The organism is Nocardia sp. NPDC049220 (genome assembly GCF_040647855.1).
Classification (GTDB): Bacteria; Actinomycetota; Actinomycetes; order Mycobacteriales; family Mycobacteriaceae; genus Nocardia.
Window position 1 is genome coordinate 105,995 of the sequence record NZ_JBEZDA010000006.1, and the last position, 57,671, is coordinate 163,665.

41 protein-coding genes and 3 pseudogenes (1 of these 44 cut by a window edge) are annotated in these 57,671 nt (G+C 62.4%); 23 read left to right on the forward strand and 21 right to left on the reverse strand.

The window, feature by feature from the left end:
- Positions 1-282 precede the first annotated feature (282 nt).
- Positions 283-612 carry a hypothetical protein gene (locus AB0C34_RS17635; protein ID WP_357073493.1) on the reverse strand — a complete coding sequence of 110 codons (330 nt, stop codon included), beginning with the start codon at positions 610-612 and terminating at the stop codon, positions 283-285.
- A 492-nt stretch (positions 613-1,104) separates the two neighbouring features.
- Here AB0C34_RS17635 and AB0C34_RS17640 point away from each other — a divergent pair, with 492 nt between their 5' ends.
- Both AB0C34_RS17640 and AB0C34_RS17645 read left to right on the forward strand, forming a co-directional pair.
- The gene (locus tag AB0C34_RS17640) at positions 1,105-2,655 is read left to right on the forward strand and encodes a hypothetical protein (protein WP_357073496.1); all 1,551 of its coding nucleotides are present in this window, start codon (positions 1,105-1,107) and stop codon (positions 2,653-2,655) included.
- Positions 2,656-3,173: 518 nt separating this feature from the next.
- On the forward strand, positions 3,174-4,244 hold the full coding sequence (locus tag AB0C34_RS17645) for a nuclease-related domain-containing protein (RefSeq protein ID WP_357073499.1): 1,071 nt from the start codon (positions 3,174-3,176) through the stop codon (positions 4,242-4,244).
- A gap of 127 nt (positions 4,245-4,371) precedes the next feature.
- Here the strand turns inward: AB0C34_RS17645 and AB0C34_RS17650 are convergent, their stop codons facing one another.
- The 3 genes from AB0C34_RS17650 to AB0C34_RS17660 all read right to left on the reverse strand — a co-directional run bounded on the left by AB0C34_RS17650 (position 4,372) and on the right by AB0C34_RS17660 (position 7,361).
- Complete coding sequence (locus tag AB0C34_RS17650) at positions 4,372-4,914, reverse strand: DUF6302 family protein (RefSeq protein WP_357073502.1); 543 nt, start codon at positions 4,912-4,914, stop codon at positions 4,372-4,374.
- Between the two features lie 7 nt (positions 4,915-4,921).
- Positions 4,922-5,485, reverse strand: coding sequence for a hypothetical protein (locus tag AB0C34_RS17655; RefSeq protein ID WP_357073505.1), 564 nt, complete (start codon positions 5,483-5,485; stop codon positions 4,922-4,924).
- A gap of 268 nt (positions 5,486-5,753) precedes the next feature.
- Positions 5,754-7,361 carry an AAA family ATPase gene (locus AB0C34_RS17660; protein WP_357073508.1) on the reverse strand — a complete coding sequence of 536 codons (1,608 nt, stop codon included), beginning with the start codon at positions 7,359-7,361 and terminating at the stop codon, positions 5,754-5,756.
- A gap of 505 nt (positions 7,362-7,866) precedes the next feature.
- Between AB0C34_RS17660 and AB0C34_RS17665 the strand changes: the two genes are divergently transcribed.
- The 4 genes from AB0C34_RS17665 to AB0C34_RS17680 all read left to right on the forward strand — a co-directional run bounded on the left by AB0C34_RS17665 (position 7,867) and on the right by AB0C34_RS17680 (position 12,795).
- Positions 7,867-8,784, forward strand: coding sequence for a hypothetical protein (locus AB0C34_RS17665; RefSeq protein WP_357073511.1), 918 nt, complete (start codon positions 7,867-7,869; stop codon positions 8,782-8,784).
- 374 nt (positions 8,785-9,158) lie between these two features.
- Positions 9,159-9,998: a hypothetical protein gene (locus AB0C34_RS17670; protein WP_357073514.1), complete on the forward strand. Its 840-nt coding sequence runs from the start codon at positions 9,159-9,161 to the stop codon at positions 9,996-9,998.
- A gap of 465 nt (positions 9,999-10,463) precedes the next feature.
- The gene (locus AB0C34_RS17675; RefSeq protein ID WP_357073517.1) at positions 10,464-12,374 is read left to right on the forward strand and encodes an AAA family ATPase; all 1,911 of its coding nucleotides are present in this window, start codon (positions 10,464-10,466) and stop codon (positions 12,372-12,374) included.
- Between the two features lie 271 nt (positions 12,375-12,645).
- Positions 12,646-12,795 (forward strand): histone-like nucleoid-structuring protein Lsr2, encoded by a 150-nt coding sequence (locus tag AB0C34_RS17680; protein WP_357073520.1) that lies wholly within the window; start codon positions 12,646-12,648, stop codon positions 12,793-12,795.
- Between the two features lie 737 nt (positions 12,796-13,532).
- On the opposite strand, the pseudogene ispG reads toward AB0C34_RS17680, so the two are convergent.
- From ispG to AB0C34_RS17715, 7 genes and pseudogenes are all read right to left on the reverse strand, one after another.
- Positions 13,533-14,654 (reverse strand): annotated as a pseudogene (gene ispG, locus AB0C34_RS17685) (flavodoxin-dependent (E)-4-hydroxy-3-methylbut-2-enyl-diphosphate synthase); the annotation flags it as partial.
- Positions 14,647-15,621, reverse strand: a pseudogene (locus tag AB0C34_RS17690) (4-hydroxy-3-methylbut-2-enyl diphosphate reductase); the annotation flags it as partial. The pseudogenes AB0C34_RS17690 and ispG, both read right to left, overlap by 8 nt.
- Before the next feature lie 62 nt (positions 15,622-15,683).
- On the reverse strand, positions 15,684-17,597 hold the full coding sequence (gene dxs / locus AB0C34_RS17695; RefSeq protein WP_357073794.1) for a 1-deoxy-D-xylulose-5-phosphate synthase: 1,914 nt from the start codon (positions 17,595-17,597) through the stop codon (positions 15,684-15,686).
- A 177-nt stretch (positions 17,598-17,774) separates the two neighbouring features.
- Positions 17,775-18,755, reverse strand: a complete 981-nt coding sequence (locus AB0C34_RS17700; RefSeq protein ID WP_357073523.1) for a terpene cyclase — start codon at positions 18,753-18,755, stop codon at positions 17,775-17,777.
- A 116-nt stretch (positions 18,756-18,871) separates the two neighbouring features.
- Positions 18,872-19,822: a polyprenyl synthetase family protein gene (locus AB0C34_RS17705; RefSeq protein ID WP_357073526.1), complete on the reverse strand. Its 951-nt coding sequence runs from the start codon at positions 19,820-19,822 to the stop codon at positions 18,872-18,874.
- Positions 19,823-19,905: 83 nt separating this feature from the next.
- The gene (locus tag AB0C34_RS17710) at positions 19,906-20,253 is read right to left on the reverse strand and encodes a hypothetical protein (protein WP_357073529.1); all 348 of its coding nucleotides are present in this window, start codon (positions 20,251-20,253) and stop codon (positions 19,906-19,908) included.
- 400 nt (positions 20,254-20,653) lie between these two features.
- On the reverse strand, positions 20,654-20,920 hold the full coding sequence (locus tag AB0C34_RS17715) for a hypothetical protein (protein WP_357073532.1): 267 nt from the start codon (positions 20,918-20,920) through the stop codon (positions 20,654-20,656).
- Between the two features lie 118 nt (positions 20,921-21,038).
- On the opposite strand from AB0C34_RS17715, the gene AB0C34_RS17720 reads away from it, so the two are divergent.
- Positions 21,039-21,260, forward strand: a complete 222-nt coding sequence (locus AB0C34_RS17720) for a hypothetical protein (RefSeq protein ID WP_357073535.1) — start codon at positions 21,039-21,041, stop codon at positions 21,258-21,260.
- An 82-nt stretch (positions 21,261-21,342) separates the two neighbouring features.
- Positions 21,343-22,356: pseudogene (locus AB0C34_RS17725) on the forward strand (IS481 family transposase); the annotation flags it as partial.
- 466 nt (positions 22,357-22,822) lie between these two features.
- Here the strand turns inward: AB0C34_RS17725 and AB0C34_RS17730 are convergent.
- Positions 22,823-23,572, reverse strand: a complete 750-nt coding sequence (locus AB0C34_RS17730) for an HAD family phosphatase (RefSeq protein ID WP_357073538.1) — start codon at positions 23,570-23,572, stop codon at positions 22,823-22,825.
- A gap of 186 nt (positions 23,573-23,758) precedes the next feature.
- Between AB0C34_RS17730 and AB0C34_RS17735 the strand changes: the two genes are divergently transcribed.
- From AB0C34_RS17735 to AB0C34_RS17745, 3 genes are all read left to right on the forward strand, one after another.
- Positions 23,759-24,040, forward strand: a complete 282-nt coding sequence (locus tag AB0C34_RS17735; RefSeq protein ID WP_357073541.1) for a hypothetical protein — start codon at positions 23,759-23,761, stop codon at positions 24,038-24,040.
- 864 nt (positions 24,041-24,904) lie between these two features.
- Positions 24,905-25,912, forward strand: a complete 1,008-nt coding sequence (locus tag AB0C34_RS17740; protein WP_357073544.1) for an XRE family transcriptional regulator — start codon at positions 24,905-24,907, stop codon at positions 25,910-25,912.
- Positions 25,913-25,938: 26 nt separating this feature from the next.
- Complete coding sequence (locus AB0C34_RS17745; protein ID WP_357073547.1) at positions 25,939-26,751, forward strand: DUF1932 domain-containing protein; 813 nt, start codon at positions 25,939-25,941, stop codon at positions 26,749-26,751.
- Between the two features lie 285 nt (positions 26,752-27,036).
- Here AB0C34_RS17745 and AB0C34_RS17750 read toward each other — a convergent pair whose 3' ends face one another.
- Positions 27,037-28,536, reverse strand: coding sequence for a hypothetical protein (locus AB0C34_RS17750; protein WP_357073550.1), 1,500 nt, complete (start codon positions 28,534-28,536; stop codon positions 27,037-27,039).
- A gap of 681 nt (positions 28,537-29,217) precedes the next feature.
- Here AB0C34_RS17750 and AB0C34_RS17755 point away from each other — a divergent pair.
- The 4 genes from AB0C34_RS17755 to AB0C34_RS17770 are packed head-to-tail and all read left to right on the forward strand — an operon-like array spanning position 29,218 to position 33,891.
- On the forward strand, positions 29,218-30,648 hold the full coding sequence (locus AB0C34_RS17755) for a coproporphyrinogen-III oxidase family protein (RefSeq protein WP_357073553.1): 1,431 nt from the start codon (positions 29,218-29,220) through the stop codon (positions 30,646-30,648).
- On the forward strand, positions 30,645-31,805 hold the full coding sequence (locus AB0C34_RS17760) for a pyridoxal phosphate-dependent aminotransferase (RefSeq protein WP_357073556.1): 1,161 nt from the start codon (positions 30,645-30,647) through the stop codon (positions 31,803-31,805). The genes AB0C34_RS17755 and AB0C34_RS17760 overlap by 4 nt, the downstream gene beginning before the upstream one ends.
- Positions 31,806-31,849: 44 nt before the next feature.
- Positions 31,850-32,854 carry a hypothetical protein gene (locus tag AB0C34_RS17765; RefSeq protein ID WP_357073559.1) on the forward strand — a complete coding sequence of 335 codons (1,005 nt, stop codon included), beginning with the start codon at positions 31,850-31,852 and terminating at the stop codon, positions 32,852-32,854.
- A 2-nt stretch (positions 32,855-32,856) separates the two neighbouring features.
- On the forward strand, positions 32,857-33,891 hold the full coding sequence (locus AB0C34_RS17770; RefSeq protein WP_357073797.1) for a pyridoxal phosphate-dependent aminotransferase: 1,035 nt from the start codon (positions 32,857-32,859) through the stop codon (positions 33,889-33,891).
- 38 nt (positions 33,892-33,929) lie between these two features.
- Here the strand turns inward: AB0C34_RS17770 and AB0C34_RS17775 are convergent, their stop codons facing one another.
- The gene (locus AB0C34_RS17775) at positions 33,930-34,619 is read right to left on the reverse strand and encodes a DNA alkylation repair protein (RefSeq protein WP_357073562.1); all 690 of its coding nucleotides are present in this window, start codon (positions 34,617-34,619) and stop codon (positions 33,930-33,932) included.
- Positions 34,620-34,666: 47 nt separating this feature from the next.
- On the opposite strand from AB0C34_RS17775, the gene AB0C34_RS17780 reads away from it, so the two are divergent.
- The 3 genes from AB0C34_RS17780 (at position 34,667) to AB0C34_RS17790 (ending at position 36,823) form a co-directional block, all read left to right on the forward strand.
- Positions 34,667-35,956 (forward strand): ATP-grasp domain-containing protein, encoded by a 1,290-nt coding sequence (locus tag AB0C34_RS17780; RefSeq protein WP_357073564.1) that lies wholly within the window; start codon positions 34,667-34,669, stop codon positions 35,954-35,956.
- A 10-nt stretch (positions 35,957-35,966) separates the two neighbouring features.
- Complete coding sequence (locus AB0C34_RS17785; protein WP_357073567.1) at positions 35,967-36,368, forward strand: VOC family protein; 402 nt, start codon at positions 35,967-35,969, stop codon at positions 36,366-36,368.
- A 320-nt stretch (positions 36,369-36,688) separates the two neighbouring features.
- Positions 36,689-36,823, forward strand: a complete 135-nt coding sequence (locus AB0C34_RS17790; RefSeq protein ID WP_357073570.1) for a hypothetical protein — start codon at positions 36,689-36,691, stop codon at positions 36,821-36,823.
- A gap of 553 nt (positions 36,824-37,376) precedes the next feature.
- On the opposite strand, the gene AB0C34_RS17795 is transcribed toward AB0C34_RS17790, so the two are convergent.
- From AB0C34_RS17795 to AB0C34_RS17805, 3 genes are all read right to left on the reverse strand, one after another.
- Entirely contained in the window at positions 37,377-38,609 is a 1,233-nt protein-coding gene (locus AB0C34_RS17795) for a cation:proton antiporter (RefSeq protein ID WP_357073573.1), read from the reverse strand.
- Between the two features lie 377 nt (positions 38,610-38,986).
- Positions 38,987-39,901, reverse strand: a complete 915-nt coding sequence (locus AB0C34_RS17800) for a neutral zinc metallopeptidase (protein WP_357073576.1) — start codon at positions 39,899-39,901, stop codon at positions 38,987-38,989.
- Between the two features lie 337 nt (positions 39,902-40,238).
- On the reverse strand, positions 40,239-40,874 hold the full coding sequence (locus AB0C34_RS17805; RefSeq protein ID WP_357073579.1) for a hypothetical protein: 636 nt from the start codon (positions 40,872-40,874) through the stop codon (positions 40,239-40,241).
- A gap of 2,019 nt (positions 40,875-42,893) precedes the next feature.
- Here AB0C34_RS17805 and AB0C34_RS17810 point away from each other — a divergent pair.
- Positions 42,894-43,382: a hypothetical protein gene (locus AB0C34_RS17810; protein ID WP_357073582.1), complete on the forward strand. Its 489-nt coding sequence runs from the start codon at positions 42,894-42,896 to the stop codon at positions 43,380-43,382.
- 1,028 nt (positions 43,383-44,410) lie between these two features.
- A complete protein-coding gene (locus tag AB0C34_RS17815; protein ID WP_357073585.1) occupies positions 44,411-45,319 on the forward strand; it encodes a helix-turn-helix domain-containing protein in 909 nt (302 codons plus the stop codon).
- A 170-nt stretch (positions 45,320-45,489) separates the two neighbouring features.
- Here AB0C34_RS17815 and AB0C34_RS17820 read toward each other — a convergent pair whose 3' ends face one another.
- Complete coding sequence (locus tag AB0C34_RS17820; protein WP_357073588.1) at positions 45,490-46,347, reverse strand: helix-turn-helix domain-containing protein; 858 nt, start codon at positions 46,345-46,347, stop codon at positions 45,490-45,492.
- A 2,035-nt stretch (positions 46,348-48,382) separates the two neighbouring features.
- Between AB0C34_RS17820 and AB0C34_RS17825 the strand changes: the two genes are divergently transcribed.
- Together AB0C34_RS17825 and AB0C34_RS17830 are read left to right on the forward strand one after the other, a co-directional pair.
- A complete protein-coding gene (locus AB0C34_RS17825; protein WP_357073591.1) occupies positions 48,383-50,167 on the forward strand; it encodes a hypothetical protein in 1,785 nt (594 codons plus the stop codon).
- Between the two features lie 413 nt (positions 50,168-50,580).
- Positions 50,581-51,834: a cytochrome P450 gene (locus tag AB0C34_RS17830; RefSeq protein ID WP_357073593.1), complete on the forward strand. Its 1,254-nt coding sequence runs from the start codon at positions 50,581-50,583 to the stop codon at positions 51,832-51,834.
- 690 nt (positions 51,835-52,524) lie between these two features.
- On the opposite strand, the gene AB0C34_RS17835 is transcribed toward AB0C34_RS17830, so the two are convergent.
- The 3 genes from AB0C34_RS17835 to AB0C34_RS17845 form a co-directional block, all read right to left on the reverse strand.
- Positions 52,525-54,003 carry an IS481 family transposase gene (locus tag AB0C34_RS17835; protein WP_357073596.1) on the reverse strand — a complete coding sequence of 493 codons (1,479 nt, stop codon included), beginning with the start codon at positions 54,001-54,003 and terminating at the stop codon, positions 52,525-52,527.
- A 556-nt stretch (positions 54,004-54,559) separates the two neighbouring features.
- On the reverse strand, positions 54,560-55,783 hold the full coding sequence (locus AB0C34_RS17840) for a cytochrome P450 (protein WP_357073599.1): 1,224 nt from the start codon (positions 55,781-55,783) through the stop codon (positions 54,560-54,562).
- A gap of 17 nt (positions 55,784-55,800) precedes the next feature.
- On the reverse strand, positions 55,801-56,871 hold the full coding sequence (locus AB0C34_RS17845) for a cytochrome P450 (protein WP_357073602.1): 1,071 nt from the start codon (positions 56,869-56,871) through the stop codon (positions 55,801-55,803).
- Between the two features lie 481 nt (positions 56,872-57,352).
- Here AB0C34_RS17845 and AB0C34_RS17850 point away from each other — a divergent pair, with 481 nt between their 5' ends.
- Positions 57,353-57,671, forward strand: the start of a protein-coding gene (locus AB0C34_RS17850) for an AraC family transcriptional regulator (RefSeq protein WP_357073605.1). Its footprint extends 665 nt past the window's final position; only the first 319 of its 984 coding nucleotides appear in the window; it begins with the start codon at positions 57,353-57,355; its stop codon lies beyond the right edge, outside the window.

The window sequence follows — 57,671 nt, forward strand, 5'->3', positions numbered from 1 at the left end:
AGATACGCGAACCGCGGGCAGCCGATACCCCCCATCGAAACAGACACCGAGAGACCTGCAGCCAGCCCCGCGAAGCCGAGCCTGGCTCTATCGGTGAATTCCAACGTCGTCTATCGGCCAGATCCGGCATCGCTTGGGCCGAGATGGGCGGCGCGGGTATCGGCGAACTTCGACAGCACCCGAGCACGGCATTCGCGGCACTCGACCGAACAACCCACGCCTGACCAGGTGAAGCGATCGACCACCGCCGAGCCCTCCAGATTGCCCAAACACCACACCAGGTCAACGAGACCCGGTCATCGTGCCCAACGGGTGGACATCCACCGACTGCCACACGATCACGACGATGGTGACGAACACGACGACGGTCAGCACCGCACACACCACACCACACCAGTCGGAAATACGGCTGAAGCGTTCACCACGAGCCCTCGCCGGGAAAAACCCTTCACCAGGAAACCCGTCACCGACGATCGCCAACTCGGAATCAGCGTAGGCACGACGAGCAAAGAATCCAGCCACCATCCCGACCACACCCAGCGGCCCTTCAATCACCAAACACACCAACAACACCACGATCAGCGCACCGTTCGGCGCGTGCGTCGATATCATCAAAACCCCCTGGTCCCTCGACTGATTCATGAGTGGACCCCACGAATTACGGACATTGTCCCAGCAGGCACCGACACCACCCACAAACCAATTGTTGCTTCAATCCGAAGTGATGCAGCCTGGAGGCCCCGAATGCGGATTTCTACCTGACTCGCTTGCCCACCCCATGCGAACGTCAGTGTGTGCATCACAGCCAACACCCACACTGCGCCGAGCTCTGAAGGCAATCGTCATGACTGCCCGTGCATTTCGAGTCGACGCGCCGATCGTCGCTTTCCCGTCCACGCAGACGCCGAACACACGCCCACCAAGCGTGTGCATCCGATCGTCAGCACCCCCTCCCTAGTCGAACATGGCGAGCGTGCGAATGCCACAACGAGGTCCGAGACCATCACCACCGCGCCGGTGCCGCACGAGCGAGCAGCCACCAGCCGCCACCGACATCCCCACCCAACCCACCAACCACCTGAACCGATCGGAGATCCACATCCCATGACCACTCCACCCGCCGAGCGGGAAGACTCAGTTTTGGACACCTCGGAGCTTCGGTCCCGGGCACAGGCCATCGACGCGATCCACCACCTGGAGCAGTTAGTTCACCGCAACCGCGTGATGCTGGGTGCCCAAGCGGTCGGCGGGGAGGCCGCCACCGAAGCGAGGCGGCTTCTGCAGTCGTTCAAGGACTCCACTGCCCTGACACCTGGGGAGATCGATCGGGCCGAGTTCGCTGTGGCGGAGGTGCTCGCCGGCCGCGAAGCCCATTTCTTGTGGGCTCGGATCGCTGATGCCACGATGTTTCGGGCTTGGCGTGAGAACTGGACGGAGAACCCGCCGACGAGCGAGGCCGATCTGGTGTGGGTGGAGCCGGGCGCGTTTCCTGATATGCCCACCCTCAGGCGGGTCGTGTGGGACTTCGCTGACCTGTCGTGGGAGGAACGCCAGCAGTTGCAGAGGACCCCGCAGGAGATGGCCGAGTTGTTCACGAAGTTGGAGCGGCTGGTGACGACGTCGCCAGCCGGTGGACGCGACGCGGACGATCAGTGGGCGCGCGAGTTCGACGAGATCGCAGCACCCTTGCAGTACAACTTCTGGATCATCCCGAAGACCTTGAGCAATCCTGGTGAGGCTTACCGGGGCCAGCGGATCGCCACAGCGCTGCTCAACCTCGTGCCGGTCCCTGAGGCATGGAACAAGGTCTTCGACGCCGTGGACTACGAGTCGTGGGCGAACGAGTTCATCGAGCGGCGAGAAGCTCGGTTCCTCGACGCGCCAGGGCTCAAAAAGGTCTACATCAACGGCGAGGATCCGACAGTGGCCGAACCGGTGCAGTCTATGAGCGATCTGGAGACTGTGGTGCGCGAGCTGTGCAGGGAGGTGGTGGTGTCAACCGCGCGGGAGTGGCGTGAGGACTGGGACCATATGGGCTATACACGACTCGATCACCTGACCCAGATCGCCGAAACCGCGGTTTACGCGATCCGCTACCGCGACGTTCTGCCCAGCGACCAGAAGCCGCGTGGTGAGCGTGTGATGGCTGCACTCGTCGGCGGGGATACCGAACTGGCCTCCGACCCAGACCGAGTCCTGCACCTAATCACCGATCCTGATGACACCAACTACCGTGCATGGCTCGCCGGTATGGCGGCTTCCTACGAGGAGCAGGGGGCGCAGGCCGCCGAAATGCGTTATCTCGCGGCGGAAAACGCCGCCAGAGGGCACGAGGAAGCCCTTGCCCTATTGGCTGAGGACCGGACAGAATTCGGAAACGAGTTCGCTGACGAACGCCCCCACGCCGCCCACCCCGCCGGAGTTGGAGATAGCACCAGTATCGATGCAGCGGAGTTGGCTGGTGTCGCTGCCGCCGCGGCATCGCGCCCCAACAGCTACACGGTCACCTGGACGATGGGCATCGACGCAGACTCCCCCGAAGAAGCCGCCCGCGAAGCACTCTCCATCAACCGCAACCCAGATTCGATCGCCACTATCTTCGACGTCACCTCCGAGAGCGGAACCACCACCATCGACCTCACCCCCCAAACCTGACCCACCAGAACAGGCCATCGCCCGGCACCAAGTCCTGACCACCCTCTCCTCCAACTTCCGACTCACCTGTGACCGATGGTGATTGCGGCTCGTACTGGCATGCGGGGGCACCGCGAGGAGCAAGATTCACCCTCGCCCGTCTTCCGATAGTCAAGACTCCATACCATCACGCCGAAAAGGCGGCGGCAGCCCGACGACACCAGCCAGGCGCGGGCGGCCATTTCCACCTCGAACAATCAACCCTCACGCAGGTGCACAGTGTCCTGGGCTACGCCGGCCGCCGCCGCGCGGATCGCCAAATCCAGTTCCTGGTCTGCCAACTGCGAAGCGCGTTCGATCCGTTCGGCAGCAACAGAAGGCGGTCGGCGGTCCAGGCATCATGCGCATGCTGGCGCGAGAACATGTTGCGCCGCAACCACTTTCCGGACTGATCGGTTCATCGGTGTCGGTGTACGCCGCTACTGTTGATTACATGATCGCCCGACGGCAGGCGACCATGCAGGGCAGGGGTGATTACAGTGCTGGTCGTTCGCGCGAGCCGCAAAAGCATTCCGGGTACCGAACGTCAGGTCATCGACTGGCTACGGACGGATGCCATTCCAGGAATCGCGGTTTCAGGCTGCCGGATTCCCTCACGCCACCGCGGACGCAACCGCAGCGAGGAAGCCGACCTGGTGGTGTTCACGCCCCAGACCGTCGCTGTCATCGAGGTCAAAGGAATCCGCAAACGCGTCGGTGGTGTGCTGTACAGCCCGGTCAACGGCCGTTGGGCAATGGCGGGAATCGTTGGCGATCCGGTGCATGTGCGCGCCAGTGACACCAATCCCCTCGATCAGGCATCCGAGCGAATGTATGACCTCAAGCACGTTATCGAACAGGTCGGTGACGGCCAGGGCGCATTCGTGTCCGCATTGGTCACAGTGATGCCGATTCCCGGGTTCCCGATCACGCTGGAGCGGGGCCCGATACCGATGCCTACCGGCTGCGAAATCCTCCTGGGTGCGGGCCCAAGAGAGTTGCACGAATGGTTCGGCCGGGCCGCGCGCCGCCGTGAAGCACCCTGGACCGTCGAGCGAGTGTTCGCGGTACTCGCCGCGCTCGGTGACCACCGCGAAATTTCGATCGCCGACCTGCTCGCCGCAGGCTTCATTTCGAAACACTCAAGGCACGATCAGAGATCAGTTGAAAATCCAAGGAACCCAATCTTCGCCGCGCCCGCGCCCCCAGCTGACGTCAACAGCACGGCCGACCACAGCGCGACCCGTACCGCCGAAGCAAACACCGTCAACTACAGCGAATACCGCCCAGGGTTAGCCTCTGTCCCCACGGCGCGCAGTCACCCGTTCCGATCCTTGGTGGTGGCTGCCGCCGCGCTGATCGTAGTCGGTGGCGGTCTGTGGTGGTTCGCCGCCGGCGCCGAGTCTGGGACAGCTCGCACCGATAATCACACGCCAGCCGTGACCAGTTCGGTCACTGAACCGCTATCCCCCACGCCCCCACCTATCCCAGAGGCGGCACCAACGCAAACGCCACCACCACCACCACCGCGCCGGGCAGGCTGCTACCCATTCCAAAAGAACTGCAGCTGAGGACTGCCATCATCGAAGCGAAAAGCTAGTTCGCGGACAACACGCTCAACAATTCCCCACCTGTTCTGCGATCCCACAGGAGGCCGAGCCAGATAGCCGCTGGCCTTGGCCTCCTATTCGCTGGCGGTTAAGGTTCATGCCCTTCTATCCGGAGTACTTCGTTGGCCACAGCCCGGCCGTAGTGCCCGGTGATGGCCTCGCGGATCACATCGTCGTGGTAGCCATACATCCGGCCATCAGCCGCGGTCAGACGTGCCCATTCGGTGTCTGACTCCTCCCAGTCCGGCAACGGCGCCTCATCACCACCCCATCGCACCTGCGTCGGATACTCCTCGTCGTCGTAGGACACCACACGGGCATCCGGGTATCCAGGGCGGGCGGCCAGATTCCGCGCAACTGTTGCCGCGTCATCATCGGGAGCGAAGACGCATCCCGCTCGGCGACCTAACACAGCCGGGACAGCCAAGTCTTTGCCCACCGGCACCGCCAGTAGCAGCAGATCCGGATTGGCCAACCGTTCAAAGAGGTACCGGAATTGGCTCACGCCCACACCTGCATCCAGCAGCGCTCGCTCCAGCAATTCTGGTGCGATCTTTCCGAGACCACCATCAGGTGCGCCCGCTTCTTCGAGGATCTGGGCCAGCGTCGGCCCGGAGCCGTCATTGATCATGATCGCCTCACCCGACCTGGCCGAGCGGAACCGAGCGGACATGCAGGTCGGACAGAACCAGGTCCCATTCCTCAGGGTTGATTCTGGCCAGGTCGAACACGCACCCGGATTCGGCGGCGGTCCAGGCGGCAGCCGGGGTGGGAAAGTCCCCCACGTGCAAGGTTGGTGCGTCGATCCGTGGAATCACTACCTCCCATTTGCCGCCCGCCGCCCAGTGGGCGAGTACGTCCAGGTGCTCGGCCAGTTCGAACGCCACCACATCGGGCACCTGGCCCCGCTCGCGTTCGGTGGCGTACCAGGGTGCCAGTGTCGCGTGTACCTGCTCGATCGTTTCGCGGTCTTCGGTGTGCATGTGGGTCACGAAATCGCCGCCGCATTCCATCGCATGCGTGGATATTGCGCGGTCGGTGGCGGGGTTGTACGCGGCTCCGGGGTGGCGGCCACGGCTGAGGTAGACCACCGACCAGGTTCCGGCGTAGTGAAATCCGACTCCGATGCGATCGTCCGCGCCGATGGCGGGGTCATCGGGCTCGATGAGCAGTTCATAGGTGATGTCGAGAAAGGTTGTCATGGTGCGCTTTCTCCTCTTAATCGGATGCGGGGTTGGGGCATGGTGCCGACACCCTGGCATGTTCATTGATGGCGGTCGGGCTCGAATCTTCTCTGGCCGCGTGTGCGACCATCACTCGCGGAGACCGGCTACATACTCGGTGGCCGGTTCTGCTGTTTGGGGAGTTCCGTAGTCATCGCGCCGTTGCGCTTCGCTGCCGCGCAACGGCCTACTGGTCGCGGCCAGGTTCCCCTGAAGCGGTTGGTGGCGGTCTCGCACGCCGCACGACCTATGCCGCCGCCGGCGTCAGTCCGCGGAACACGGAGCATTCGCGGAACAGATCAATGCTGAATTCGCGGTCTTCGTGGGCGGCGACCTGGGCGACCAGTCGCAGCAATTGGCGCATATCACGCGGGCTGATCACAGGAAATGCCTCGATCAGTTGCTCGATGAGCGGTGGTGGCAACTGGCGCTGGTGTAGTGCAGCCAGTGTCTGCCACGCGCGGGCTGCGTCCTGCCCGGTGGGTGGCTGGTAGGTGATGACCGCTGCACACCGGGAGCGAATCGCGTCGTCGATGTCGTAGGGCCGGTTGGTTGTCAAGAATGCCAACCGGTCGAAGTATTCGAGCACGCGCAGGAATTCGGCGGTGAGCGCGTTGCGGGCCAAGTCATTGCCGCGAGTACCGACCAGCACATCGGCCTCATCAATCAGCAGAACCGCATCCCAACGCCGTACCCGTTCGAACACCGTGGCCAGGGTGTGGCGAATTGGGGCGCCGACGCCTTTGTCGCCGAGCAGGATTCCTAGATCCACCCGGTACAGGGTCTTGTTCAGCGTCTCGGCGTACACCTCTGCGGTCAGTGTCTTGCCCACTCCGGGCGATCCCTGGCACAGGATGAGGTTGCCGGCCGATTTCCCGGCGATCAGATCTGTCACATATGCTGCGCTGTCACCGGTCAGTACGTCCAGGAGGCGACTGTGGGTGTGCGGCAGTACTAATCGGTCGATCAGGGTGTCGTCAAAGACGTGGGCGGACACGTCGGCGATGTGCATCACCAGCGCCTCATCCGCGGCCGGGTCGAATACCTCGACGACCGGCCAGACCGGCATCCTCGACAAGTCCGGATCACCAGGCACCTGAGCTGGGCGGCTTTCACGCAACTCGGCCTCGATCGGCGACTCCACAGGCAACGATGTGGTGTCCAGTACCACCATATGCCCGTCCAGGTTCCGCGGGAACGCCGTCCCGAATTCTTGGATCTGTAACGCGGTACCGTTGCCGACACAGCGCGTGCCGACACCATTGGCCAGCAACTCAACCAATGCGTCCATGTGCGTGGTGTACTGCTGTTTCATCGCTGGGGTTTCCTTACACAACCCCAGCCGCCGCAAGATCGTTTCCGGTCGGCCACCGCGGGTCTGATCGCAGGCGGCATCGATCCGCAGCGCCCGCGATCTCCACGTGTTCGGCAGATGACTGTAGCTGTCCGGCCGGGCCGCGGTCAGCGTGACATCCAGCTGACCATGCGGGGTTTGGCGGATGTCGAGCACCAGGCATGGCACCGCATGTCCCAGGTCGGTGTCCAAATACACCCACCCGTCGATCGGCTCGTGCGCCAGATACGCCAACAGCACCTCCGGCACTGCCGCCGCGTTCGGCACCGACCGGAACCGGCCGGCACGCGCCGCAATGATCGTCTCGACACCTGCAGCGAACGTCGCCGCCCCCGCACGCACCGCCGCCGCGCCCACATCGGCTAACAGTTCATCGCTCACGTCCCCGGTAGGGATATGGACATGCCCGGAATCCAGAACCTCACGCGGTAACCCCCGCGCAGTCATCAACGCCGCATGCGTGGTCTCGGCCAGCACCACAGCGGGAACATTCAACGACATAACCGTCTTACCTCTCATTACCTTTCAAGGTCAGGTGTCAGGTCACGTCCGTGTCGTGTCAATTCCTTCGACCTAGACCAAGTCCACGCGTTACAGACAGACAGAATCGATATCAGGTTAAGTAATGCTATCATGCTATCATGCCCCCTTGAGCGCCCGACACCGACGTATGCAACCGCTGGAGGACTCACAGTGCTCCGCAACGAGCGCAATCCCTGTCGTGTCGGGCGGAGGCAGCCAGCGAAACAGGTTTCTTACTTGCAGTCGGTTGAAACCCCGATCGGGACCGCAACTGGGTGTAGTAGTCGTGGAAAAGCTGCCAGCCGATAGCACCTATACGATCCAGTCCACTCCTGATCGATGACTGCGGATCTCGGGGGTGCGCTCAGGTAGGCACACCAGCGGTGCGAAGCCACGTCTCAACGGATACGACTCCAGCAGATACTCGGACGCTGCCAGTTCCTGTTACATCCGCTTCGCTCCACTGCAGCCCAAGGAGAATGCTATGCCGTACAGCCGTATCAACCTCGTACCACTCAACAGTGCTGAGCATCCGGCCCGCACTATCCATTGCGGGTGGGATCACGGCCTGCAGACATTCTACGCAGCGGTCATCGACCCCGCCCTCACTGAGCACGACAAACCCCGTGTACTCGTCGAAAGCGGGAGGGAACCAGGTGAATTGGTCAACGCGCAGCAGGTAATCGACCTCGTGTCGCCGTATGCGGTGATCCCGGGCGGCCTGAGCGCGGTCCTTGACTCCCATCGCGCGGCAGACACCTCCAGTCCAGACAGCCTCGCCCAAGAACCCGGTCACCAGATCCTCGTTTCGATGGGCATGCTCACCCCCGCTGTTGTCGCGACCAGATTCACTGCACGTACCAGCCCGTGGCCCACTCTCGATGCGCAAGTGGACTACCTGCTCATCGAGCCTGACGGCACCTCCACCTACGGCAGCCGCGAAGCAGACCAGACACTGTTGGAGGCTCTGAGTCTGCGCATTCCCGGCTTTGTGGTCCCGAAAGATCACGGCGAACTGTGCCTATGGTTCGATGACACCTTCGCATCCACAGACACGCCGCAGATGGCGAATCCCCGCGCCGACTACGTGGTCACTAATCTCGGCTTTCCTCACGCTGGTTGGCGAGGAACAGTCGCGGTCAGCATGAACTGCGATGAGATCGGTGAAACGCCTCCACTCACCCGGGAGTGGCGAGGTCGCATTGACCAGCTGATCGAACAAGCCCACCCCGGCCTTGCCACGGCAGCCGCGAACCTTGACGCCCTCTCCGCGGTGGCGCGAGGCCACGACTACACCGCCACCCCATCATCGGAACACCTCGCAGCGGGCGAATCCCGTGATGCGGTCGGCATCAACCCTGAAACGCAGACCGAGGCCACCGAGCCAACCACAGGTTTGTGAGCAGCATCTGCCAACGGTGCAAGCAGTGCGAGTATAGCTCCGCGGCGCGCAGTCGCCGCGGCTGCATCTACTGCCTCGGCTGCACCAAATCCTGCCCGGTGAGTATCACACGCACCGAATTCCCGAATTTACCTGCGGGGACGTCAGATGGGACAACACCGCCAGACGCACCCAACGCCTGCCCCGCGCCGGACTGGATGCGAACCTGCCCAGGCTGAACGCTCTCGCCTCGTGCCACCAGAACCTCAAGGCGCGCCTGTTGCCCGCGACCACGGGGACTTCCCACCGCCTGTGCGAAGGGTCCGAACTTCGTAACCAGGTCAAGGGAACACTTGATCGCATCCATACTCTTGAAATTGAGAGGGAACAGCGATATGGACACAGCGTCCGTAAACAATCATCCGCGTGATGGGAATCGCAAATTCCATGACGGCGACATCGTCATCGACGCCCACCACCCTGAATCCACAGGATTGGTGTGCGGTGACCCGCGCATGCGCGGAGGTATTCTCGGAGTCTGGGTCGAGTGGGATGAAAGCGAGTTTGCCGCAGACTTCGAGGCGGCTCCATACCTGCGCTTAGGTGAGGTTATCTCCACCGAGGAACAACGCCATGCCGCTACTGAATTGCAACGGTCCTTGCGCAATGCTGAGCGGGATAGGCGCGTCCTGGAGATCACCCAAGTGCTCACCGACGTTCAAGCCGTCGTCGGACCCGTGCTGATCCGGACCCGGGATGCGCTCAAAGCGATGGGGCGAGTTGCACCATATGTGCCCGGTCGCATGTGGGAGATCTACGAGCCGGTCGATGGTATCGAGATCAAGCGAGACGGCGACCGGACGCAGTTAGTGGTCGCAGGTTACATCGTGGGGCAAGTGACGCGAAGTCCTGGGCTCGGGTCGTGGTGCGCGGCCTGCCGAATGTGCGGGGAACTGAATTTGTACGACACGTGGGAGACCAAAGGGCTCAACGGGGTTCAGCTGCACCTTATCAACAGCCACGCCACCGACATCCCCACCAGCTGGAGTCGTCGGCCAGCTAATATGCCGACTTGGGTCCGCGCAGTTGAGACCGACGATGGGCTTAGCGCGGCCGCCGCTGCCCAGCCGGCGCGAACACAGACCATGATTACAGAGAGGGCCGCGCCCACGACGCCGCCACCAGCTAGCGAACCTGCTGCGGATGCCGCACCGACGACAGGCATTGGACCGTAACTGTAACTGAACCATGCGATCTGGACACCGGCCCGGGCGCCTTATCATCGGCGGGCCACCTCAGCGGGTTCGCCCGCTGACACGCCGACAGCGATGCGATGAAGGACAATCCCTGCGCGCTCAAACCACTGTCCATACTCCGATTCGACACCACTGGCTCGTCGCCGGCTTCTACCAGCTACCAGCGATCCGCTTGTCCGCCACATCGCCTCCGCGCATCCCGTTACTCGACAAGAAGTCTGGACGAATTCCGTCGGCAGTGTCGGGCGCCGCGGCTACTATCTCGGAGTCACCGAACCTCGGTGCCTACACATGAGGGACAGGGTCGGGGGGGATCTCCAGGTCGATGTCGGGGAGATTCTTGGTGGGAGGGCTCGGACATGAGCGACGCTGCGGGGCGCGGGTCCGAGATTCTTCGCGGTCCTGTCCGTCAGCGTCCACCAGTCTGCAGAGGAACGAACACGCGTGAAACTCATCGATGCCCACGTCCTCAACTACCGGTCAGTCGAGGACTCCGGAGTATTCGAGGTCGACCCGGACGTGACCTGTCTGGTCGGCAAGAACGAGTCAGGCAAGACGGCGATCCTGCGAGCCCTCTATCGACTGAACCCAGTCGAAGATTCGGCGGTTTTCGACGAGGTCGTCGACTTCCCCGCGAAGCAGTCAAAACTCCGCAAGACTGTCACAGGATTCATCCCGGCCGTCAAAGCGACTTTCGAACTCTCTGATGCCGAGGTCGGGCTCGTGACCGAGCACTTCGGCAGCGCAGCGCTCACCAGCAAGCTGATCACTGTCGAAGAGGGCTACAGGACAGGTGGCGCGTTCGACCTCGAATTCGACGAGCTGACGATGGTCAAACACCTCGTCGGCAGCCTCGACCCGACCACTCGGGAAGCAATCAAACCTGCCGAAAATATCGTGGACTTCATCGAGGCGTTACGGGAACTTCCCGAGATCCCCTCCGCAGCGAGCGAACTCCTCACGCAACTGGATAAGTGGGGTGGCACTGCTTGGGACTGTCTGCACAGTATCCTTTCCCCGAAGCTGCCGAAGTTTGTCTATTTCGATGATTACGACTCCATGCCCGGCAAGGTGTCCATCCCTGATCTCATCAGTCGCCGCGATAAATCTATTCTCACCCGCGGCCAGCAGGCACTGCAAAGCCTACTCGGCATAGCCGGGGCCACCTTCGAAGATTTCAACGCTGCCAACAAGCACGAGTATCTGGTCCGCGAACTGGAAAACGCGAGCGGCGGCATCTCGGACGAGGTATTCGAATACTGGTCCCAAAGCAAACAACTCTCAGTCAAGCTGCAGCCCTTCAACCCCGAGCCCGATGCTCTGCCGCCACTGAACGAGGGACCGATCCTCCAGATCCGCGTCGACAACAGCAGACACCGCGCATCGGTCCCGTTCGACGAACGCTCACGGGGCTTCGTCTGGTTCTTCTCCTTCCTCGCCTACTTCACCGAGTTGGAGTCGGAAGCCAAACAGGACCTCATCCTGCTGCTGGACGAGCCCGGACTGTCACTACACGGCCGCGCACAATCAGACCTGCTCCGTTTGATCGACCAAAGATTGGCACCCAAACACCAGGTCATCTACACCACGCACTCGCCATTCATGGTTTCCGCCAACCACTTCCAACGAACCCGGACCGTGATCGACGAGGACGACACCGGCACGAAAGTCTCGGCTGAAATCTTCAAAGCCGATGAAGACACCGCCTTCCCCCTCTATGCGGCAATGGGCATCGAGATGACCCAGAACCTGTTCATCGGGGAACACACGCTGCTCCTCGAAGGTCCCAGCGATTTGATCTATCTCGACATCCTCTCCGACGCGCTCACCGAACAAAACCGGACCGGCTTGGACCCACGATGGGTCAAGACCCCAATCGGTGGCTCCGGAAAACTCTCGACCTTCGTCACTCTGCTGGGAGCCAACAAGATCAACGTCGCTGTCCTGGCCGACTCGAGCACCAATGACCTAGGTGCTGTCAAACGCTTGCGGGACAACAACCAACTCGCCAAGGGCGGCCTCATCGAGATCAGCCAGATCACCGGCACCAAAGACGCCGACATCGAAGACCTCTTCGAGCCGGCCTTCTACCTCGATCTCGTCAATCTCACCTACGCGAAACAGCTCAACCAGCCAATCAGCACCACCGAACTCAACACCCACGACCCCAGAATCGTCCGGCAAATCGAGAAACACTTCCGCGACAACAACATCACGAACGGCAACTTCTCCCACTACAAGCCGGCCGCCAAGCTGCTCCGCGAACAGGGGACCCTCGTGTCCAAGATCGACAACACAACACTCGACCGGGCAGAACAGCTCTTTATCGCGCTGAACAACCTCCTGCCCTCCTAGCAGGCGTCCGGATGCTCCTCGACCCACGCCAACGAAGCCAACGGCGCCCAAGTCGGCCGCACTGTGGAACGCCTGCCACAGCTCAAGCAATGTCGGCGTCACCCGCTGCCGAAGATCGTCATCAGGGCCGCCGCTGTGGCGCCAACGGTAAGTCAAGGCGCGAAGCAACTGCTCGGTGACGTCCTGGTCGTCCAACAGTCGCGCGATCTGTCGGTCGACCGAGATCCGCTCCGGACGCCGCACCTCCCGCTTGTTGTACCCTACTGGCCGCTTGTCCCGCCGCCGCAGCACCACGACCAAGTCCGGCAACCGCGTACAGACCGGCGAGATCCGGGAATGGGCTCGCAACAACGGCCGCACCGTTTCCAGCCGAGGGCGTGTCCCCGAGGACATCGTCGCGGCCTATCGCGCCGCGCATTGAGCAGATTACAGGCTCGTTCCGTCGCTCCAAGGCGCTCGCCCGGGGAGAGCGTCCCTCGGCGTCGTGCGGCGGTGACCTTGCAGGTATTCGTATGACATAGCCGCCGCTGGGACAACCGCCAGGGGCGCGGTCCGGCCAGTGGACGCTACCCGCATCGCTTGGGAGGAGCTGCTTCGGGCCGTGGCTGAAGGCCGTGCCGCGAGGTGCTGCGAGATGGAGAGCGTGCGCCACGATTACCGCCTGGTGCGGTCGCATATCAGCGAAGTCCCCGATGATGTCCAGACCATGCGACCACCAGCGTGGCCGCCGCGAGTTCGACACGTCACATTCCGCTGCCTCCTCACTCGCCGACCGACCTGTCGTCGTGCTCGGAGCCCAGGCGCTGACGCGTGCGACAGGGGTCCGGCAGGGCGCGTTGTACTGCAACCATCGCAGGGTGGATGGCACAAGCCCGACGCCGAGCACAAGATGAGCGTCACTGAGCAAGCGCGGACGCCACATCCGGCCTTTTGGCGGACAGTCAGTCTTTACCCTTGAGTTGCCGGCTCTACGCGGTGTGTCCACCTATACAGTCGTGGGCTACGGGTGGCACTCCCTCGCTGGCCGGTACCAGAGTGATACGGCAGCCATCACCATTCTCTGCTTTTGCCTGGATCAGATCGCGATATCTGCAGTACATCTTCGACGGCACGGTTCGGCCGGTTGCCATCAATTTCGCTGACGTTGGCGTCCTCGCCCATCTTCTCGGCAATACGCATCGCCTCTTCGATCAGGGTTTCCACGATCTGCGCTTCGGGGACCGTTTTGACGACTTCCCCCTTGACGAAGATCTGGCCCTTGCCGTTTCCCGAAGCCACACCCAGATCGGCCTCGCGCGCTTCGCCCGGCCCGTTCACGACACAGCCCATGACGGCCACGCGCAACGGCACCTCCATGCCTTCCAGGCCCGCGGTCACCTCGTTCGCCAGCGTGTACACGTCGACCTGCGCGCGTCCGCAGGACGGACACGACACGATCTCCAACTTGCGCGGCCGCAGGTTCAGCGACTGCAGGATCTGCCCGCCGACCTTGACCTCCTCGGCGGGCGGCGCCGACAGCGACACCCGAATGGTGTCACCGATCCCTTCCGAGAGCAGCGCGCCGAAAGCCACCGCGGACTTGATCGTGCCCTGGAACGCCGGTCCCGCCTCGGTGACGCCCAGATGTAGCGGGTAATCGCAGCGCGCGGCCAATTGCCGGTACGCCTCGACCATGACCACCGGGTCGTTGTGCTTGACCGAGATCTTGATGTCGCCGAACCCGTGCTCCTCGAACAGGCTCGCCTCCCACAGCGCCGACTCCACCAGCGCCTCCGGCGTGGCCTTGCCGTACTTCTCCAACATCCGCTTGTCCAGCGAACCGGCGTTCACGCCGATGCGAATCGGGATCCCGGCCGCGCCCGCCGCTTTCGCGACCTCCCCGACCCGGCCGTCGAATTCTTTGATGTTGCCGGGGTTCACGCGCACCGCGGCACACCCGGCGTCGATCGCCGCGAAGATATAGCGCGGCTGGAAGTGAATATCGGCGATCACCGGAATCTGCGACTTGCGAGCGATGATCGCCAGCGCGTCGGCGTCCTCCTGACGCGGGCAGGCCACCCGCACGATGTCGCATCCCGACGCGGTGAGCTCCGCGATCTGCTGCAGGGTCGCGTTCACGTCGTGGGTCTTGGTGGTGGTCATCGACTGCACCGAGATCGGGTGATCGCTGCCGACACCGACATTGCCCACCTTCAACTGACGGGTCTTGCGTCGGGGCGCGAGAACAGCCGCCGGAGCGGACCTGATCGTCGGCATGCCGAGCACGGCACTCTCAGCCATCCTGACTCCCGGCACTTTCAGGAGCAGCCGGGCCCGATCGCCGGCCTCTCACGCCTGACGGTAAAGAGAAGACCACGTTCTCTTCTGTAGTGGTCACCGTCTGCACGTCGTCAAAACCGTTCTGCGCCAACAGCTCCAGCACTCCGCGGACCAGAATCTCAGGCGCGGACGCGCCGGATGTCACTCCCACAGTCTGAACACCGTCCAGCCATTCCGGGGCTACTTCCTGTGCGAAATCAACCAGGTGAGCTGCCCGCGCACCAGCGTCCAGAGCGACCTCGACCAGACGTACGGAGTTTGATGAGTTGCGGGAGCCGACGACGATGACGAGATCGCATTCGGCGGCCATGGCTTTGACTGCTTGTTGCCGGTTCTGAGTCGCATAGCAGATGTCATCACTCGGCGGATCGGTCAGTGCCGGAAAGCGTGCCCTTAGCCGTGTCACTGTCTTCATGGTTTCGTCGACGCTGAGCGTCGTTTGCGACAGCCATACGATTTTCGACTCGTCGCGCACCGTGATTGCTTCGACCGTGTCAGGGCCGTCCACGAGTTGCACTCGATCCGGTGCTTCACCGGCAGTTCCTTCGACCTCCTCATGGCCTGCGTGTCCGATGAGAAGAATGTCGTAGTCGTCGGCGGCGAATCGTCGTACTTCCCGGTGTACTTTGGTGACCAACGGGCAGGTAGCGTCGATAGCTCGCAGACTTCGCCGCTCAGCAGCCTCACGGACAGCCGGTGAGATGCCGTGCGCGGAAAACACGATAAGGCCGCCTTCGGGCACCTCGTCGGTGTCGTTGACGAAGATCACGCCCCGGTCGGCCAATGTCGCTACGACATGTCGGTTGTGGACGATCTCCTTGCGGACATACACAGGTGCGCCGTTCTGTGCGAGCGCCTGTTCCACCGTTTCTATTGCCCGATCAACACCCGCACAGTGTCCGCGCGGGTCGGCGAGCAGCACCCGCTTTCTTTCGGGTGCGCTGCCCCCAGTCTGCAGCTGCACGCCACTGTGGATGCTCGGCGAACGTGTCACCATTCCTGTCCTTCCGCTTCTCGACCGACTCCGCGACCATCCAGCTCGGTCATCCAGTGGCTAATACGTTGCGCTATGCCGGTGGGGTCCAAACCCAGGTCGTGGAGGAGTTCCTCGCGAGATCCTTGCTCCAGGAATCGCATTGGGACGCCGATTCCGCGCACCCTGACGTCGAGATCCGCCTCAGCGAGTCGGCGAGCAACAGAGGCGCTGATACCGCCGTGTTCGATGCCGTCCTCGACGGTCACCACCAGGCGGCTCTCACCGGCGAACTTGATCAGGGCATCGGGCACCGGCAGTCCCCACCGCGGGTCGATGACTTTCACCTCGAGGCCGCGGCGCGTCAAGATCGCGGCAGCCTCGACAGCTGGGGCCGCCATGGGCCCCACGGCAACGACGAGAACGTCAGCAGCGGGACCGGAGTCGGAGATGAATAGCACGTCGACTCCGTCGAACCGGTCGACAGCGGGTACCTCGGCGACCGCACGGCCTTTTGGGAAACGCAATACGGTCGGGCCGTCTTTGGTGGCCAGCGCCTCAGCCAGCTGCTCACGTAGTGATGCCGCATCGCGTGGCGCGGCCACCCGTATCCCGGGCACTATCCCGAGCAGGGAGAGGTCCCATACACCGTGATGACTCGGACCGTCGGGACCTGTCACCCCGGCCCGGTCGAGTACTAGGGTGACAGGCAGACACAGCAGGGCGGCATCCATCAGTACTTGGTCGAAGGCTCGATTCAAGAATGTGGAGTAGATCGCGACCACGGGATGCAGACCGCCGAGTGCTAATCCGGCGGCTGAGGTGACAGCATGTTGCTCGGCGATCCCGACGTCGAACATCCGGTCCGGAAAGCGCTGTGCGAACGCACTCAACCCGGTCGGACCTGGCATCGCGGCGGTAATGGCGACGATGTCGTTGCGTTGCTCACCCTGCCGGACCATCTCGGTGCCGAATACGGATGTCCAGGTCTCCCCAGGCGACGAGGAGTCCGCTCGGCCGGTCACCGGATCGTACGGCCCCAGGCTGTGCATCAGATCGTCCGAATAATCCGCGGGGGGATACCCCCTCCCTTTGCGGGTGACGGTGTGGACGACCACCGGCCCGCCGAACTCTCTGGCACGCCGGAATATCGATTCCAGCGCCTCCAGATCGTGACCGTCGACCGGACCCAGATATTCGATACCGAGATCGCTGAACAGCACCTGCGGATTCACCGCATCGCCGGCACCGGTCTTTATCGCGTGCAACAGCGAATCCGCTGGTCGGTCGAGCGCAGGGAGCTGCTCGAGCTGCTTTACCGCATCGGAGAATCGCTGATAGGCAGGCTGGATACGCAATCTCGTCAACCGGTCAGCCAATCCGCCGATGGTCGGTGCATAGGAGCGGCCGTTGTCGTTCACTACCAGGACTATGGAGTGATCCTTCAAGGCTGCGATGTTGTTCAGAGCCTCCCAGCACATTCCACCGGTCAGAGCGCCATCTCCAACCACAGCGACCACGCAACGATCCGACTGCCCAGTCAGTGTGAAAGCCTTGGCCAGACCATCGGCGTAGGACAGGGCCGCAGAGGCGTGCGAAGACTCGGTCCAGTCGTGGATGCTCTCGGTTCGGCAGGGGTAGCCCGAGAGACCACCACGGGTGCGCAGCCGGTCGAAAAGCTCCTTTCGGCCGGTCAGAATTTTGTGCACGTACGACTGGTGACCGGTGTCGAAGATGATCGGATCGTGCGGTGAGGTGAAGACCCGATGCAACGCGATAGTCAGTTCGACCACACCCAGGTTCGGTCCGAGGTGCCCACCGTGTACCGCCACCTTCTGCACCAGGAACTCGCGTAGTTCCGCGGCCAGTGCTTCGAGTTCAGCACTCTGCAACCCATCTAGGTCGCGAGGATCCGCGATCCGCGCCAACAGCTGAGGCTTGAGTCTGTCCGAATTCTGGACTGCGTCAGAGCCTTTCGGACGTCGGATAGCGGCATGGTGTACTGCTGTCATGGCATGCTGCTGATCTGCGAGGCGATGGGCCACTCGGTAGTGCCGCGCTGCCTTCCAACCAAAACCGCCCTCGCGGCATTCAGTGTCGTCACCAGGTCACCGTCCGCTTGTCTTCCGCAATGCATTGTTGATGCAGCGGGACGCGTAGCGCGCCGTCTCCATCGACCAGGCGACATTGCCGCTCATCCAACAGGCGCACGTGTCCAACATCGCGATCACGCTCTGCCGATCTTCAGCCCTCAGCTGCGGGAGGAGCTGCGAGTGGATGTGGCGGGAGGCGTCGTGAAAGCGCGCGATTTGGGTATCGACATGTCGGCTGACCCTGTTGGCTGCATACTCGACTTCCAACCCATCCTGGTGCTGCAAAACGGCAAGGTAATTGCACAAATCACCCAGGCTGAGTTCTTTCGGTGCGGAATACAAATCATTGACCCATGCCACAACATTTGTGGCTGCTTTGCGCGCGATGCGTATGTAGGGATGCACCAAAAGTGACTCCGGGAGCAGGTTTCCAGAAGCGACCTCGCCGATATCGAGTGATACATACACGGCGCTCGAGATCAAACGGTGAGTTCGGTATGACGGCTCGTCGAGGGTGCATCGCGATGCGTTGATGAGAGCTTGGCTGCGGTAGGAGTTGACATACTCGACCATGTCACTCGCGAGGCGCCTGCACCAATCTGCCGGCATCCCGTCTGTGGTTCGCCGCCATAGATCTTCCATGGCGGCGAAATAAGGCCTGAGCTCGTCACTTGGTGGCGATGACCGTACGCCTGTGTATATGGAGTTGATGGTCGCAGCAGTCTCAGTGGCGAAGTATTGATCACAGCCGTTCTCGGTGTCGTCCAGTATATCGTCGAAGGTGAAAAACCAACCCATCCAGTCGGCCATCAGATCGAGCTCGGCGCCAGTTGCGTAGGGGTAGGTCCAGGCTGCCAGCCGGTGCAGCAGAATCGCATCGAAGGCGTCGCCGCTTGGGCCTTCGCCGACCATGCCAGTAGCGCGAGCCCATTTTTTGAGATGCTCCCCCGCCTGGTCGACATCAGAGCTTATCCTCGGTGCGATACCCAGGCTCACCTGAGGATAGTTTATTACACTCACTGAATTAGTCCATTTCCGTCTAGTTGTTAATTGTTGGTTAATTCGATAGGACAGCGGGATCGAACGCGTTCCCGTTCAAAGGGCCGTATCTATTACTGAACCCGCCGAACGGCGGCCTGGGTCAAAGCGGCAAGCTCCGCTGTGGCGGCCCCAGCGGGCAGCGCGGCCAGCGCAGACTGTGCGCGCAGTTGGGCGTGCTGCTGTGCCCAGTCGATGCCGCCGCAGGCCGCCACCAGTTGTGTGGCTTGTGCTACTTCGGTATTAGTCATCGGCGCAGCGGATCGATACAGCTCGTCCAGGTCCACGGCGGCCGAGGCACCCGATTCCAAGGCCGCGACCACCGGCAAAGACCTTTTGCGTCGGATCAGGTCCGTACCGACCGGCTTGCCGGTCACGGCTGGATCGCCGACGATCCCAAGCACGTCGTCGGCGGCCTGGAATGCTGCACCCAGCTCGCGACCGAAGCTGTCGAATGCGCCGATTGTCGCAGCGTCGGCATACGCGCATAGTGCGCCCAGTGCGCATGCGCAGCCCATCAGAGCGCCGGTTTTGCCCCCTACCATCTGCATGTACTCGCCCACCGTCACCGATGGGCGGGACTCGAACAAGCAGTCCTCGTACTGCCCCCGGCACAGCTCGACGGTGACTGTCTCAAGTCGGTCGACCGCCTCGGCCATCTGTGCGGCCGGCAGGTCCAGCAGCATCCGGATCGTCATCGCGTGCATCGCATCCCCCAGCACCAGCGCTGCGTCACTGCCCCACACTCGCCACACTGTTGGTCGACCGTGCCGCATCTCGTCGGCGTCGATCACGTCGTCGTGGATCAAGGTCCAGTTGTGCAGCATTTCGATCGAAGCCGCAGCCGACACGACTGTTGGCCCCACAATCCCGCAGGCGGCAGCGGCAGCAAGCACGAGGGCAGCCCGTAGCCCCTTGCCTGATCGTCCGGGAGTCGGACGCCCCGTCGAGTCCCACCAGCCGTAGTGGTATCCCGCCATGAGACGCAGCGGCGCCGGCAGTTGGTCTACAGCCTCCCTCAGCACCGGGTCGCACAACGCCCGCGCCTTGGCGCAAATTTCTGCTGGATCGAGATCCTCTGTTACAGGGAGGGAAGGCGTGACAATCATCAGCGGGTGCTCGATTCTGGCTGCGAAGGATAGGTGGGGAGAGGGCCGAGATCTCGCCGTGGCTCGGGCGGATTGGCTGAAAGGTTGTGCCATGCACTGAACTGTTCGGCCAGGGCCGCACCCGCGCTGCGGCCGCGCATGCTGAAACCCCGCTGGTCATCGCCAGAATCGCCGGCGGCGTTTGTCGCGGCCAACGTAGATTCCATGCGCTGAAGCGCGAACAACTCCGCGTTGAGCAGGTAGGTGATCGGCCCGGCGTCCCCCACTCGCGTCCGCAGCACGAACGGCGCTCGCTGTGCCGATGTCCGCCCGTTCGTGCGGTCGGTCTGCGCGACGGGTGCAGCCACGGTGCAATCCTCCTGATGCTCATGGATACAGCCGGGGCCGAACAGCTGGAGAGCATCGACTGCGGCTGGTGGGACCTAAGTCCCTCTTGTCGGCCACTGTCCAAGCCGCTATACAAACAGGCAATAGGACGCCACACAGCGTGTGTGCCTCTCACCAAGAGCTTTTGAGCGGCTGCGGCTCATCGGCAACAGGCAAATACGGCATGCGACTTCTCGCTCACCTCACAGACCTTTAGGTGTGCCATCTCATGACATTGGTGCCATCGTGATCAGGCGGCTGACATGACTCAGGCCCCGCCCGAAGGCGGGGCCTGAGTCTGTACTCTGGGCAACTCTCGACTCAGCGGGCGGGAGTGGATACAGCTGGCCGGGAATAGGCCATCTCCCGCTGACCTCAGTTTCAGCGGTTGAGTTCGATGACCCACCACGGGCAGGACTGCGCGGCGGTGAAGCGAACCCGCTCACCGTCGGAGTCGCAGCCGACGATCTCCATGCCGCTCTCGAAGGCCGCAGCGCCGGGCCGATGGAACCGCCAGTCGATGACGCACTTCGTCACGGTGGCGACAGTGAAGCGTTCGCCGCTGCGGCGGTGCTCGACTACGTCACCGGCCTGGAGCTCGTCGGTTCGGATGGTGGCGGCAATGGCGCTTGGGGCGATGGTGGTCATTTGGTCTCCAAGAGTCTGCGCGACTTTCTGTACCCCCATAATCTCTCCGCACCTAGACGGGCGTCAAGGGCCTATGCCATGATTTTTTGGGAGTACAGAAATGAGGAGGCGCACCAGCATGGCCAAGCTCGGGAGACCGCGCACGGGTGTTACACCCAAGCAGAACGTTCGCGTACCTCAGGAGCTTTGGGATGCTGCGAAAGCGGAGGCGCATCTCGAGGGCCGCAGTCTGGCCGACGTTATCAACACCGACCTGAACCGTTACGTCGCCCGCCGCCGCCGCCGCGAGCGAGGTGTATTCGATCAGCCGCCCGAAGCGGGCAACCTGTCTGCATCCTGACCTGCCGGTTCCTGTTTGACTGAATTGTCGGTGCCGTCCCTCACTATCGGTCGGGTGTCGATCGAAGTTATTCGGGGACCGCATGACTGGCCCGGACTCAGTGCCCGGGACCAGGCGCGGACACCACCGCAATGCGCCGCTGACCTCGGAAGGTCGGAAACGCTTGTGCGAGCGCGTCGGCGCGGGACGTCCCCTCGCCCATGTCGCCGCCGAAGCTGGGATCTCACGCCGCTGCCTGGCCAAGTGGTACGGGCGCTGGTGCATTCACGGTGACGCTGGCCTGCAGGATCGTTCCTCGGCACCGAACCGCAGTCCCGCCCGGACCGACGACGATATCGTGGATCTGATCGAGCAGGTGCGCCGCACCCGCAAGTTCGGGCCCGCCCGCATCGCCGCCGTCCTGCACGCCGAACACGCCATCGTAGTGGCTCCGGCGACCGTGCACCGGGTCCTGGTGCGCCGTGGGCTGAACCGGCTCACCGATATCGACCCGCCGACCGGAACCCAGCTGCGGAAAGTGGTCCGCTACGAACACACCGAACCTGGCAGCCTGGTCCACGTCGGTGTCAAGAAACTCGGACGCGTCCCCACCGGCGGCGGTTGGCGGGCCCACGGCCGAGGCAGCCCGAACGCCCTGGCATCCAAGCGAACCGGACCCGGCACATGCCGGGTCGGCTACACCTACCTGCACACCGCCCTCGACGACCATTCCAGGCTGGCCTACACCGAAGCCCTCGACGACGAGAAAGCCACCACCGCGGCGGAATGGTGGCTACGCGCGGTCGGATTCTTCACCGAGCATGGCATCGCCCGCATCCACCGCGTGCTCACCGACAACGGTGCCTGCTACCGGTCCCGCCGGTGGGCCGCCGCGCTGGAATGCACCGGGACCGTGCACAAACGGACCCGCCCCTACACCCCACGCACCAACGGGAAGGTCGAGCGGTTCAACGGCACCCTGGCCCGCGAATGGGCCTACGTCCGCGACTACGACTCCGAACAAGCTCGCCGGGCCGCGCTGGTCGAGTTCCTCAACCACTACAACCACGACCGCCCGCACGCAGGCATCGGGCACAAGCCGCCGATCAGCCGAGTCCCGCTCCGCACCTATCGACTCACCGACACCGGAATCGCCGTCCCTGCCCGGCCGCTCCTAGAACCCGAACAACTCGTCTTCGAGATCGACATCGAGGCACCCACGTCATGAGACACCACATTTAGGCCTGAACCTCGACGATGTCGATCCGGCCGCGGGGCCGCGCTGGCTGCCCTTCCGCCGCGCGACCGAACTGTTGGAGACGGGCTGGCAGCGTCCCACCCAGTCCGTCTACCTCACAACGTGCGAACTACGAAGGTCCTCCGCTGGGTGTGACCCCATAGAGAAACCGACATGTGGGGACGACGAGCACCTTCCGCCCAAGCTGGCCGCGGAAGCGACCCGCCGCAGCGGAGTTGGTGCACGATGGTTCGCTCGCCAAAGCCACTTCCGGCCAAATACTCAGCCACCAAGCAAGCCGCGTTCCTCAGTCACTCACGGACTGAGCGCACGATCTGCTGGCCACCTAGGGGTTACCTATCGAGGCGGGCACCTCGGCAAGTTGCAGGTTCTCGCCGATGGTGAGAACCCGCATCCCCGCAGTTCGGGCCGCTTGGATGCCATCACGTGCGTCGTCGACAGCAACGCACGCCGCGGGGTCGACGCCGAGTCGTGATGCCGCCTCAAGAAAGGTGTCCGGGGCTGGCTTGCCGTGTGCGACATCGTCGCGCGTGACGACGGCGTGGAAGAGAGCGCGCAGACCCAGTGCGTCAATCCCGGCGTTGACGAGGACGGACGACGCACCGGATGCGATAGCACACCGAAGGCCGATGCAGTTGGCGTATTTGGCGAGACCGATGACGGCGGTGTTCGGTCTAAGCGTGTCCGGTGTTGTCGATGTGAGCAGCGCTCGACGGCTGGCTTCAATGATCTCAGGAAGCGGTAGCTGCTCAGCGCCATCGAGTCTGCTAAGCAGTTCGTAGATCGGTAGCCCGCAATGGCGGCGATACCAGTCCTGCTCGATTGTGACCTGATATGGCGCCAACGCGTCGCACACCACCTGATAGTTCCGCGACTGATTGTCGACGATGGTGCCGTCCCAATCTAAAATCACCGCCTTCCGGCCGGTCAGGACCCCAACTATCGGGTCGCGCAGCCAATTCGGCTCAGCCAACAACTTCGCATCCACCGTGCCAAGCCTTTCTGAGGGCCCTTGAATAGCCTCGATCAGCTGCCGAAGTCGATTTGCTGCCTCGCCGCCAGCACCGAGCAGCATGACCAGCTCCGCTACCAGGCCGAGGCCTATGCAGCAACGGCTGTAGTTGGCGAGGCACGGCAATATGACGCGTGCCAGCGGTCGTCACCGCGCGTACCCGTCGGCGCGGCTGTCGGGCACCACCCGACCTGCCGCCACTAGTGTTCGGAACGCCTCCTGCTTACGTGAGCATGAATCCGCGCGGCAGTGTTTGTGCAACTGCATTGTGCGGTGGGCTTGCTCAACAGTGAAAGGGTTGTCTGGTGCACGGTGAGACGAATTGAACAACCAAAATACCGCAGTAGCAGCATCATCTTCGTTCCAGCGCCACCGCTGGTGCAGGTCGGTGGCGGGCTGACCATCTGGATGACGGCATCGACGTCTCCACACGACACCAGCGGCCACACCCGCGATCGCCACAATGATCAGGAATATGTGCAGTTGAATAATTTCCTAATTCCTTCAGTGCTCGTCGAATCCGGCCGATGACAAGGTGTGCGGCCAGCCACTGGGGCCGCTCGAACTGTGGTCACGGCTGCGTGGGATGTCGCGAGCCTGCGTCGTGGTGAGCTCCGCTTCGACCGCACCGCGGATACATCAGATTTCACGTCCCGCAGGCCTGCAATCCGATGACCAGCCGCAGATTCGTCGGCCATGCACGGTGTCTCGTCAGTGCTGTTCACGTGGTGAATATCGGTATCGGATCACCTGACGCACATGGGCATCCGGCAGTCTGCCGTTTGGTTGATCGGTTTCCTCGCCTTCTGGGTCTGTCCGAAGCGGTGGGTTCGATCATGCGGCGGCGATCTCGGCCATTAGGTGGCCATTCGATAGCCATTTACATGCCATTCGGTAGCCATTCTCCCGTCGCGGTGCGGAAGTCCGTAGCCTGATCTCGCATGAGCACACAGCCAGCGGACATCCAGGAAGAAGGTGGTCAGGGTCAACGATCAAGTTGCTCGTACACGCCTTGAGGAGCTGCTGCGCCAGCGGAGATTGACCGTCATCGAGTTCATGCGCGCCTTCAACCAGACAGCAGCCACTCTCGCCCAACCGTCGAGTAAAGACGGAACGGTCTCGCTGTCACCACGCTCGGCGACCCGATGGGTGACGGGTGGTCTGACAAGGCTGCCGCGCCCAGCCGCATGTCGGGTGCTTGAGCAGATGTTTCGCGAATCTCCTGAAGCGTTGTTCGCTCAACCCTGCACAAGAGAATCCAAGCCACCCGACGCGGTGGACTCCACGACGGCGCTGGCAGTGCTGGACCCTCATATGGAGAGTGCGGATCCTGTGAGCCGGCCGCGGTCGTCGCGGTTAGGGAGTTTGTGGGATGAGATCGAGGAGGCCACATCCATGGCAGCAGCCGAGTCGGCCCGGTTCGGCCAGTTCGCCGAGCAAACAAACGTAGGCCCGCGCACCATCGAGCAGTTCCACGCCGACCTGCGCCGGATCGTCAGCGTCTACCCGAGCCGGCCGGTGTATCCGTTGTTCGTCGAGCTGCGGTGCCTTCGTGATCGAGTGTTCGGCCTGCTGGAGGGACGGCAAGCACCGGGCCAGACCCGCGAGCTGTATCTAATTGCCGCCGTGTTGTGCGCTGTGTTGTCGAATGCATCGTTCGACCTGGGCAACTTCGCGGCTGCTGAAACTCAAGCCCGCACTGCGTACTTGGCTGCGGAGTTGGCAGGGCACAATGGAATGCGGGCATGGATCCGCGGCACGCAGGCCCTCATCGCTTATTGGGATGACCGGGCCCGTGTCGCAGTCGACCTTGCTGAGGACGGCTGGCGCTTCACGCCCGAAACCGGCACCGCCCGTGTCCGGCTCGCCTGTATCGAGGCCCGCGCCCGCGCCCGCCTGCGCGACGCTGTGGGCACCGATGATGCCCTTTTGCGCGCCGAGAGGGCCCGTGAGGCAGTCACCTCCCCTGATGATCCGGGTGGAATGATGGCGTTCCCGATCGCCAAACAGCAGTTCTACGGTGGTGCCGCCCGGTTGTGGCTCGGCGGTCAACCCAACATCGCCAAGGCCGAACGTCTCTCTGCCGAGGCGGTCGAGCTATATGAGACCGACCCGCCCAAGGAACGTCGCCTCGGTGAAATTTCGTTGGCTCGCCTGGATTTCGCCGTTGCTCGGCTCGCGCAATCCGACCTCGACGGAGCGGCCGAACAAGTCGAGCAGGTGTTGGAAGTCGGTGGGCAACGCCGCACCGAATCCATCGCACGCCGACTGCTACAGCTGAGCACTGCTCTAGAGCGTCCTCGTTTCCAAACCTCGGCACTGGCGACCACCTTGCGGGAACTCATCATCTGCTCACCGATTCGAACTCGGCAGGCGCTGCCCAGCGGTGGTGAGGCACGGTGATCGTCGGACTCCTACATCCTGGGCAGATGGGTGCCGCGATCGGCGCCCAACTCGTCGGCGGCGGGCACACCGTGCTGTGGCACCCGACTGGGCGCAGCGACGCGACCCAGCAGCGAGCACACCAGGCCCAACTTCAACCCGTCGAGGACCTCACCGAGTTACTCACCGAAGCCCCCGTGGTGCTGTCAATCTGTCCGTCTGCCGCGGCCGAGCACATAGCCGATCTCGTCGCCGAACACCACTACCCCGGCATCTACGTCGACGCCAACGCGATCAGCCCTCGCCGGATGCACCACATCCATGACCAGCTTGCACCAACCGGTGCCAGCGTCGTGGACGCTGTCATCAGCGGCCCGCCGCCACACGACGACGCTCGACCGCGCATCTACCTTGCCGGCCCTACCGATGCGACCATCGAAGCCCGCGATCTGTTTTCTACCAGTGAACTCGACACCACCGTGCTCGGGAAAACGATCGGCGCGGCCAGCGCCCTGAAAATGGCTACCGCGTCCTACCTGCGCACCAGCAGGCTGCTCGCAGCTATTGCTCACGCCCTCGCCGACTCGCACGGCATCACCGATGCGCTTGTCCGCGAAGCAGAGCAATTCGGCGCGACCATGCTGGTTGACCGCGCGTACCTGCCGAGCGTCGCCGCCCGCGCATGGCGCTGGGAAGCCGAAATGGGAGAGATCGCTGAAACCCTCGATGAATGCGGACTCCCCACCGTCCTCGCCGATGGCAGCGCCGAACTGTTCCACCTGCTGGCCCAGGAGAAAGACCACTGGTCGACCACGCCCGAAGTCATATTCGAGCGACTGAAACAATCGCAGGCGGAGTGAGTGTCGAGCGATACCATCAGGGCCGCCGCCACCGAAGCCGCCGAAGATCAATTCTCCGGCGTCCCCGCAAACTCTGTTCCTGATATGTGCCGTGCTGCCGCGGCAGCAGCTTGCGGTCGACCCGGCCGCCAGCACAGCCGGTTATCTATCAGCCACGTCCCGCCATTTCCTGGCCCCTCCGGGCCTCACCCCCGCCTCAGTGCAGGAGAAGAGTAGAAAATGCACTGCACTGCACTGCATCCGGATCCTGGTCGATGTGGCGGCCCACTGCGGGTTTGCGTGTTCTCACCCAGTTGCGGCATCCGGCTCTGAATGTCCGCGGCGGCTGCGGGTCGCCGACTGGACGGCGCGGACCTGGTCGATGAGGTGGCGAACTCCGCTGTGACGGTGGTGCGGCGCGAAGTCGCGCGCGATCGTGGCCAAGTGCTCAACACACCGTGCTGAGGTTACTTCCTGGCCGAGGAGGTCGACGGCCTGGTGCGCGTAGCAGAGAGCACGGTCGAGGTCGGTGCTGGCTGGTTGCAGATGTGTTGTGGCCAATAGCGTGTAGCGCAGGGCTCCCTCGCGTGTGTTCGTATCGTCCTGAAGGCGAAGCGCTTCGAGCAGATGATGCTGAGCGCGTGGATGGTCTCCTAGTTGCAGGTGACAGTATCCGGCCTGCGCGTGGGCCTGCGCCACGTCGCACCAATAGCTCCACTCCGGCGCAGATTCAGCGTGGTCGCGGTCCAGGTCGGTGAACGCGGCATCGAGTGCGCGACGGCACTCTCGGACGCTGTGTTGGGCGGCGTATGCCTCGCCCGCGCGCAGGTGCAGGATGGCTGAAACGCGGCGGCTACCCCCGCGGTAGCCCGCGAGGGCAGTGGTGGCAAGGGTGGCGGCTTCATTGGAGCTCGGCAGGAGATCCTTGGCTTGGCAAGACATGAACCCGAGGACATTAGCCGCAAGCGCGTTGTCTCCTGCCGCATGCGCGCCGCGCAACGCGGCGACCCAGTAGCGCTGAGCGGCGGCGTGCTGGCCGTCGTCGAACGCCGACCATCCCGCCAGGCGTAGAAGCTCTGCAGCGCTGCTGGTCAGGCGCCGCCCAACAGTGTCGTCGTATCTGCACGACCTCAGCAGCGAGATGACATGCTGCACCTGAGCGAGCACCATCTTCAGCAGCGTGCCGCCACCGATCTGATCGTCCATTCGCCGCAGGCTAGCGGTGATTCTGTCGATCTCTGTGACAGTGCCGAGCTGGATTCGGGCACCAGCCGTGCTGGTCACCGTACCGACTGGGCTAGCCAGCAGCCAATGATGAGCAGGGGCTGTCAGTTCGGCACCCATCAGCATCATGAATTCACGTCGCTGCATGAGATCAGACTCGGTGACTGTCTGGAATGAGCGCAAGGCTGCAGGGAAAGTCCATGGCCCATCGAGACCGTCGTCAGCGGCGGCAGCCTGGAAGCTCAGCTCATACCAGCGGTCGCCGACCGGATCGTGCGTGACAGACACCGTTGAGACAGTCCGCTGCCGCCCGAATGCGATAGTACTGCCATTGGCCTGCACCAGGACTGGCGCGGTTCTGCTTTCGGTGAACCTCTGTTGGTCGGCGCGGTCGGCTTCATACAGCGTGCGGTCGAGGCGGCGCTGGCTGGTCGGGGTGATCCGCGCGTCCGGGTTGGCCTTCCAGCGCGCCACGGTGGTCGTCGCGACACCGAGGACCGTGGCGAAGCCAGCGTTGGACAAGCGCATCGCGTTCTGCAGATCTTCGGCATCCTTGCCTGTCCACGCCTGCCCGAGAATCATCTGCCCCTCACCCAGCACGTCTGTCCGATCGACGAACCGGACCTTAGCGTGTCTCCGATCGACACGCCGACGTTACGCCATCACCGCGCCATCGCCGCGCGATTGGCCGAGGTCACAGAATCCGCAATGCTGTAGTGAGTCACTCAACGCCGAGAACTGCAGCGCTAAATATGCTGCAAGACAGTACTTTTCGCTAAGGAGCCTCCCAGTTGACCAATCCAGGTGGGTCGCCAGCGGGTCACACATGCGGTGCGCAGAGGCCACTCACAGTCCCCCGCGCCCCTGGTCGCACCCGGCCCGAGATCAGCGGTGTTGCCCCAGCAGGCGAGCTGAATTATCAGAAGCTGCTGCCACAAGAGCAGTTCTTTTGGTGCACAGAACGTTCCCCTTCTCTGCCAGCCCTCAGGCACTCTCGCGTCCTCCCGCCAAGGTCTGCCTCAAGGCCACCACTGCCGACGCCATTCGGCGCGGCGGCTGATCATCATGTTCACCCGATCGAGGAGGAGGTGACCGCGATGACCGAATGGGTCGCAGGCGGCGCGTAAGCCGACGGTTGGCCGTCACCGGCCGAACAGGGGTCTGCCGGCGTCCACGGACATCCACGGGGCGTCGGCAGACGCGCCGAAAAGGCGACGGCTCAATTAGAAAATCTTCTCAACCACTAGCGACATCGAGGTTTGGATGCTTCCGTTCGAGTCCTTCTCCTACCCATTCTTCGACCTCAATTACGAGACGGATCACCAAGCCACTGTGTCGGCGTTTCTCTCTACCCAGGGCATCCCGATCCCAAACGACGCAGACCCGGGAAAAAAAGCTCTGTACGTGCATATTCCATTCTGCGACACCATTTGCACGTTCTGTCCGTTTGCGAAATCAGTGGGTACGCCGGAACGTATCGACGCCTACCTCCATGCCCTCCAAGTGGAACTGCAGGTGCTCGGCGCGACCCGCCGGATCGCCGAATGGCAGCTCGACAGCGTTTACATCGGCGGCGGCACGCCGTCGGTTTTGTCGCCAGAGCAAATCGGTACGTTGGTGGCTGCGGTCCGCGCGAACTTCACGGTCAAGGCCGACGCGGAGGTGTCGTTCGAGTTCGAAGCCAAAAGTATTACCGAGGACAAGTTCCAGGCATTGGCCGAACTCGGTGTGACACGCGTGAGCTTCGGAGTTCAGTCCTTCGAGCCCAATGTCCGGAAGATGGTCAACATTACTGCCTCACTTGAGCAGGTGTACTCGGCAATCGAGTTGTCGACCAAGTACTTCGAAAACACGAACCTGGACATGATGGTCGGGTTCCCCGGCCAGGACCGAGACCATGCGCGCCTCGACGCCCGCAGCGCCGCCAACTCCGGGATCGGCAGCGTGTCGATCTACCCGGTCGACTACGTGATGACATTGCCCGGCTGGCAGAACCGGATCCGGGCCGGGCAGTTGCCGCGCCCAGCCGGTCTCGACGAGCGGTCGGCGATGTTTCACGAGTCTCGCCAGGAACTACTCAAGTACATGTCCGAGCAGAACATGTACTGCTTCGGTGCCGCCGAGGCGCCACCGACTCGTTACATGTTCTCCACGCTCTACGGCGGCTACCGCGATGAGGCCGTTGGCGTGGGCTCTGGTGCGTACTCCTTCATCCGTGGCCTTGCCTACATGAACGAGTCCGACGAGCGCCGCTACGCCAAAGCGGCCTCGACCGGTGTCCTGCCGATCACGAGGTCCTCCCCCGGTCATGCCTACGAGAAGGGTTTGGTCTTCTTCCCCAAGCGGCTGACCTTCGACATGCGTGACCTGAAGGTGCTCGGCCTAGAGGAGGTCTATGCCGACCGGATCAACTCCATCGTCAGTGACGGGCACGCCGAGATCGCCGACGGCATATTGCGGCTGACCGAGTCGGGCAAGCTGGTCTACAGCGAGTTGATGGCGCATTTCTTCTCCGACATGCAGCAGCGGCTCTACCACCGGATGGTCGCGCGGCTGAGCAAGCAAGTGGGTGTCATCGACGAACATGAGTGGCAGGCCGGCGCGGGACGTGTCGCGGCCATGGGCGCGGCCAGCGCGCTGCCGGGGGCCTCCAGCCGCCGCAATACGCTGCCATTGGTCGGATCACCACAGTGAACGATCCGTTTTTCGGTCGGCTCCTCGAGACGCTGACGGCCCCCGCCGCCGGCTACGTCCGCCAGATCACGCCGCCGGATTGTGCCAGGGTCGACCTGGGCATCGGGGAGGCGCGGTATCCGCTTCCGGCGCAGCTGCTCCTCACCATCGGTCGCACAAGCGCGGAGCTTGAAAATCTTTGGTACACCACCCCGGATGGCGAGCAAGCCTTACAGGACGCCTACCGCACCCAATTGTCAGCATCAGAGTCCGAGCCCGATCTGGAAAGGGATTCCGTTCTCGTCACCGCCGGAGGCAAGGAAGCGGCCTGGCTAGCCGTGCGGTACCTGCTATACCGAGGTCGCGCAGCGGTCGCGGTGGTTCCCTCGCCCGGATGGGAGCCTTACCGGCTCTGGCTCAACGCCGCAGGATGCCCCCACATCACCTACGATCCGGTGGCGGTCGCCGAGGACCCGACTTTGTTGCGACAGTTGATCATCAACTCCGATCAGCAGCCGGGACTGATCATCCTCAACTATCCGAATAACCCCACTGGGGTCGGGGTCACGCACGAAGCGATGAACGACATGGTCCAGATCGCCACGGATTTCGGATGGTCGTTGCTATCCGACGAGGTGTATCGCGTATTCGGCGTCGCCGATGTGTCGGCTGTTCACGCTCCCGCACGGGATCCTTACCGACACCTCGTGATCGACTCTTGCTCAAAGGCATTGACCGTAGCGGGCCTTCGCGTCGGCTTCCTCGTCGCCCATCGCAGCGTTGTCGAGGAACTGTCGGCGTTCAGGGCCTCTTACGCGTCGTGCACCAGCGTGCTCAACCAACGGATCGCGACCGCTCTACTAACGGACTCCGCGGTACAAGCGTGGTTGGCCAGCGTGCGTGTCACGGTCGAGCGCGACCGTATCGCCACGGTGAAAGCGCTCACCGAGTATGGGATTGAGGTCACCTCGCACGGTGGCCTATACATCTGGTCGCGTACACCTGACCGATCGATGCTGCCACCACTAGCAGGACTTGACCACCCTCCAGCGGCACTCATCACGAGCGGAGCTGGTTTCGGCGCCTCAGATCATTTCCGGCTCTGCACCGCTCGCGCCGACCTCGACCCCGCTGGTGCCGCGGCGGCTGTCGTTACGACGCTGCGGCGGCAGCGATGATGTACGACCACTTCATCCAACCCCCGTCCCTGCCATGCAGTCGCATGGCGTCGTTGCTGGACGTCACGCTCCGCGACGGCGGATTCGACGTCGATTTCGATTGGCCGCACGACTTGTTCGAGATGGTTCCGACCGCGCTGGGCGGCGTCGGGGTAGACATCGTTGAACTCGGCTACATCGGCGGCGTGCCACTCGAGCACAGCGTCGCCCGGGCCGGCGTCGGTGCCTACCTGATCCCCGAACACATCGCGACGGCGCACAAGGGTGGGCCAATGCTCGCCGCGATGGTGCATCCCAGCGCCCTCGTCGAACCGTTGGATCTCGAGCCATACGCGGCGGCAAGACTCGACATGCTGCGAATCGTCTACCACACTGCTTGGTTCGATGCCCTCATTACATTGGCCGTCCACGCCCGTGAGGTCGGACTCGCCACTTCGGTCAACATCGCACTGGCCTCGCGGTACGAGCCGACCGAGCTCATAGCCCAGGCCACGGCAATCCAGAAACACATGGACCCGGACGTCCTGTATCTCGCGGACACCTGCGGGGCACTGCTTCCCGACCAAGTCCACGATCTGGTGACTCGCATGCGAACCGCGGTCGATACCCACATCGGTTTCCACGCCCACGACTCCTTGAATCTCGCCTACGCCAACGCCCTGGCGGCTGTCGCGGCGGGCGCAACCCACATCGACTGCTCGGTGCTGGGACTCGGTCGAGGTGGCGGCAACCTGGCCGCCGAGCCGCTGCTGCTGCGTCACCGACTGCCTATCGCAACACCTGCCGCGGCGGCGGCGCTGCTGGATTGCCGATCGCGCCTCGCGTCGGTCACCGGCCGAGCTGCCGAGACACTGGTGCCAGCAGTCTGCGGCACGTTGAACCTGACACCGGTCGAGGAACAGTCATTGCGCGACTTCGCAGAGTCAGAACAGCTTGACATCGACACCGCGGCTTTGTGGGTGGTCAGCGCGACACCGCACGTGACCTCGTTGCATGTCGGGGATCTGCGGGCGGCCTGGCGCGCCCATGATCGGGAGTCCTCCGGGTGAACATGATGATCAGCCGCCGGGCCGAATTGGTCGTCGCCTACAGCTATGACGACTTCCCGCTGCAGCCAGGGCAGCTCGACCTGCGCGGCGACAACTCACCACCTCTGCCCATTGTGTCGGCGCTGTCGACCCTGCCCGGTCAGCACGCCACCGATCTCGCCTTCTACGGGGACATCGCTGGGGAACCTGGTCTTCGTGGCGCCTTTGCGCATCTATTCGGGGTCCGCGCCGATCAAGTCCTCGTCACCGCCGGCGGTAGCGAGGCATTGTTTCTCGCCCTTACCTGCATCACGGATCACGGCGACACGGTGGTGATACCGCGACCTGGGTTTCCCGGCTTCGAGGAGCTGGCTCGGCTCAGCGGTCTTCGCGTCACGCCATACGACGTTCCCGGCGTATTGCCGCGCTGCGGGCGCGAGCCGTTGTTGGTGTGCACGCCCCACAACCCGACCGGCGTCGTCACGGCACCGATCGACATCGACGGCACCGACGGTTGGACGATTTGGGATATCTCGCACATGTCGCCTGTCGGTGGACGAATCGCTGATTTCGCCTCACACCTGGGTAACCGCGACATCATCGTGTTCAGTCTGTCCAAGTTGCTGCGACTGCCCGGTGCGCGAGTGGGCTGCCTCGTGGCATGTGACTCGGCCCTACTGGCGGCGGCTACCCGCGCTAAGACGCACCTGTCGATGTCTACGGGGCGCCTCGGCCAGGATCTCGCGCAACGGGTCTTGCATCACCCGACGACCGAGATCGACCTCGCTGCCCGTATGGCGCTGTTCGCTGAGCAGCGTACGCAGATGCTTGATGCCGTCGCCGCCTCCCGCCGCGTCGCCGCGGTCCCAGCGGCTGACGGCACACACGTTTATCTGCGGACCATCGATGGTTGCGACGGGTGGCGGTTATTGGCGGAAGTGGGCGTGGCCGGTCTACCAGGTGTGGTCTTCAACGGACCCTCTGACGCCGTTCGGTTGTGTATCGCGCAAACACGTGAAGTTCTCGACCAGGCCGCCCAGAGGGTGAGCGCCCTGTGACGACCGCCGACAATGCTGCGTCACACCACCACTGGTTCTCAGACCAACGCGCGGTCGAGTATGCGGATCAGGGGCTTTGGTTGCGGACCGGGCAGGAGATCGCGGAATTGCCCGGCGGCTTCCGGCCGCTTTTTGAGCGCTTCCCTAATCAGCCAAAGGCTGGCATTGCGGACGGGTTGCTCGTTGCTCTCGAGCAACGCCACCAGCCCCGGCACGTCCGCCGGCGAGAGGCCCAGCTGGATCGGGCGGATGAGGGATACGACGTAGAGGCGCTGTTGCCACGGCGACGGCGAGTCGGCAAGTCCGCGAAGCTGACCCAACAGTGGCGGATCAGTCGTGAGAGATGTTCCCACGACGCCGCTGAGTTCGTCGACAGACAGCCAGTTGTCCAAGAGCTTTGCCCAGCGTCGGATTGTCGCCGCAGGCATAGTGAGCTCGGCCAAACGAACCATCATGGCTGCGGCCAGCTCCTCCTCGTGCTTCTCGCCGTGCCACAGTGTGTCCGCGGCCCCGAACACCAGTGTCGAGTTGACCGTCCCAGCGCAGGCGGCTTTCAGTGCCGCCTTGACAGTGCCGCGCAACAGCGGAATACGAACGCCCAGTATCGGCTTCGAAGGTTTGCGTGCGGTCTCGGTGCCGGGCACGTAGGCCGGATCGGCGTATCCACCCAGGCCACGGCGGACGTCGGTCACCAACGACGAGATTCGATCAGCCATCACAGTGTCCATCGATTAAGCCTACGACCAGCCACTGACACGAAACGGCAGGAGACGCCATGGCCGCCACCTCACTTGACATGACCGCGCCGCGACCTGGTGGCGCGAGCCCGGTCTACGCCGTCTATGGCGAACCTGATCCCGCCGCCCTCACGTTGGCCGCGTTGTGCGATGGCGGGACATCGCTTGAGCAGATCCCTCTGGACGTGCTGGTCGCACTCGAGGCCGGCAGCAACGCCTTGCAGGTCGAAGCCCTCGCCCAGGTGGACCGCCATGACGACAAGGTTCTTGTCGGTGCTGTTGGATTTGACGACTGGTGGAACACAGCCCTCGCCGCGCTGAATCCCGGCTGGCCGCTGGCAGAAGCTCGAGCCCTGGTCATCGACAAAGCCAAGCTGTACATCGCGCTGCGCCACCACGCCGTTCCCACTCCGGAATTCACTGCTGGCACGCTCACGACAAGCTTTCTCGCGCACGCGCTGCGAACGGTCGGGCCGCAGCCGGTACTCAAACCTACGACCGGCGCAGGCTCGCGGGGTGTGTACCGCTACCGTGGCGATCTGTCCATCGATGACAATTTGTGTCTCTACCGGCAGCTTCTGGCCATCGGACATATCGATACACAAACCCCTATCATCGCCACCGAGTACCTTGGAGGCGACGCCGCGCTCGAAATCAGCGTCGATGCACTGGTCTGCGACCACCGCACCGTCACGGCCACCGTGCACGAAAAACTCACCGCCACCGCAGTCCATCCCTACGTCGACAACATCATGATCTCGCCACCAGCAAACCCGCTAATCATCGAGAATCTGCCCCAGCTACCGGACGTGCTGGCCGGCATCGTCACGACGTTAGGCATGGCCAATGGCGCGCTCCACATCGAGGTTCGCCTGCACAACCAGCGATGGCATGTTCTCGACATCGGTGTCCGTCCCGGCGCCGGACTCGTCGCCCACGCCGTCCAGGCACGCACCGGAATCGACCCCCGCCTTGCGCACCTCGCCGCAAACCTGGGCCGTCCACTTGCCACCAAAGTCGTTGCGGCAGCGGAGGGGTCACACCATGCAACCTGCATTGCCTGCTGCTATGTTGCCTACCACCGTCGCCCCGATATCCGCCTACACTGGTACAGCGAACTAGCCGCCGAACTACGAGCGACCGCCCCCGTCATCGGGTGGCATCTCAACGTCGCCGAAGTCGACGACGAGGTTTACGGCTCTGATGCCGGGCTCTCCGTCGGAGTCGGCGCGCCCGATACTCCCACAGGGCTCGAGCGGCTACGGTCGCTCATCGAGCCGTACGCATTCACCACGACCGCTTCATCTGAAGTTGTTGCCTCCCAGTGAAAGGCACACCATGTCGAAGTTGCATCATCTCGCTATCACCGCGACAGACACCAGCAAGACCGCTCCGTTCTACGATGCTGTCCTCAGTCCGCTGGGCTATGAGCGCAGGATCGCCAGCGACCAGCTGTGTACCTGGGTTGGCCAGAGCCCCGAGATTCTGCTCTACAAGACTGAAGGGGAGGATTGTTCCCCGCACACTCATGGAAGGCCTGGCTGGCACCACAATGCCTGGGAGGTCGACGACCGAGACACCGTAGATGCAGTGCATCGCGCCGTCACCGAGGGCGGCTGGACAATCGTCCACTCACCACGCGAATACCCTGAGTACAGGGACGGCTACTACGCGGTGTTCGTCGCCGACCCTGATGGTGTCCGCTGGGAATTCGCACACATTCCAAATCCGACCCACTGAGTTCAGCCAGCTGCCACGGCACCGGCCGGCGGCACGGATGTCAAGTCGTGCCATCGACGAACAGCGGCACACGATTTCTGATCGGGTCAGGGGTGAGCAGTGGTCAGATCATCACCCTGTTGGTCAGTCTCGCGCTGGTCTTGACCGGGGTGCAGCTGTTCGGTGCACTCACGCAACACGGTTCGACCTGGCGATCGGCCGGACCAAGACCAGGGAAAGTCAGGCGCTTCCACAGGTGAGCGCGAGTCCGGCGGACTGCTTCGGCCACGCCACTGGCAAACGTGGCCACTCTGTCAGCGGCTCGGAATAGGGTGTCGCGCATGGACGTATTCTTCGGCCGCACCGATCTCAGCCGCGGCTGGTACGTGAAAGAACTGACCGCGCTGCACTACCGCATCGGATCGGTCCTACTCGAACACAACGCCGACCGGCGACGCGCCGCCACAGACCTCTAATCCATCTGGACCGCAGCGGAACCCGAATTCCGGGCCGCGCTACTGCTGGCGTTTGCCTGGAGCAGCCGCACCGCTACAATCACCGGCACCGACACACCCGCTGGCCAGTACGCCTCGGATCTTCACGGCTACGCAACCGAATTCACTGGCACCATCAACGACTTTCACGGTGAGCGGTTTCCACTGCTGCCCTTCCCCGGGCCCGCTGGTGCGCTGGCATCCTCGGTCGCCTCCAACCGTGACGATGTCGACACCAGCTTGCAGACCGCACTGCTGCTCGCCACCGCCGAAAGCCCAAACGCGTTCGAGGGCGGCGACCTCGCTCCGGGCGCGATGCACATCCCTACCGGACCGCACCCCACCGATCCCAAAGCATCATCCGCCACCCACGTCGTCCATTTCCCTTGCCCGATGAAGCCCTCCCCAAGTGACTAAGAGTCTCCGGCAATAGGACTCAAGTGGTTGATCTTGGTTTGGTTCAGGGAGGGGTTGGACGTAGCAACAGCAGATCGCGAAGTTGACGCATCGTGTTCGCGAGAGACGACCGTGCCCGTCAGGAATCCGAAGGTGATGCGGTCAAAGACGCCGTCGCGGGCGAGCCTTTGTGGCGTCGGCCGCTCACGCCGATCACCCGCAGCATTGGCGCCGTCATCGCCGTCGTCACCAAAGCCATCACCACCAGCATCGAATACAGCTGCGGGCCGATGAGTCCCGCTGTGAGCCCGACATTGAGAATCACCAGCTCAGTCAACCCCCGCGTGCTCAGCAGCGCCGCCACCACAGCCGCCGACCTGGAGTCCAGATCGGCCATCCGCCCGGCGGCGTACGCACTCCCGAGCTTGCCGAGGACCGCCGCCGTCACGATGACGGCCAGTTCACCGACCGCGGTCTCGTCGAGCGATCCGAGATCAACAGCGAGTCCCGCCACGACGAAGAACCCCGGCAACAGAATCGAACTCAGCACCCTGGCGCCAGACTCCACCGCATGGCGTCGCCCGCGCGGGTACACCAGCCCGAAGGCGAACGCACCGAAGATCAGGTGGAGCCCGATCCACTCGGTCACCGCGCCGAACATCAGCGCACCCCCGACCCCGACCACGATCATCGTCTGGTCGCTACCCGCCGCGGCCAGCCACGCGAGCGCTGGACGAATCACCCACCAAGTCAACACCACCACCGGGACCAGTACCGCCCACCGCCAATGGCTTCCAGTCGACGGACTTGCGATCGCCAGCACCGCCGCCAGCCCCGACCACGCCAGGATGTCTACGAGTGCCGCACATGCGAGGCTGAACTGACCGATGTCTGTTCGAATCAGTCCGCGGTCGTGCAGGATCCGAGCCAGGACCGGGAACGCCGTCACCGCGAACGCGCAGCCGATAAACAGAGCAAATGGCTTCTGTTCACCGGTTTGATGACGTGACAGTGATATCACCGCCAGGGCGCACCCCAGGGCGAATGGCACCGCATAGGCGGCGATGGACACCCCTGGGATCGCTAGGCGTCGGCCCGCGAAAATCTCACGATCGAGCTCCAGCCCGGCAAGGAACATGAACACCGCGATGCCGACATTGGCGAGCAGGCACAGATACGAGCGGATCTCGTGTGGAAACACCACCGATGACAGTGCTGAGCCGAGTACGGTGGGCCCAGCGAGAATTCCGGCCGCGATCTCACCGATCACCGCGGGCTGGCCCGCCTTCTCCGCCAGCCACCCAAATACCTTCGCGGCCACCATAATGACGACAAGATCGACCAGGACCACTACGATCTGGCTACTCTGCACGCTCTACCCTCCCCATCTTTGCGACGCGGTCCGCGGGGGACCAGCAGCCGTGCCTCGCCTGGTCACGCGCCGGTCCAACGATCCGGCCAGTGTCGCTCCGCCGCACGAGTTTGCGGCGGGCGATGGAGTCATCTGGGTTCACTTTTAAGTCCGAGTACCGCAGTTCCTCCGGCTTCACGATCGTCTACGCATGACCTCGGCACGCGCGTGCGTGGCCGTGAGCCATTCTGTGCCGTTTGAGGACTCGACCGAGGCAGGGCGCCAACTTCGTGGTCATGGGTTGAGTTTCTGTCGGTGCACCGACAGAAACCCGAGTCTCACACAAGCCTGGCAGTTCATCGGCCGAAACCACGCTACGGTATTGAGATAACCATGTCTTAGGAGACCGAGTCCGGTGGCGCTTTCCAGGTGTTACATTCGGAGAGGCGGTTGGTCTTGTACCCGTGTTCGGCCCACCAGCCGTAGTGCTGGGGCGATCCGTGATCGCGGGTGCCGCCAGGATGATCGCCGCGGGCGTAGCTATCTTGGATGGCGCGCCATCCCGCATCGGCAGGGATCGCACCGGTGTGTTGGGTGGCACCGAGAAACATGCCTGCGAAGCATTGAGCTTGCAACTCGAGGCGGCGGGACAAATCCAGGCCTGCGGCGCTGCTTCTGCCAGCGCTGCGCATGTCTTTGTCCGCTTTTACGCTAATTCCAGATATGGCCTGGATGTGGTGTCCGTATTCGTGCGCCAGCACTGCTAGATAGATAGTAGCGTCATTTCCGTATCGTTGGATCTGGATCGTATCCATCGGCATGTAGATTGTGTTGTTAGCCGAGCAATAGAAGGCAGCCCACTTCGATTCGTCCCCGTTGATGCAGGGTCCTGATGCCGATGCCGCAGTCTCGGGCACGCTCAAGTTGGGGCTGGAGAACGCTATCTTTCTGTCCACCAGCGTATGTCGCCACGACTGATCCATGCACAGAGCGGCACGGTCGAGGAATCGGGTGACGGCTTCGGTACTCGTTGCCCACGGCAACCAGTCGCATGGGAAGTTCCGCAGGCCGACGGTGGTGTCGTTGAGCAGCGGATGGTCGGCGAGTGCTTCGATCGGGCCGGGTCGCAGTTGCAGGGTCACCGATTTCGGTGCAGTCGCCGATGAAGTCGCAGATGGGCTGGAGGCACTGGTCAGGGTTTGAGAGGCTGCCTGCGAGCCATTGTGGTCCTCAGTGTGCACCATGATCAGCGCTGCACCCACGGCCAGGGCTGCGACCGCCACGAACACCGCAATTAGGGTCAGTGCACCCACCGGGAACCTCGACTGCCGCGGTGGCCGGTGCCGACCATTAGGGCCAAGCGTGGGGTGGGGGTATGCGGTTCCGTGTCGTTCTCCACGGTATGGGTACGACTGTGGCGGAATGGTAGTCGACAGCTGGCCTTGGTATGGGTTGTGGCCGGGAGGGGGACCATATCCCACTGGCGGGTGTCCTGGTGGTTGCTGTGTCATATTCGGATCAATTTCACCTAACTTCGAGACGCGACAACGTCTCTCACGAACACTTCTTAAAAGAATCAGATTCGTCTCTGCGGGACAGCGCGCTTCGGCTGGACTGCATTTACACACCGATCAGGATGGGAGTGGCTGCTCATTTACGAAGGGCCGCAAGAGCTTTGTCTAGTTGCCGGCGTGCGGCGGTGGCGACTTCCTGGTCGTCGGCGGGCGGCTTATTCGAGAGTGTAAGTTCCAGGTTCACTTCTATTGCGAGGTTGCCGTCTTTGACGACCAATACGTGGCGGACCGCTTGGCGAGGGGGGATGTCGGCGATGCGCCTCTGATCGATACGCCAGTGGCTGTAGTAAGCCTGCCCGCCGAGGTCGGGGACAGGGCCGGTCATCTCGAACTCGCTAGAGTTGTCATCGATCCACAGCTTCTTCCACCGAGCGAAGGAGGTGTCATGCGTTGCGTCGGCGAGTTCGACTCGGAGTTCGAGGACGGCCGTGGTGTCCTGGAGTTCGCCGTTGATCTCCCCATTCGTGTAGCGACAACTCATCTCGGCAGCTGCTGTGCTGGTCGGGCCTAGTGTCACCGACTGTAAAGGTGGCGTGCTGATTTCGGCTACCCATCGGGTGATTGCCTGTCGATCGAGCAGGTCACACGCATTGGTGATTTGACTCCACGGATGCTTACCCTCAACCCGGTCGGTGGTGCTTGGGCCGGGGTGGGCGCTGGGGGTGTCATCGCGACGGGCAGACAGGACCACGGCGGCGACAGCAACAACCACGATCAGTGCGATGATGCCGATGATCCATCCGTGGCGGCCAGGTCCAGGCGGCGTGTGGGGTGTCGGGGCATACCCTGCTGCTGGAAGGGCATGCTGCCCGTATGAGGGCGGCATCGATGAACCACTTGCTGCTGGGAGTATGCCACTACTTGCCTGGCTAAAGTTGGCCCAATGCTGCGATGCCGGCGGGCCGGAATAGGGTCCCCCGTGCGGTACAGAACCGGAGGGATGCGGTCCATCCGGGTGGCCTGCAGGTGGCCCAGACGGATGCGGGTGGTGACCACCGGGTGGACCGTAGCCCCCTGGCGGTTGTCCCAGCGGCGGCTGTGTCATATCCGGGCCGACCTCACTTCATCTGTAGGGCAAATCTCCCCGCCTGAACACTTCGCGCCACAGCCTAGCCTTGAACCCACATGTGTCACGAACGCGAAAGAAGCGCGATGTACGGCCCCGGCGTTGAGGATTCGATGTGTAACACTGCTGCCGCGGCGGCGCCAGTAGTGGACGCTCCGCACAGAGCGTCTTTGATCTCGCTCGAAGTCTCAACGGTGTCGGCAAACCTATCTGACTAAGCGAATGCTGACGACCTTTCCCGAGGCCGAACAACCGCCGTTGCCCGATGAGTCAGTTCAACCCTGCGACGAGTCTGGCGACTAACCTCTGAGCTGCAGCTGCGGTTTAGGGCGCCGTCCATAGAGGGCCACGAGTCCGGCGGCGTCACCTAGTCGCCGCCGCAGCGCGTCGGTTGTCTCTGAACGTCGGCAAAGCCGTCGCGAAACTGCCGAGCGTCCTCCAGTCGATGAACATGCCAGATGTGTTCGATCCACACCTGGCGTGTGGGACAAAGCCCTGACACGCAGTGACTTCCATAACGTTGGCCACGTGAACACCCCGCACCGCCATTTGGCCTCGGACGCCGGGCCTTCAGCCCACCCGCGACCGGTTCTGGCCGCATACGAAGTCAACAACGCCATCTCCCGCCACTGTGCACGATGTGCCGCCATCCCCCACCACCCGTGCCGGCACCCCATCACTGACAGTCCCACAAAATTGCCGTGCATGGTCCGGCTCACCGGACGACCGTGCGAAACGCTCCCGACAGGGCGGGCCGGTCGCGTCGGCGGCGCGAACCAGACACCGCAGGCCCTTTACCCACAATCCAGCGGCTGGCCGGGGTAGGCGAGCCTCTCTGGATGCGACGGTCTCCGCCCAAATCGTTGACCCGAGCCAACACCGATAAACAGCGTGTCGGCTTCGACGCCCCCTTCCCGCCCACCAGTGAGTGTTGCATCCGCCGACACCGCCCTGCGGCCCATTGGCGGCCGTCACTGCAGATCGCTTCACCGGTCTTTGTCGTGATCGTGGTCCTCGAAATGTTCGACGATGCCACAATTTTGGGCCTCAGCGAGTCTGCCTAATCTGGTGGTGGGCAAGGTAGCGGCGGGACCACCTGCATCTCCAGCACAGTCGACGATTACCCCGGCGCATGACGATAATCGAACCACGCATCGAAGCGCCGCGGTTCGCGGGTGTCGGACCGTTGTTGCCTGCGATCTCGCTGGACGACTTGCCGCTGAATCTAGTTAGATGCACCTTCACCTGTTCCGTATTCGGCTTGATTGCGCCTAGAATTCGACTTCTTGACTCCCCTCAACTCGGGACACACCGGTTTGGGGTTGCGGCAGCACGTTCACGCCACGGCAGTACAAGTAGCAAACAGACAGCACTAGGCGTGCACAGAGGATCAGGGGGAGGATCCGAGAAGGGTTGAAAGTGCGACGTTCATGTGTTTCAGTACGGGTAGTCGCAGTGCCGAGCACTTGGGGATGATGCCTTCGCCGTGTAGCACTCGCCACACAAGGTTGTGTATGCACCCTCTTGCAAAGAAGCTGATAGCAAACCTCCTACCGAACTCGGAACACCATGCAGATCCGCAGGTCACTTGGGACTGAACTCCCCCGCAACACACCAGTGCACCAGAACTTGCCAACAGCAAGTCTCGACCACGAGGGGCTGATCATGAACACCTCGACAGTCCGCACACAAGATTGCGGCATTCCATGGTGTGTCACCTGCGTGCTGTCGGCGGACCCTGATGATCGCCCACACCGCCACCACGACTTGGCGCTGAAGTTCGACCTGTCCCGTGCACCCTTCCGCATCACCATCGAACGCTCGTGTCACGTGTACGGCGACGGGACGCAGGTGACCACCATCGACATCGTGCGATATGACCGTCGCGGATTCGGTGTGGAGGCGCAGGACGCACTTCCGCTTGCCGACCTACTACGGGACCCGGATCGGCACTACGGGCGAGAAGAAACTATCGAGCTTGCTGAGACGGATGTGCCGCTGATCGTCGCTTTCGTGGATTCACCTGCTCACAGCGACCCTCGCGACTACCTGCTGCACGTAACCCAAGGCGGCGGACACTACTTCAAGCTCACCCAACCAGAAGCACGGCGACTTGGCGATATTCTGCACGGCTTCGGCCATGACAAGTTCTGACTGCTGCGGATGTCCTGCGCACGCACTGCACCCTCGCTGAACGCTCAATGGTCGGCCCGCGGGATCGGCGTTCTCGCACACAAGTAGACAAACCGCCGGCACGACAGGCGGGGGCCTGACAACGGACCCAGGCGCAAATGCGCTCTCAGGATCGTAGACGGTTCCACAGCGTTGAGACCGATGACGAGATTCACCGGCACCACGGCAGCCAGCATTTGGAAAATATAAGGGTTCCCCGACCTGCCACGATTTCTTACCCACTGGCCTAGTCGCGCTCTTGAATTCAGCGTCGTCGCGCGACAGAGAAGATCGAATTTCGTTGCCGCCGCCCTTACGCGGCGAGTACCCCCGCCTGCCGATCAACATTCGAACAAGCTATTTCTTGCCATTTGGTTCTCGGGAGCCACAAATTCGCACATGCGGTGCCGATCTATTTTCCGGGCCACGCATCCCCACTCTATAAACGGGCGACCTGCGCAGCAGGCCTCGTTGCCGCAACGGTGAACGCTCACACGGCCGGTGCAAGTATGGTCACGTTTCGAGCACTCTCAGCGTGCTCAGTCAACAGGCTCAGTCAACACTGAATACGACTCGCACCGTAAGTGCATAGGCTTTCAAAAAGTCACACCGACTGTGGGTGGCGAGTCTATTGACCGAAATAAGTTGGAAATGAATGCTGAGTGTGACGAACGACGGCGGGTCGGCCCTTTGCATAGGTGCCCACTCCCCTGATCCGATTGCCCGGATCGGTGACCTGATGAGGAGAATCCATGGCTCAACAGATCTCACTTCAAGCCTATCGCGATCTGGCTGCAGCGCTGGCATGCACAGTCTCGCCGTCGGCAGGTACACCTGGTACAGCAGCCTGGCCCGGAGATCACCCACCTGTGGCCGGCGTCGATTCATAGCTTCGACCACATGACGAGGCAGGCATCACCCTGCAGCCGTGTTCATGCCAGTCGCTGCGGAAGCCAAAGCCCGATCCGCGGCCGCATAGGTCCGGCGGGCGATTTAGGGAGAACAGCACCATGGTGAACGTCCAGACGTATCCGGCATCGCGGGTCCATTCGGCACAGCCTTCTGCCGCGGACAATGGCATCACGCCGATCGGGAAAATCCTTCGGGACTATCGGCGCGAAGTCGGACTGACGCAGGCGGCGCTCGCGCGGCGGTCGGGGCTGTCGACTTCGCTGATCTCGAAGATTGAAGTGTCGTTGCGTGCGGTGAACTCTGAGACCGTCACCAAACTCGCGCCGGTCTTGGGGCTCAGCGACATCAGCGAGGAGAGGTTGATGCAGCTGATTGACCCGCATTTGCGGACAATAGCCCAACGACCCATGGCATTGACTCGTCGAGAACTCAGTATGCTCGACAGCACTTCCTATCCGGCCTGTTACCTCAAGCCAGGACTGTATGTCGTCTCGGCCGCGAACGAGGCGTTCGCCCGCGTCTTCCCCGGTCTGCGTGTTGGTGACAATTTGGTCGAATGGCATCTCTTCAGCCCGTGGGCAAAAGCTGTTCTGCCCGAGTGGGAAACCGAGGCCCATCTATGGGTGCGTGCTTGCCGGGAAGCGTTGACCGGATTCATCCCCAACTCTGAGCTCGAAGCAGTCAAGACTCGCCTGCGGCGATGCCCCAACTTCGACACGATGTGGAACACCCGCGCACCGGAATCCCTTGCCACTCGGGAGCTTCTGCGGCTGCGCGATCCCGCCTCCAAAACCAGCAACCCGCGTGAGATGTTCACACACCTGTCGCGCGACGAGCGGCACTTCGCTCTCACACCAAACGTTTCCTCGCCCCACGATCCCAACGCATCCCAATCGCACGTAGCGCCCACAGGTGGGGTCAGTTCTGGGCGATGCTCTTGCGAGGGGTCTGCTCGACGTCGCACCATAGCCGACGATGGCGTACAACCGCTCGCACCAGCGCGGTAGGTCAACGATCCGCACGACAGATACAGGTCAGAACCGTTCTCGGACTCAAACCGGGGTCCCCACCGCGATTCGGGAGGCTGCGTGCTTGTGTGCGCGTACCCGGCGATTGGAGAATTGCGACCCAGTCGGACTTCCCCTGCCGTCGCGATGTGGTCGGCGCGGCAAATTCGCTAGACGATCGACTGGTGTTGCCCAGCGCTGCCTTCCCGAAGGACAGCCAGACTCCTTGCCTCTACGCCTCTGACGTGCGGGGTCGCGAAGATTTCGTATTCACCCGTTTCGCCTGTTTGATAGTTCGGGAACCAGCGGCGCTGGATGTATCGATCGACTGTTGTTGGGTCTTGCCAGCGGCGAACTCTGACTGTGTTGGTGAACGCTGACTGCGGCGGTTCGTTGTTCCACATGTGCTCGAACTCCGGGGCGGCTCGCTCGCACGCAGCCACGATTTCTGCGTTGCGCTCGGAGACGACTCCCCGCGACCAATGCTTCCATGTATAGACCATGTGATGAGCGACCGTGTCCCAGTCGACAAAGACTTTTCGTGCCCGCTGGTCGGTGAGCATGGCCACGATCATGTTCGCGGGCCGTGCGGCGCCGTGCGGCGCGGGGGCGAACATCGGATAGATTTCAAGACATGCCTGGTTGGCATAGATTATCTCGCACTCGGGCAGCTTGCGATACAAGGCGGGAAACGTAAACTCCTCAAGGACCCCGATATCCTCATCGGTGATCTTCGGCGACGAATCCCTGACGTCGATGCCAAATGGGCTGGACTCCGATATCAGAGACATTATCTTGCGATATCTCCACGGCTCGGCATCCAAGGCTTTGCATAGCTTGTCGAGGTTCTCCCGCAACGGGCGGCGAGTGCCTTCTTCCCATTTCGAATACGCCGAGAGAGAGACGTTGGCCAGGTTGGCCGTCTGCCACTGCTTCAGCTTTCTGGCCCGGCGCAACTCTCGAATCATCGAGCCGAGTACAACGTTAAGCGGCTCGGTTGCCGATCTATCGATAGTTCCCCCGTTCACGTTTCCTCCTCATAACGGGACACGGCCGAACAGGGTCGACCGGTAGATAAATTGTCTTCTTGCATCGGCGTTGCCGCGTTTCCGCGGGCTGAGCCGACCAAAATCCGAGACGGCGCCTGGCACGTCATCTTGCAGGGCCAGTGCGAGTTCCGTCATTGGTCGGTGAGACCTACACCGTCTCGCCGCCTGAACCAGGGCTATAGAGGCAACTAATTGTTGCTTCCAATTTTGGCGACTGAACGGTCCACCGCCCCAGAATGTCTAAGCGATTCGAGCAGTTGGGACAAGCCCTCAATCCCTCACCAACTTGCGTTGATCAACCTACGATTCAGGTCCTGCCTCGACAATGCAGGTCAGTCATGCGTGACCGACCTACCGATTCCCCTCCCATCTACGTCAAGACCGAGTTTGAGGACCACCCATCCCCGCTTCTCGACCTGGCTTAGATATGACCTGACATGGTCATCGGCTGCCGGGCCGAGCCGCCTCGCTCTCGCTTGACGGTGCAGCTCGTGGCCACATCATTAACTTGTGCTGTGCCCCACAGTCTTCCAATTGCAGACCTACCTTTGCTCCCTCTTTCTCGCGTCGCACTGCATCGACGCCACGAATCAGCAACAGCCGCGTGTCCAACACTCGATGCGGCGCCACAGCGGTGGGAATCTTGTGCACCGGGATCGTTCAACACGATCCTTCCTTGCTCCGTTTCACACCTTGTGGTACCAGCCGCTGCGATCACAGAAAGGCTAGAACGGCGGCCTGGGTCAGCTCCACCAGTTGCGCGCAGATCCGTGGTCCGATTTGCGCACGCCAGGAGCGCTCAGTGAGCGATCCGTAGGCTCGGCTGTACCAGACCTTCCACGCTCTGGCGACCGTAGAGCGTGTTTGACCTACGGCCTAGGATGGTCGGCCGGATCCGCTCGGCAGGTCGCCTACACCGTCACACCCTGAGTACAGCCGCAGATTTCGGATTCATCGATGTCGATGGGCTGCTATATCAACATCGGGTCGATCCGGACCTGAACCGGCCTACGCATGCCTACCCCACGCCTCGACACCGAAGTCGCGATCGCAGTCGCGTTGAACACCACCCTCAATGGTCCGGGCAAGACCGTAGATTCGCCCACCAATGCGCTACGTAGCCGTGCTCGGCTGGGTCTGGAAACCCCGATGATCTGGGTGACTACCTGGTCACGCCCCACAGCCCTTGAACACACACCCGATAGCGGCGCCCTAGGGCACCAAGGTCAGAAGACCATGCGGTGCAGCTGCAACAAGTTTCGTAGGACCGCTCCGGCGGTCTGGACCTTGCCGGCATCGCCGGCGGGCCCGCACATCCTCCTGCGCTGACCCAGCCATTGGCTGGATTGGGCCTGCACTGCCACCGCCTGTTTGATCAGCAGAAGGTGCGGGGCCCGCATCCCGGACGTGCGCCGCTGGCGAACCAACAGCCAGGACTGCAGCCCAATCGACGCTGATACTTACTGATCGCCCAGGGTGGGCGAAATACCAGGTCAACGACCCGGGCCAACGGATTGGCCCTGATCCTCAAGAGACGTAAGACTGTCTGTGGCACAATATATTTCGTGTCCCTAACGGTTAATGGCAACTCTGCGGCAACGGCAACGTTGCAAGTCGGCGCGACCACAGTGTCGGCGCGGCAACGCGCACACGTTGCTGTCCAGCCGATACGAGTAGATCGCCAGCCTTCTCGGCGAGACCGGATCGGGCGGCCGCGGCGATGCGAATCGTTCCAGCACTACTCCGGTCGGCAGCAGATCGGCGCGCGCCAGCACGGCAGCGTGATGCGTGAAACCTGGTGGCGGGGCCACGGAGCGAAGGCTCACGTGAAGGTGTGTGGTGCAGTGGACTTTTGATGGGTGATCGCCCGGCTTTCTTGTCCCGGTCCTTGGCTGTGTCTGCGTGAACGCGGGGTAGCCGCCAACCCCGGTGCGTCGAAGTCCGGTAGCAATGGCCCAGGTATGCCCAACGGTGGATGAGTAACCGCTGGGATCGAGATGAGTAGGAGGCGGTTATGGCAACGCATCGGGATGATGAGCGCACGTCGCTGGCCGAGGTTCTTCGGCACGGCGACGTCGACTTCCACCAGCAGTTGCAGAAGGTTTTGAGCAACCCCGACTTCGCCGTCACAGAGAAGCACAGCCAGGAGCAGCGGCGGAAGAACGCATATGACCAGTTGCGGTATCTGGTCAAAGAGATCGGCGGCACTCGCGATGTCGCGACCGATCTCCCCAAGCTGTTCGCGGTGTTCGACTGGTCTGCAGTGCTGGCGACAGACATGGTCCCGCTGATCTCAGGCCACTTCAACTTGGCCTCGGGCAGTCTGGCCACCCTGACCGATAGCGACTCCGCCGCGCCGTACCTACAGGACCTGGATGACGGTTCCAGCGTCGGAGTCATGCTGCTGACCGAGTACGGATGTGGCTCCAACATCGGATCCATGCAGACGACCGCGACATGGGACGGTAACGGGTTCGTACTCAACACCCCGAACCCGCGGGCGCGGAAGTTCATGCCCAGCGTCGGCGTCCCAGTTTCCCGGGTCTGCATCATCGGTGCACGGTTGATCGACGCGGCCGGCACCGACCACGGCGTGCAGATGTTCACGGCGCGACTACGCGACGCCAACGGCGACCCAGCCCCTGGCGTGACGATCACCCAGCTCGACCGGCAGCCGCTGGTCATCATGGATAACTCGATCATCAGCTTCGACAACCTGCGGGTTGAGCACAATGCCTGGCTGAGCAATGACCTGGCCACAATCGACGACAAGGGTGCGCTGACCTGGCGCGACGAGGATAGCCGGAAGCGGGCGTTCTCCTCCGCGATCAGCCAATTGACCGTCGGGCGATTGGCCCTCTCGTCAGCCCTCAACTCCTCAGCCCGTGCCGCGCTTTACGTCGCACTGACCTACGCCACCAAGCGGCGAGTGCCGCTGACGCCAAACGACAAACCGCTCATGTTCGACATCCCGCACGTGCGTGACACCCTGCTCACACACCTGGCCGGCACTATCGCCCGAACCATCTACGGCAACTCGGTCAAAACCCGCCTCGCGGGCGATGATCTCACCAACCGCGGGCCCGACGTGTCGGTCATGTTTGCCAAGCACTTCATCCAGACGCATGCCTTGGAAACAGTCACCGACTGTCGCTTGAAGATGGCTGCGCAAGGCATGTTCAGCGCCAACCGGGTCCCCGACTACATTGGACTCTGCCATGCTGGCATCACCGGTGAGGGCGACGTCCATGTCCTCGGCGCCTTCGCCGGTCGCGTCCGGGCCAAAGAGCTCAGCGGAACCCCTGCACCAGAACCCACTCTCCACGATCCCGCCGACCCTAAAGACCGCGCACGCTTACTCAGCGCCCGCACACTTACGATCGCGCAAGAAGCACAACCGAGCCTGGGCAATCCGGCACTGGAAGCTCGACTGGAGGTTATACCGGACGTACTCGAGCTCGCCGAGGCATACTGCGCCGACCAAGCCCTGCAGTTGCTCGATCAACATTCCCATCATCCCGAGATCGCAGCCGTGCGTGATGTTTTCGCTTTGCATCAGATCAGCAAAGAGTCCACGTGGTATCTCACTCACGGGCTACTCGACATCGCTGCTGTAAAGGCCGTGAAACAGCAGCTCCGCGGAGGGCTACTCCCCCAGGCGATCGACAAGCTTGCTGACGCCTTGCCTGCGCTGCTGGACGCATTCGACTTCGACGACGAAATCCTCGGCGCACCAGTACTGTCTGACGATCTGCCAGCCGCCTGGGACTCCCGCTGCCACAACCCACGCCCTCACTGATCTGGCAGAGGCACGTCCGGATGGGGCACTCAGCGGGAGCGCCCCATCCGGTCCGTCTCGGCGGAATAGGTACATCAGTGCGGTCGCGGCAGCGCTGGATCAATGAAGTCGGGCGAGAGCGGTCGCTTGTTGATCCACACCAGATGGCGACATCCTTTGCTTGCCTGTTCAACGGGCAAACACCCCGCGATGCCGCTCGTCAGCCATGGGCGAGGCGCACAGGACGCTTCGCGACACGGGGCCGGAACAGATGGTCACAGCGCCAGCATGCGGGTCTGTGAGACATGTTCGCCGACTCGGCGATGCGAGGCCGAAAGAGTGCTGTCGCCAGCGAACCTGCTAGCGGTCCGACGACCTTCATTCGGCTCTCGCCTTGGGTACTATTCTGCCGCAACCGATATCAAGGAGACTACGTGTATCCGCAGCACACGCATCAGGGTGCGACCGCGACCGAATCAATGTCGTCAATCAAGGTCATGGGTTCTCGAATCCCGCTCTACAGTGCAGAATTCGCCGCCAATCCGCACGGGTTCTACCGCCAGATGCGTAGAGACTACGGATCGCTGGTGCCAGTCGATATTTGGCCGGGAGTGCCCGCGACCCTGGTCATCGAATATCGCACCGCCGTGCGCATCCTCAACGACCCTGACCATTTTCCTGCCGATCCGAGTGTCTGGCAACGAACCGCTCCCCCTGACATCCCGATCATGCCGATGGTCGAGGCCAGAGACAACGCAATACGTACCGCCGGTGCAGCGCACGCACGCTACCGCGGCGCTTTGGTCGATGCGATAGCCGGGATCGACCTGAACTCTGTGCAATCGATAGTGGAGGCATCTGCCATCCCGTTCATCAACATGTTCTGTACGGCCGGGAAGGCCGACGTGTTGAAGCAGTACATCTACCCGGTGGTCTTCACAGTCTTCTGCGCCGCGCTCGGCTGTCCACCTGACATCGGCGAGCGCGTCGCGGCGGCCAGTGCTGCGATGTTCGACGGTGTGGATACGGCATCGGTAAACGCGACCATGCGCCAAGCGTTGCTCGACCTTACCGCCCTGAAGCGCGCGCACCCAGCGGACGACGTCATCTCGAGGCTGGTCCAGCATTCTGCAGAACTGAACGATGAGGAGATGGTGGATCAGTCGGTCCTACTGTTTGCGGCTGGTGTCGAAGGACCGCTGAACCTCATCGCCAACACGGTGCTGTTGATCCTGACTGATGACCGCTATACCAACCATGGTAGTGGCGATCACTTGTCAACCATGACCGCACTCGAAGCGAGGTTGGCAACCGACCCGCCCATGGCGAACTACTGCATCACATATCCGAGGCAGCCGATCCTGGTCGATGATGTCTGGCTGCCAGCGAATCAGCCGGTTGTCATCAGCATGGCCGCTTGTAACACGGATCCAGCGATGAACACTGGCGAATTCCTCGGCAACGGGTGGCATCTGGCGTTCAGCACTGGCGCCCACGCCTGTCCTGCTCACGCCCGGCCGTACGGGCTACTGCTGGCACAGGCTGTCATCGATAACCTCCTGGACACCCTCCCGGAGATGAAACTTGCGGTTGCTGAGAAGGATCTCGTATGGCGCCCTGGCCCATTCCACCGGTCACTGACAGCGTTGCCAGTCGTTTTCCCGCCTTCGTCTCCGTTGTATCTGTGAAGGTGTAGCTCGTTTGAATCGTCTGCTGGTCAGGCGCCAAGCTGGTTAGATGTTTCAGGTGCCAGACTTGGCACCGCAACCGCACTCGGAGCCGCTGCGCGACCCGGTGAGGGTGAGCCAGCCGGCCAGTCTCAGGGTCAACTTTCTCGCTACGCCAGGTTGGAGCGGGCATGGCAGTGGCTTCGAGCCTCGGGAAGTATCAGCGGAATAGCTGACATCGTGATCGGTGTCGTCTCGGCGCGAAAACTGTTTCCAGATTGCGCTCAACCAAAGATTCGGTCCGAACCCGTGCGAGAGATGAAGCGGTGTGGCCAAGTCGGGAGTAACCCCTGTTTGGTGCGGTGATCTTCCAGTTGGATCTCGGATCGTCGCGGCGCTCTGACAGTCCGGTTTGCCAGCAGCCGCCCGCCGGCGGCGTGGTTGAAACGCTGTTTGTTAGGCGCCCGCCGTGTCGTGCGGATACGTTTTCGCGGCGTTATACACCTGGCTGCGCGGAGCGCAATCGCATAAGACTAGGACCAGAGTGCATAATTTGGCCGGACGTCGATAGGTGGGTGCGGCCTCGTAGCGGAATCCATTGGTGTCCAAACGACTGGTTACTTCGCGCCCTTCGGGCGTTTACCCTCCCAGTCCCGCAGCGTTTGTCGGTGCACGCCGATCCTGGTGGCGGTCTCTTCCTCCGTGATGCCATCAGCACGGCTCATCAAGCCGAGTTGCTTCACTGCTGCCCTGAGTCTTTTGACCTCGCGTTGCGCCAGCTGGAACTGTGCACGGAGTGCCAGCGATGCTGGCGATTCCGTCGTTGCCGACGACTCGCTGGATTTCCACTACCTGGCCCGGCTCGATCACTACCGCGCCGCTCAGCTTTCGCCGCAGTGCTGGTTTGGCGGGTTCCGGCCCGGCAGGGCGGGCGCCGCGCATGGTGAGATGTCGCAGGTCCTCCGGCCGCAGGCGCGAGGAGACGGTCCGGATGGCGTGTCCGTCGAGGATCAGATGAATGCTGCGCTGGTTGGCCCAAACGGTCAGTGTGCGACCAGCCATGCTCTTGTGCATCGAAATCCGTTGTCGCCCGTGTAGCACGTTGAGCTCGCCGGTTGGTGGAACCCGCGCCTCGAACTCGACTGCCATGCCATCGATCTGGCGGTCGTCAGGCGGCTCGATCACATCGCTGGTCATCGACGTCTGAGCGAGTATCGACTCGGTCGTGGGTTCCTCGGCCAGGGTGGTCATCACCGGGCGAACGTCGAGACGGGTGGGACCGTTGGGACGGAATAGCTCCGAGGGTGTGGCCATATCGAGGGCCTGGTGCGGACGGCTGGTGTTGTAGCTGGTGATCCAGCACTCGACTGCCTCCTGCGCCGCGGAATGGGATTCGAACGGTGTCGCGAGGTCGAGGAACTCGGTCCGCAGAGTTTTGTGAAATCGTTCGATTTTGCCCGTCGTCGTCGGAGAACGGGGCTTGGTCAGCCGTTGCCTGATGCCGTTGGTGCGGCAGATCTGCTCGAACAGCACTTCGACCGGAGCTGGTTTCAGGTATCGGCCGGTGAACTGGCCGCCATTGTCGGTTAATACTTCTGACGGCACTCCGTAGCGCCGCATCGCAGCGGTAAATGCGGCAGCGACCTCCCGTGCCGACGGGGTGACCAGCACGGCGGCAACGACGACGAACCGTGAATGGTCGTCGATGCCGGTCAGGAGCTTGCACTGACGACCGTCAGCCAGCGGGACACCGCCGACTATATCGAGTTGCCATAAATGCATCGGCTCCTGCCGCTGCCAGCGCTTGTATTTTCGCCGGTGGTGCTGGATCTGCGGGTCGATCAGGCCGTTGCGGGTCATCGCCCGATGCACCGTGGCACGAGACGGTGCACCGTCGACACCGCGGCGGCCGAGTTCGTAGCTGATCCGCCGAGCTCCCCATCGCGGATGATCGCGACGGAGCTGGCAAATCAAGGATTCGATGTCCGCATCCAGCTTGGTCGGGCTCGTATGCGGGCGGCGAGACCGGTCGACCAGGCCGGCCATGCCCTCCTGCTTGAACCGTCGACGCCACGAGTCGATCGACTGCCGCGTCGTCCCGTAGCGAGCCGCAACCTCACCGATCGGCGAGCCGCCGAATACCTCGCACACCGCCCGATACCGGTACTCGGCCATCGCCTGCTGATCCACAATCCCGCCTACACGCCACGATCACACCCGAGCGGAACAAGATCACGAACCGGACCGAAACGTCAAGCGTCTCTTGAGAACATTCGGTCAAGGATGTCCTGAGCCCTCACACCGACACCAGCAATCCGCAGCGAACCGACGAGCGTCGAGTCGCCCACCCCGAGCACTCGCATGGGTGTCCGATCAGCGGTTTGGTGCTGGCTCACGAGGTCACACTGCACGGGCGAGTTCGCGGATTCTAGAGTCGAGGAAACCGGATCGAGCCTTGTACCACCCCGCAAGTTTGAAATGCCATCCACCCGGCCATGAGTAACTGGTGAGTCCCGGCATGTAGGTGTTGCTATGAGGCCGTTCGGCGCCGCCGCCGCGGACGCGTGCAGTGATCAACGTCCTGCGCGGGTGGCGCTTCAGTGTGAGACGCCACCCGGTCTTCACGTCAATGCCGCCACATTGTGGGGCAGTAACGAAGCTGTAGGTGACCGAGACACGCGTTTCGAACACTGACAGCCTCACAGGACGCGATCATTCCGGGGAGGGGAGCGTGAGCAATCCGCCGTCAGAGGTAGACCGGCAATTTGAGGTGTCCGTTGGAGATGAAACTCTGTACATGCCCGAGTTCACCTGCGTCGGCCGCCAACCGCATCTGCGGGAATCGCTCGAAGATCGCTGGCAGCGCGATCGCAGCTTCGAGGCGGGCCAACGGCTCCCCTAGACAGTGGTGTGCTCCATGTCCGAAGGCAATGTGGGTCTTCACCGTTCGGGACGGATCGAACTCATTCGCGGTGTCGCCGTAGACCTTCGGATCTCGGTTCGCGGTGACAAACGAGGCCAGAATGGCATCGCCCTTGGGGATGTGGACTCCTTCGACCTCGATGTCGTCTACTGCGTAGCGCAGTGGCAGGTGCGCAATTGGTGCCTCGTATCGCAGGGTCTCCTCCACCAAATCCGGCCAAGTCACACGCCCCTCCGTTACATCGGTACGCAGCTGGGGGCGGGTCAAGACCATGTAAATGGCCTGGTCGATCAAGTTCACGGTGGTCTCGTGCCCTGCGCTGATCACCAGCAAGAGCGTGCCGACGAGTTCTTCCTCGGTCAGCTGGCCTTCTTCGTCGTCTCGGTGGGTGATGAGCAAGCTTGTCATGTCGTCACCAGGATTATCGCGGCGGTAGGCGACGAGTTCGTTCAAGATTCCGAGCATCGTGGCTACGTTCGCCTGCGCCTGCTCCGGGGTTAGATTGGTGTCGAATATGCCATCGACGCACCTACGCAATCCTGGGTTGAGCTCTTCGGGGACACCCATCAATTCGCCGATCACCTGGATCGGAAGTGGGTAGGCGAATCCCTCTCGCACATCGACCGGCTCACCTGCCGGCGTTGTTGCGAGATTGTCGAGCAGCCTGGTCGTAATCGCTTCGATTCGCGAGCGCAGCGCGGCCGTGCGGCGGCTGGTGAATGCAGGCATTACCAGCTTCCGCAATCGCCTGTGTTCGCTTCCGTACGCGGTGAACATGTTGGGTGCGGTGACCCACAGCTCCAGCGGCCACTTCTCTGGGATCTCGCCGTTGATGAAGGCTGGCCAATGTTGGCTTGCGTCTTTGGAGACCAGCGGGCTTGCCAGCACGCGCTTCAGCGCCGCAGCATCATTAACCGACCAGGCGCGGATCCCGCCAGGCAATTCCACGAGGGTGACAGGTCCGCGCTCTCGGATGCGGGCAGACTCCTCTTGAATGTTCGATCCCGTAGGGTTTAGCACTAGCGGGTCTGTCTGCGACTGGGTCATCAGGACTCCTCACTCACTCACTTACTAACTGACACATTCAACGGTGGGGACTGTGGGAACGTGACCGGCAAAGACACCAGCGCGCGATGGAAAGGCCCCGGCCTCCACCGCAACGCGTCCTGATTGACCGTCAGCTGCATGTCTGGCAGGGCGTCGAGCAGTTGATCGATGGCGTCCTGCGCGATCAGGTATGCCGCCGACTTTGCGGGGCAGGCATGCTGCCCAGCGCTCCACGCTAGATGTGAACGGTTGTCACTTAGGTCCTCTGCGCTGATTGCGGGGTCGTTGTTACACCCAGCCATGCTGATGACGACCGGTTGATGCGCGGGCAGCCAAACATCATCGATCAGGATCGGCTGTTTCGGATATGAGATGCAGAAGTTCGCCAGGGGCGGGTCGGTGAACAACACCTCGTCCAATGCATCTCGGGTGGACTGACTTCCGCCTAGCACGCCACTGGCGAATCGGGAGTCGGTGAGCATCATCAGTAGTGTGTTGACGATCAGGTTCTGCAGCGCTTCGATCCCGGCACCGTACAGGGTGACCAACTGGTGTTGCATCTCCTCGTCATCGAGCGCGGCCGGGTGAGCCAGCAGCCGCGAGGTGATGTCGTCACCTTGCTGCTTTCGCCTCATAGTGACCAAGTCGCCCAACGCTTCTGCGAGTATGGCGTTGCCTGTGTCTGCGTTGACGCCTTCAAAGATCGCGGCCATCCCGCTGGCTACCCGCTGCCCGACATTAGGTGGACAGCCGATCATGGCGTTGAGGGCGGCGAAAGTGATCGGAAATGCGTACTGGCTGATCAGGTCGGCCGAGCCGTGCTCGCAGAAGGCATTGATCAGCGGTCCGGCGGCATCTTCGACGGTACTGTGCAAGGCGTGTAGATCGACTCCTCGGATCGCCGCACTGTTCGGCTTCCGATAGCGTGTGTGTTCAGTCCCTGCGCTGCGCAGAGCATTCGGACGCCACTCCATCATTGGCAGGACAGGGCAGTCGGCCGGAACGTTCTGCTGCCAAGCGCGTGGATCGGCCGGAAAGTGCTCTGGGTCGTGCAGGATCCGCAGTGCCGTGCGGTAGCCGATCACCAACGTGGCAGGGACGCCCGGTGCCAGGTAGACCGGAACCAACGAGCCGTGCCGCTGGCGCATTTCCCGGTAGGCGCCGTGTGGGTCAGCAGCGAATTCCTCGGAGAACAGTGAAACTCGGGGACCGCCGTCACCAACGGGTGAGCCGTGCACGATTGGGCAGCCAGTCAATGGAGAGTTCGACAGTTCTATCGGTTGAGGGTTGGCCACAGAAGAAACTCCATAGGTTGACAGTTGAGACAACGAATCGCAAAGGGCTACAAGGGATCAGCTACCAGCGCATTCTCGGGAATCGTGCTAGGTGACGACGAGTTCAGCTCCGTTGCCGCTACCGTTCGCTGAGTACTCGCCCCCTGCTTGCTTCGATTGCGTCCTTGTGGTACTCGTCACTACGATCACAGGAAAAGGCTAGGCGGCGGCGGGTTCCGGCTCTACCGGTCCCGCGCAGATCTATAGTCAGATTTGCGCACGACGAGGGGTCTCGGTGGACGATCAGGAGTATCAGGTGGAGCATCTCTCCACTAACGCTGCCCAGAAAAAGGAGCGAACCGAACTCTGGGAATCCCACGTCGACTTCAACCACAACCCACTTGCCTACGACTTCGGTGATCGCGACGACCAATACGACTTCGAGGGGGAGACATTCGTCCAACGGTATGACCGCGACCACCTACAGATCGTCGAGTTCACGTCCAAACGCATCACGTATCATCGAACTAAACGGCACGTCGAAACCGATGGTGATGAGAGTTTCCGGTTTATATTCCCGCTGTGCGGCAGGTTGACTCTTACGCAAGCCGATC

Coding starts and splice junctions, on each gene's coding strand:
- AB0C34_RS17715 (WP_357073532.1), bottom strand. CDS start 20,920: ATGACCACCATCGCCCCAAGCGCCATTGCCGCCACCATCCGAACCGAC.
- AB0C34_RS17815 (WP_357073585.1), top strand. CDS start 44,411: ATGGTGAACGTCCAGACGTATCCGGCATCGCGGGTCCATTCGGCACAG.
- AB0C34_RS17720 (WP_357073535.1), top strand. CDS start 21,039: ATGGCCAAGCTCGGGAGACCGCGCACGGGTGTTACACCCAAGCAGAAC.
- AB0C34_RS17810 (WP_357073582.1), top strand. CDS start 42,894: ATGAACACCTCGACAGTCCGCACACAAGATTGCGGCATTCCATGGTGT.
- AB0C34_RS17785 (WP_357073567.1), top strand. CDS start 35,967: ATGTCGAAGTTGCATCATCTCGCTATCACCGCGACAGACACCAGCAAG.
- AB0C34_RS17745 (WP_357073547.1), top strand. CDS start 25,939: ATGGGTGCCGCGATCGGCGCCCAACTCGTCGGCGGCGGGCACACCGTG.
- AB0C34_RS17640 (WP_357073496.1), top strand. CDS start 1,105: ATGACCACTCCACCCGCCGAGCGGGAAGACTCAGTTTTGGACACCTCG.
- AB0C34_RS17730 (WP_357073538.1), bottom strand. CDS start 23,572: ATGCTGCTCGGTGCTGGCGGCGAGGCAGCAAATCGACTTCGGCAGCTG.
- AB0C34_RS17775 (WP_357073562.1), bottom strand. CDS start 34,619: ATGGACACTGTGATGGCTGATCGAATCTCGTCGTTGGTGACCGACGTC.
- AB0C34_RS17740 (WP_357073544.1), top strand. CDS start 24,905: ATGGCAGCAGCCGAGTCGGCCCGGTTCGGCCAGTTCGCCGAGCAAACA.
- AB0C34_RS17660 (WP_357073508.1), bottom strand. CDS start 7,361: ATGTCGTTGAATGTTCCCGCTGTGGTGCTGGCCGAGACCACGCATGCG.
- AB0C34_RS17665 (WP_357073511.1), top strand. CDS start 7,867: ATGCCGTACAGCCGTATCAACCTCGTACCACTCAACAGTGCTGAGCAT.
- AB0C34_RS17755 (WP_357073553.1), top strand. CDS start 29,218: ATGCTTCCGTTCGAGTCCTTCTCCTACCCATTCTTCGACCTCAATTAC.
- AB0C34_RS17780 (WP_357073564.1), top strand. CDS start 34,667: ATGGCCGCCACCTCACTTGACATGACCGCGCCGCGACCTGGTGGCGCG.
- AB0C34_RS17650 (WP_357073502.1), bottom strand. CDS start 4,914: ATGATCAATGACGGCTCCGGGCCGACGCTGGCCCAGATCCTCGAAGAA.
- AB0C34_RS17765 (WP_357073559.1), top strand. CDS start 31,850: ATGGCGTCGTTGCTGGACGTCACGCTCCGCGACGGCGGATTCGACGTC.
- AB0C34_RS17840 (WP_357073599.1), bottom strand. CDS start 55,783: ATGACCCAGTCGCAGACAGACCCGCTAGTGCTAAACCCTACGGGATCG.
- AB0C34_RS17770 (WP_357073797.1), top strand. CDS start 32,857: ATGATGATCAGCCGCCGGGCCGAATTGGTCGTCGCCTACAGCTATGAC.
- AB0C34_RS17750 (WP_357073550.1), bottom strand. CDS start 28,536: ATGATTCTCGGGCAGGCGTGGACAGGCAAGGATGCCGAAGATCTGCAG.
- AB0C34_RS17670 (WP_357073514.1), top strand. CDS start 9,159: ATGGACACAGCGTCCGTAAACAATCATCCGCGTGATGGGAATCGCAAA.
- AB0C34_RS17825 (WP_357073591.1), top strand. CDS start 48,383: ATGGCAACGCATCGGGATGATGAGCGCACGTCGCTGGCCGAGGTTCTT.
- AB0C34_RS17655 (WP_357073505.1), bottom strand. CDS start 5,485: ATGACAACCTTTCTCGACATCACCTATGAACTGCTCATCGAGCCCGAT.
- AB0C34_RS17790 (WP_357073570.1), top strand. CDS start 36,689: ATGGACGTATTCTTCGGCCGCACCGATCTCAGCCGCGGCTGGTACGTG.
- AB0C34_RS17635 (WP_357073493.1), bottom strand. CDS start 612: ATGATATCGACGCACGCGCCGAACGGTGCGCTGATCGTGGTGTTGTTG.